The sequence below is a fragment of the Flavobacterium sp. CG_23.5 genome (assembly GCF_017875765.1).
Taxonomy (GTDB): Bacteria; Bacteroidota; Bacteroidia; order Flavobacteriales; family Flavobacteriaceae; genus Flavobacterium.
This window is the reverse complement of sequence record NZ_JAGGNA010000001.1, coordinates 3,151,442-3,209,112: the sequence shown is the minus strand read 5'-3', so window position 1 is coordinate 3,209,112 and position 57,671 is coordinate 3,151,442. Positions and strand designations below refer to the sequence as shown.

At 33.3% G+C, this 57,671-nt stretch carries 47 protein-coding genes (2 of these 47 running past the window's edge); 19 read left to right on the top strand and 28 right to left on the bottom strand.

What is annotated here, in order from left to right; all coding sequences use genetic code 11:
- A protein-coding gene (locus H4V97_RS13865; protein WP_196850691.1) for a DUF1573 domain-containing protein crosses the window boundary here: on the top strand, positions 1-360 show its 3' portion. Its footprint begins 30 nt before the window's first position; 360 of the gene's 390 nt are visible here — the last part of the coding sequence; its start codon lies beyond the left edge, outside the window; the stop codon is at positions 358-360.
- Positions 361-416: 56 nt separating this feature from the next.
- Here the strand turns inward: H4V97_RS13865 and H4V97_RS13860 are convergent, their stop codons facing one another.
- Positions 417-1,751, bottom strand: coding sequence for a PDZ domain-containing protein (locus tag H4V97_RS13860; RefSeq protein ID WP_209550009.1), 1,335 nt, complete (start codon positions 1,749-1,751; stop codon positions 417-419).
- Between the two features lie 125 nt (positions 1,752-1,876).
- Between H4V97_RS13860 and H4V97_RS13855 the strand changes: the two genes are divergently transcribed.
- The 5 genes from H4V97_RS13855 to lgt all read left to right on the top strand — a co-directional run bounded on the left by H4V97_RS13855 (position 1,877) and on the right by lgt (position 6,887).
- A complete protein-coding gene (locus tag H4V97_RS13855) occupies positions 1,877-3,097 on the top strand; it encodes a pyridoxal phosphate-dependent aminotransferase (protein ID WP_209550008.1) in 1,221 nt (406 codons plus the stop codon).
- Between the two features lie 237 nt (positions 3,098-3,334).
- Entirely contained in the window at positions 3,335-4,006 is a 672-nt protein-coding gene (gene folE / locus H4V97_RS13850) for a GTP cyclohydrolase I FolE (RefSeq protein WP_209550007.1), read from the top strand.
- 135 nt (positions 4,007-4,141) lie between these two features.
- Positions 4,142-5,620 carry a cysteine--tRNA ligase gene (gene cysS, locus H4V97_RS13845; protein ID WP_209550006.1) on the top strand — a complete coding sequence of 493 codons (1,479 nt, stop codon included), beginning with the start codon at positions 4,142-4,144 and terminating at the stop codon, positions 5,618-5,620.
- A gap of 32 nt (positions 5,621-5,652) precedes the next feature.
- Complete coding sequence (gene yidD / locus H4V97_RS13840; protein ID WP_209550005.1) at positions 5,653-5,892, top strand: membrane protein insertion efficiency factor YidD; 240 nt, start codon at positions 5,653-5,655, stop codon at positions 5,890-5,892.
- Positions 5,893-5,957: 65 nt separating this feature from the next.
- Positions 5,958-6,887, top strand: a complete 930-nt coding sequence (gene lgt / locus H4V97_RS13835) for a prolipoprotein diacylglyceryl transferase (protein ID WP_209550004.1) — start codon at positions 5,958-5,960, stop codon at positions 6,885-6,887.
- 115 nt (positions 6,888-7,002) lie between these two features.
- On the opposite strand, the gene H4V97_RS13830 is transcribed toward lgt, so the two are convergent.
- The 9 genes from H4V97_RS13830 to H4V97_RS13790 all read right to left on the bottom strand — a co-directional run bounded on the left by H4V97_RS13830 (position 7,003) and on the right by H4V97_RS13790 (position 22,628).
- Complete coding sequence (locus H4V97_RS13830; RefSeq protein ID WP_209550003.1) at positions 7,003-9,273, bottom strand: T9SS type B sorting domain-containing protein; 2,271 nt, start codon at positions 9,271-9,273, stop codon at positions 7,003-7,005.
- A gap of 201 nt (positions 9,274-9,474) precedes the next feature.
- Entirely contained in the window at positions 9,475-10,089 is a 615-nt protein-coding gene (locus H4V97_RS13825; protein ID WP_196850683.1) for an acyloxyacyl hydrolase, read from the bottom strand.
- Between the two features lie 138 nt (positions 10,090-10,227).
- Entirely contained in the window at positions 10,228-13,197 is a 2,970-nt protein-coding gene (gene secDF, locus H4V97_RS13820) for a protein translocase subunit SecDF (RefSeq protein WP_209550002.1), read from the bottom strand.
- A gap of 223 nt (positions 13,198-13,420) precedes the next feature.
- Positions 13,421-14,356, bottom strand: a complete 936-nt coding sequence (gene mdh / locus H4V97_RS13815; RefSeq protein ID WP_209550001.1) for a malate dehydrogenase — start codon at positions 14,354-14,356, stop codon at positions 13,421-13,423.
- 103 nt (positions 14,357-14,459) lie between these two features.
- Positions 14,460-16,403, bottom strand: a complete 1,944-nt coding sequence (gyrB, locus tag H4V97_RS13810; RefSeq protein ID WP_209550000.1) for a DNA topoisomerase (ATP-hydrolyzing) subunit B — start codon at positions 16,401-16,403, stop codon at positions 14,460-14,462.
- A gap of 297 nt (positions 16,404-16,700) precedes the next feature.
- Positions 16,701-18,302, bottom strand: a complete 1,602-nt coding sequence (asnB, locus tag H4V97_RS13805; RefSeq protein WP_209549999.1) for an asparagine synthase B — start codon at positions 18,300-18,302, stop codon at positions 16,701-16,703.
- A gap of 306 nt (positions 18,303-18,608) precedes the next feature.
- Entirely contained in the window at positions 18,609-20,285 is a 1,677-nt protein-coding gene (gene asnB / locus H4V97_RS13800; protein ID WP_209549998.1) for an asparagine synthase B, read from the bottom strand.
- 187 nt (positions 20,286-20,472) lie between these two features.
- Positions 20,473-22,098 carry an amidohydrolase gene (locus H4V97_RS13795; protein WP_209549997.1) on the bottom strand — a complete coding sequence of 542 codons (1,626 nt, stop codon included), beginning with the start codon at positions 22,096-22,098 and terminating at the stop codon, positions 20,473-20,475.
- Between the two features lie 80 nt (positions 22,099-22,178).
- Positions 22,179-22,628: a hypothetical protein gene (locus tag H4V97_RS13790; RefSeq protein WP_209550310.1), complete on the bottom strand. Its 450-nt coding sequence runs from the start codon at positions 22,626-22,628 to the stop codon at positions 22,179-22,181.
- Between the two features lie 226 nt (positions 22,629-22,854).
- Between H4V97_RS13790 and H4V97_RS13785 the strand changes: the two genes are divergently transcribed.
- The gene (locus H4V97_RS13785) at positions 22,855-23,400 is read left to right on the top strand and encodes a DUF2911 domain-containing protein (RefSeq protein WP_209549996.1); all 546 of its coding nucleotides are present in this window, start codon (positions 22,855-22,857) and stop codon (positions 23,398-23,400) included.
- 99 nt (positions 23,401-23,499) lie between these two features.
- Here the strand turns inward: H4V97_RS13785 and H4V97_RS13780 are convergent, their stop codons facing one another.
- From H4V97_RS13780 to H4V97_RS13770, 3 genes are all read right to left on the bottom strand, one after another.
- The gene (locus H4V97_RS13780; protein WP_245345238.1) at positions 23,500-25,356 is read right to left on the bottom strand and encodes a TonB-dependent receptor; all 1,857 of its coding nucleotides are present in this window, start codon (positions 25,354-25,356) and stop codon (positions 23,500-23,502) included.
- Between the two features lie 76 nt (positions 25,357-25,432).
- The gene (locus tag H4V97_RS13775) at positions 25,433-26,296 is read right to left on the bottom strand and encodes a PhzF family phenazine biosynthesis protein (RefSeq protein ID WP_209549995.1); all 864 of its coding nucleotides are present in this window, start codon (positions 26,294-26,296) and stop codon (positions 25,433-25,435) included.
- 78 nt (positions 26,297-26,374) lie between these two features.
- The gene (locus H4V97_RS13770; protein WP_209549994.1) at positions 26,375-29,389 is read right to left on the bottom strand and encodes a tetratricopeptide repeat protein; all 3,015 of its coding nucleotides are present in this window, start codon (positions 29,387-29,389) and stop codon (positions 26,375-26,377) included.
- Between the two features lie 237 nt (positions 29,390-29,626).
- Here H4V97_RS13770 and H4V97_RS13765 point away from each other — a divergent pair, with 237 nt between their 5' ends.
- Together H4V97_RS13765 and H4V97_RS13760 are read left to right on the top strand one after the other, a co-directional pair.
- The gene (locus H4V97_RS13765; RefSeq protein ID WP_196850671.1) at positions 29,627-30,313 is read left to right on the top strand and encodes a cell division ATP-binding protein FtsE; all 687 of its coding nucleotides are present in this window, start codon (positions 29,627-29,629) and stop codon (positions 30,311-30,313) included.
- Complete coding sequence (locus H4V97_RS13760) at positions 30,313-31,200, top strand: glycosyltransferase family 2 protein (RefSeq protein WP_209549993.1); 888 nt, start codon at positions 30,313-30,315, stop codon at positions 31,198-31,200. Before H4V97_RS13765 ends, H4V97_RS13760 begins: the two co-directional genes overlap by 1 nt.
- 11 nt (positions 31,201-31,211) lie before the next feature.
- Here the strand turns inward: H4V97_RS13760 and H4V97_RS13755 are convergent, their stop codons facing one another.
- Genes H4V97_RS13755 through H4V97_RS13745 form a run of 3 tightly spaced genes read right to left on the bottom strand, consistent with a single transcriptional unit; the run spans position 31,212 to position 33,825 of the window.
- The gene (locus tag H4V97_RS13755) at positions 31,212-32,312 is read right to left on the bottom strand and encodes a glycosyltransferase family 4 protein (RefSeq protein WP_209549992.1); all 1,101 of its coding nucleotides are present in this window, start codon (positions 32,310-32,312) and stop codon (positions 31,212-31,214) included.
- Positions 32,309-32,713, bottom strand: coding sequence for a sugar 3,4-ketoisomerase (locus tag H4V97_RS13750; protein ID WP_209549991.1), 405 nt, complete (start codon positions 32,711-32,713; stop codon positions 32,309-32,311). The genes H4V97_RS13755 and H4V97_RS13750 overlap by 4 nt, the downstream gene beginning before the upstream one ends.
- A gap of 8 nt (positions 32,714-32,721) precedes the next feature.
- A complete protein-coding gene (locus H4V97_RS13745; protein ID WP_209549990.1) occupies positions 32,722-33,825 on the bottom strand; it encodes a glycosyltransferase in 1,104 nt (367 codons plus the stop codon).
- A 46-nt stretch (positions 33,826-33,871) separates the two neighbouring features.
- On the opposite strand from H4V97_RS13745, the gene H4V97_RS13740 reads away from it, so the two are divergent.
- Positions 33,872-34,765 carry a glycosyltransferase family 2 protein gene (locus H4V97_RS13740; RefSeq protein ID WP_209549989.1) on the top strand — a complete coding sequence of 298 codons (894 nt, stop codon included), beginning with the start codon at positions 33,872-33,874 and terminating at the stop codon, positions 34,763-34,765.
- On the opposite strand, the gene H4V97_RS13735 is transcribed toward H4V97_RS13740, so the two are convergent.
- From H4V97_RS13735 to H4V97_RS13715, 5 genes are all read right to left on the bottom strand, one after another.
- The gene (locus tag H4V97_RS13735; protein WP_209549988.1) at positions 34,752-34,976 is read right to left on the bottom strand and encodes a DUF6036 family nucleotidyltransferase; all 225 of its coding nucleotides are present in this window, start codon (positions 34,974-34,976) and stop codon (positions 34,752-34,754) included. The two genes, H4V97_RS13740 and H4V97_RS13735, sit on opposite strands and share 14 nt — an antisense overlap.
- 330 nt (positions 34,977-35,306) lie before the next feature.
- Complete coding sequence (locus H4V97_RS13730; RefSeq protein ID WP_245345237.1) at positions 35,307-36,062, bottom strand: acyltransferase; 756 nt, start codon at positions 36,060-36,062, stop codon at positions 35,307-35,309.
- Positions 36,055-37,542, bottom strand: coding sequence for an oligosaccharide flippase family protein (locus H4V97_RS15985; protein ID WP_209549987.1), 1,488 nt, complete (start codon positions 37,540-37,542; stop codon positions 36,055-36,057). The genes H4V97_RS13730 and H4V97_RS15985 overlap by 8 nt, the downstream gene beginning before the upstream one ends.
- Positions 37,543-37,545: 3 nt before the next feature.
- Entirely contained in the window at positions 37,546-38,646 is a 1,101-nt protein-coding gene (locus H4V97_RS13720) for a DegT/DnrJ/EryC1/StrS family aminotransferase (protein WP_209549986.1), read from the bottom strand.
- Positions 38,647-38,656: 10 nt separating this feature from the next.
- Positions 38,657-39,637, bottom strand: a complete 981-nt coding sequence (locus H4V97_RS13715) for a GNAT family N-acetyltransferase (protein WP_196850662.1) — start codon at positions 39,635-39,637, stop codon at positions 38,657-38,659.
- A gap of 118 nt (positions 39,638-39,755) precedes the next feature.
- Here H4V97_RS13715 and H4V97_RS13710 point away from each other — a divergent pair, with 118 nt between their 5' ends.
- A complete protein-coding gene (locus H4V97_RS13710) occupies positions 39,756-41,555 on the top strand; it encodes a gliding motility-associated C-terminal domain-containing protein (protein ID WP_209549985.1) in 1,800 nt (599 codons plus the stop codon).
- A 15-nt stretch (positions 41,556-41,570) separates the two neighbouring features.
- On the opposite strand, the gene H4V97_RS13705 is transcribed toward H4V97_RS13710, so the two are convergent.
- Positions 41,571-42,173, bottom strand: a complete 603-nt coding sequence (locus H4V97_RS13705; protein ID WP_209549984.1) for a trimeric intracellular cation channel family protein — start codon at positions 42,171-42,173, stop codon at positions 41,571-41,573.
- Between the two features lie 203 nt (positions 42,174-42,376).
- On the opposite strand from H4V97_RS13705, the gene H4V97_RS13700 reads away from it, so the two are divergent.
- The 6 genes from H4V97_RS13700 (at position 42,377) to nudK (ending at position 49,714) form a co-directional block, all read left to right on the top strand.
- Entirely contained in the window at positions 42,377-43,162 is a 786-nt protein-coding gene (locus H4V97_RS13700) for a TrmH family RNA methyltransferase (protein WP_209549983.1), read from the top strand.
- A gap of 68 nt (positions 43,163-43,230) precedes the next feature.
- Complete coding sequence (locus H4V97_RS13695) at positions 43,231-44,811, top strand: serine hydrolase (protein WP_209549982.1); 1,581 nt, start codon at positions 43,231-43,233, stop codon at positions 44,809-44,811.
- Positions 44,812-44,888: 77 nt separating this feature from the next.
- Positions 44,889-47,111: a RelA/SpoT family protein gene (locus tag H4V97_RS13690; protein ID WP_209549981.1), complete on the top strand. Its 2,223-nt coding sequence runs from the start codon at positions 44,889-44,891 to the stop codon at positions 47,109-47,111.
- 172 nt (positions 47,112-47,283) lie between these two features.
- Positions 47,284-47,754: a Fur family transcriptional regulator gene (locus H4V97_RS13685; protein WP_196850656.1), complete on the top strand. Its 471-nt coding sequence runs from the start codon at positions 47,284-47,286 to the stop codon at positions 47,752-47,754.
- A gap of 45 nt (positions 47,755-47,799) precedes the next feature.
- Positions 47,800-49,071 carry an adenylosuccinate synthase gene (locus H4V97_RS13680; protein WP_209549980.1) on the top strand — a complete coding sequence of 424 codons (1,272 nt, stop codon included), beginning with the start codon at positions 47,800-47,802 and terminating at the stop codon, positions 49,069-49,071.
- 61 nt (positions 49,072-49,132) lie between these two features.
- Positions 49,133-49,714: a GDP-mannose pyrophosphatase NudK gene (gene nudK / locus H4V97_RS13675; protein ID WP_209549979.1), complete on the top strand. Its 582-nt coding sequence runs from the start codon at positions 49,133-49,135 to the stop codon at positions 49,712-49,714.
- Between the two features lie 117 nt (positions 49,715-49,831).
- Here the strand turns inward: nudK and H4V97_RS13670 are convergent, their stop codons facing one another.
- Both H4V97_RS13670 and H4V97_RS13665 read right to left on the bottom strand, forming a co-directional pair.
- Positions 49,832-50,470, bottom strand: coding sequence for a peroxiredoxin (locus tag H4V97_RS13670; protein ID WP_209549978.1), 639 nt, complete (start codon positions 50,468-50,470; stop codon positions 49,832-49,834).
- Positions 50,471-50,739: 269 nt separating this feature from the next.
- The gene (locus H4V97_RS13665; RefSeq protein ID WP_209549977.1) at positions 50,740-51,651 is read right to left on the bottom strand and encodes an AEC family transporter; all 912 of its coding nucleotides are present in this window, start codon (positions 51,649-51,651) and stop codon (positions 50,740-50,742) included.
- Between the two features lie 287 nt (positions 51,652-51,938).
- Here H4V97_RS13665 and meaB point away from each other — a divergent pair, with 287 nt between their 5' ends.
- Complete coding sequence (gene meaB / locus H4V97_RS13660; RefSeq protein ID WP_196850651.1) at positions 51,939-53,051, top strand: methylmalonyl Co-A mutase-associated GTPase MeaB; 1,113 nt, start codon at positions 51,939-51,941, stop codon at positions 53,049-53,051.
- A 93-nt stretch (positions 53,052-53,144) separates the two neighbouring features.
- Here the strand turns inward: meaB and H4V97_RS13655 are convergent, their stop codons facing one another.
- The 4 genes from H4V97_RS13655 to H4V97_RS13640 form a co-directional block, all read right to left on the bottom strand.
- Positions 53,145-54,275, bottom strand: a complete 1,131-nt coding sequence (locus H4V97_RS13655; protein ID WP_209549976.1) for an ATP-binding protein — start codon at positions 54,273-54,275, stop codon at positions 53,145-53,147.
- 313 nt (positions 54,276-54,588) lie between these two features.
- Positions 54,589-54,819 (bottom strand): hypothetical protein, encoded by a 231-nt coding sequence (locus H4V97_RS13650; RefSeq protein WP_196850649.1) that lies wholly within the window; start codon positions 54,817-54,819, stop codon positions 54,589-54,591.
- Between the two features lie 87 nt (positions 54,820-54,906).
- Positions 54,907-55,815, bottom strand: a complete 909-nt coding sequence (locus H4V97_RS13645) for a prohibitin family protein (protein ID WP_209549975.1) — start codon at positions 55,813-55,815, stop codon at positions 54,907-54,909.
- Positions 55,816-55,886: 71 nt separating this feature from the next.
- Positions 55,887-57,269, bottom strand: a complete 1,383-nt coding sequence (locus H4V97_RS13640) for an MATE family efflux transporter (RefSeq protein ID WP_209549974.1) — start codon at positions 57,267-57,269, stop codon at positions 55,887-55,889.
- A 227-nt stretch (positions 57,270-57,496) separates the two neighbouring features.
- On the opposite strand from H4V97_RS13640, the gene H4V97_RS13635 reads away from it, so the two are divergent.
- A protein-coding gene (locus H4V97_RS13635; RefSeq protein ID WP_196850646.1) for a hypothetical protein crosses the window boundary here: on the top strand, positions 57,497-57,671 show its 5' portion. It continues 407 nt past the right edge of the window; only the first 175 of its 582 coding nucleotides appear in the window; it begins with the start codon at positions 57,497-57,499; its stop codon lies beyond the right edge, outside the window.

The following is a 57,671-nucleotide window of genomic DNA, read 5'->3' as shown; positions in this document are numbered from 1 at the left end:
CTTTTAATAAGCAGTGTAGGTTTTGCACAATCTGGCCCTAAAATTGATTTTACGGCAAATGATAATACGATTGATTATGGAAAAGTTTCAAAAGCTAATGATAATGGTGTCCGGGTTTTTGAATTTACCAATACAGGAAATGCGCCTTTAATCATTACCTCAATACAGTCCACCTCAAATTGCACCATAGTATCGAGTACAAAAGATCCTATTCTGCCTGGTAAAAAAGGAAAAATAGAGATTAAATATTCTATGAATGCAGGACCAATTCGAAAAACAATTACTGTAGAATCCAATGCTGTTAATTACGACGAAGGAAGAGTTGCTCTGAAAATAAAAGGAGAAGTAATTGCCAATTAAATTCACAATATATATTTTAATTAGCGCTTTATGAAAATTTCATAAAGCGCTTTTTTTTATAAAACATCTTGCAACTGAAACCTGAATTTTAGAATTTTACTTTCTCTTTCAATTTCCATCACAATCCATACTTCATTTTCTGATTTCATAAGCGCATTTATTTCCTGCAATGAATACTTATAGGTTGGATTTCCATTTATGGAGATAATTAGGTCCCCTTTTTGTAAACCCAAGGCCGAAGCAGGTGAATTTTTCCGCACATTTGCAATTGAATAAATAGGCTTTAGATTAAATTTATATCTAAATTCATTACTGTTTTTTTCTGTTTTTGTTTTAAAAGGATTTTCCGCCACTACAACTGGAACGGTCTGCAGGTAAACCGTTTCTTGTACCCATATCATTCCTTGTTGCTGGATTTCAATTCCACTTCTGTTGTAATTAAAAGGAGAATTAAATTCTTTGTTTTTCTTTAAATAAAGCAGGGAATTAGTATAATCGAGAATAATTGTAAATCGTCTCAAAATTTCACCTCCTACTGAACCTACTCGGCCAGGCACCATTTTCACACTCTTTATTGAAATTGAATCAGGGAAAGCGACAATAGGTTTTTTAAATTCAAATTCAGCCATTTTAAATTTAAAAATCCGAGCTCTTTTTCCTTCCACATCTCCACTAAATCCTTTGCCTAGATAATCTTGGAAATTTTTAGGAGGTACTTTTATCCATTCCGCTTTTTTATCAAAAAGCCAAAGGGCATCACTGCTACCAATGTCAATTAATAATTTTGCAGGAACTTCTACTGAATCAATCATTACACCATTTATTATGTATGGTTTATTTCTCTCTATCGTGATAGGAACCTTAGTGAATTTTTTTTCTATTTTTTTTCTATTTTTTTCAATGTCGCGATGAATAATGATTCTTTTTTTTTCGTAATTGATTTCCACCAGATTATTTTTAAAAAAGTTATATCCAATAATTCCATTTACAGGAATTCCAACATGAGAAGAAAGATTAAACTCTTGGTCTAAAACAATATATAATAAATGATTGGAAGATTTTAGCCCTTGAATTTCTAAGATATTATTGGTCGATTTCAATCCTTCAATTGCCTCTTCGCTTCCTAAACCTCTTAAAATAATTTTTTCAACATTTAAAAAGCTAATTTCTTTTTTTTCTTCCAAACTAAACAAAATAGTCTCTTCAACACCGGAATCCAATAAAAAATTTAATTCTACACCATTGACTTTAATTGGAATAAAAATCAAATTATTAATGAATTTAAATGGAATACTCACTTTATCCCCTTTATTAGTAAATTTAAATTCATCTTGGCCCAAAATAGGTCCAATGCAAACCGCAAGAAAAAACAATAAAAATACTTTTTTCATTTAAAATCATTTTTATAAAATTACACAAAATATTGAATATTTGTATAGAATTCACAACAATTACAATTCTGTTTAACAGAAATTTTCAAAAAAAAAATGCAATTTTGCACTTCAATAATTGAACCATGCCAAAAATATCCAACAAAGGCAAGAATATGCCCGAATCACCAATTCGTAAATTGGCTCCTTTTGCTGATATAGCAAAGAAAAAAGGACATAAAGTATATCATCTGAACATAGGTCAACCCGATATAAAAACACCTGAAATAGCCATTAATGCGATAAAAAATATTGATTTAACTATTTTGGAATACAGTCATTCTGCAGGGAATGAAAGCTATAGAAGAAAATTATCCCAGTTTTACAAGCAACAAAATGTAGCCGTAGAATTTGAAGATATTATAATTACTACCGGAGGTTCAGAAGCGCTATTATTTGCCTTAGGTACTATTATGGATCAGGGAGATGAAATCATTATTCCTGAGCCTTTTTACGCCAATTACAGTGCTTTTTCCACGGCATCAGGTGGTAGTGTAGTTCCTGTAATTTCAACTATTGACACCGGATTTGCTCTTCCGTCCATTTCCGAATTTGAAAAGTTAATTACACCTAAAACAAAGGCTATACTGATTTGCAATCCGGGGAATCCAACAGGCTATTTGTATTCAAAAGATGAAATCATGCAATTGGCAGCACTAGTAAAGAAATATGATATTTTTTTAATTGCTGATGAAGTGTATAGAGAATTCATTTATGATGGGGACACTCATTATTCTGTAATGAATATTCCAGGGCTTGAAGAACATGTAATCATGGTTGATTCTGTTTCAAAACGATATAGTATGTGTGGTGCAAGAATAGGATGTCTTGTTTCAAAAAATAAAGAAGTAATGGCAACTGCCATGAAATTTGCCCAAGCTCGATTGAGTCCACCAACTGTGGAACAAATTGCATGCGAAGCGGCAATTGATACTCCAAAAAGTTACTTTGATGAAGTAATTTCAGAATATAGAGAGCGCAGGGATACTCTAATAGCTGAATTAAATAAAATAGAAGGTGTCATTGTGACTAAACCAAAAGCGGCATTTTATTGCATTGCACAACTTCCTGTTGACAATGCCGATATTTTTGCACAATGGCTTTTAGAAAGTTACGATTTCAAGGGCGAAACCGTTATGGTAGCTCCCGCTGCAGGCTTTTATTCGACTCCGGGAATGGGTTTAAATCAAGTCCGAATTGCTTATGTACTGAAAAAAGAAGATCTAATAAGTGCAGTACGTGTTTTAAAAGAAGCTATTCCTATTTATAATGCCATACGATTAAAAAAACTAATTGCCGCCCAATAATTACAAGTTAAAAAATCTTGGTTTTATTATTCCAGCAATCTAAAAATCATAAGTACTTTAGTAAAGGCAATAACAAAAAAGTTATTGTCTTTAGTTTTTAAAGCCGATTTATGGACTGAAATTCCCGTTCATCAGCCTATAGTCATCATTAAATAGTAGAAGCGATAGAAATTCTTTAATTTTTATTAATTATCTTTACCCCTTAAAAATATACACCCACTATAATAGTTGCTTTTAATGATAAATAACGAAGAATTTCAAGACGAAATAGGAGACAATCACATTGGTTTATCTGCAAAAAATCCGGTACGCGAAGATGCTTTTGCTATTTCTGATGAAGATAAAATAGAAAAAATAAAAAAAGACGTTGAAAATATTCTAATCACACTTGGAATGGATTTGACGGATGATAGCTTAAAAGGCACGCCCAACCGTGTTGCTAAAATGTTTGTAAAAGAGATTTTTGGAGGATTGAATCCTGCAAAAAAACCAAAAGCTTCTACATTCGACAATAATTATAAATACGGCGAAATGTTAGTTGAAAAAAACATTATCGTTTATTCTACCTGCGAACATCATTTATTACCAATTATAGGAAGAGCTCATGTTGCTTACATTTCTAATGGAAGAGTTATTGGTCTTTCTAAAATGAATCGAATTGTCGAGTACTATGCCAAAAGACCTCAAGTTCAAGAGCGTTTAACAATGCAAATTGTTCAAGAATTGCAAATTGCTTTAGGTACAGAAGATGTAGCGTGCGTTATTGATGCAAAACATCTTTGCGTCAATTCAAGAGGAATTAGTGATATTGAAAGTAGCACAGTGACCTCTGAGTTTGGCGGAAAATTTAAAGACAGTGTAACTCGAAGAGAATTTTTGGATTACATTAAATTAGAAACTAAGTTCTAAAATAAAATAAATTTCATTAGTATCGATAAGCTCTAGCCCTGATGGAAGCGGCATCCTTTTTATGGTCTCGTTCCAAAGAACGAGACAATAAAAAGATATAGCGTACAGCGGGAAATAGCTCCAAAAAACACTCAAATGCCATTATATAAAAGTCAGACTCTAAAAATATACAATTCTCTTTCGGGAGAAAAAGAAACTTTCACACCTATTCACGAAGGAAATGTGGGAATGTATGTATGCGGACCAACGGTTTACAGTAATGTGCACCTTGGAAATGTGAGAACATTTATGTCATTTGATGTGATATTCAGGTACTTTTTGCATTTGGATTACAAAGTACGTTACGTTCGTAATATTACAGATGTGGGTCATATTGTGGATGATGTTGATGAGGGTGAGGATAAAATTGCGAAAAAAGCACGTTTAGAGCAGCTGGAACCTATGGAGGTGGTGCAGCGATATACGGTCGATTTTCATGATATTTTGAATGCTTTCAATTTTTTACCACCAAGTATTGAGCCTACTGCTACAGGACATATTATTGAACAAATAGAAATTATCAAAACTATTGTTGACAAGGGAATTGGTTATGAAGCCAATGGCTCAGTGTATTTTGATGTGGTAAAATTCAATGAAACCAATCATTACGGTATATTAAGCGGTAGAAATATAGAAGATATGCTTGCTAATACCCGTGATCTTGACGGGCAAAGTGACAAAAGAAATCCACAGGATTTTGCGCTTTGGAAAAAAGCAGAGCCCCAACATATCATGCGTTGGCCTTCGCCTTGGAGCGACGGTTTTCCGGGCTGGCATCTAGAATGTACTGCGATGAGCACAAAATATTTAGGCAATCATTTTGACATACATGGTGGTGGAATGGATTTGAAATTTCCTCATCACGAATGTGAAATTGCACAAAATGAGGCTTGTACCGGTCAAACCCCAGTAAACTATTGGATGCATACCAATATGCTGACGTTGAATGGTAAAAAGATGGCTAAATCTACCGGAAATAATATTTTGCCAAGAGAAATTTTAACGGGAGATAATACCATTTTAAGCAAAGCTTTTTCTGCATCGGTAGCTCGATTTTTTATGCTACAAGCACATTACAGAAGCATCCTCGATTTTTCTGATGATGCTATTGTTGCCGCCGAAAAAGGATATAAAAGATTGATGGACGCCATAGAATCATTGAAAGAATTAGGTTCAAGTTCTAGCAGCACATTAGATATTGCAGCTTGGGAACAATCTGGCTATAACGCCATGAATGATGATTTTAACACTCCAATTTTGATTGCACAATTATTTGAAGGTGTTCGCTTTATTAATTTGTTAAAAGAAGGCAAAGAAACGTTGACTGCAACTGATTTAAAGACATTTACTAAAGCAATGGAAGCCTTTGTTTATGACGTTTTAGGTCTTGAAGACGAAAAAATTTCAGATACTAATAATGACAAATTGGAAGGAACAGTAAATATGCTAATTGAAATGAGAAAACAGGCTAGGGATAATAAAAACTTTGCGCTGTCTGATCAAATTCGGGATCAATTGATTGCTTTAGGAATTCAATTGAAAGATGGAAAAGAAGGAACCACGTTCTCGATATAATTGTGATAGTTTTTCCATTAGAAAATTAGATCATGAAATTAATTACACCCTTTGTCATTTTAGTACGATTTTACCAAAATGCAATTTCACCCTTTACTCCTGCTGCCTGTAGATTTGAACCTACTTGCTCTTCGTATATGATAGAGGCATTACAAAAACATGGTTTGTTTCATGGTGGATTTTTAGGGATAAAAAGGATTTTAAGTTGTCATCCTTGGGGTAGAAGCGGATACGATCCTGTACCGAAAAAAAAATGCAATCATGAACATTAACCTTTTATTGGTACGAATTTTACTTTAATTCTTTATTTTTACACCACATTAAAAAACAACGATAAATGACACATGCTTTAAATATAGTTTGGAATCCATCAGAAGGAATTGATTTAGGTTTTTTTGTAATTAGATATTACAGTTTAATGTTTGTAATCGCCTTTGGATTAGGATGGTACATCATGAAGAATATATTTGAACGCGAAAGTGAATCTTTAGAAAAACTAGACTCTTTATTTATTTGGACGGTTCTTGCTACTTTAGTTGGAGCGCGGCTAGGTCACGTTTTATTTTATGATTGGGAATATTTCCGCAATCATTTACTTGAAATATTTCTACCCTTTCGCTTTACACCAAATTTTGAATTTACGGGTTATCAAGGATTAGCAAGTCATGGCGCAGCAATATCAATTATTATTGCCATGTATTTTTACAGTAAAAACATATTAAGAAGACCACAATTATGGATTCTAGACCGAATCGTAATACCTGTTGCCAGTGGCGCCATTTTTGTACGATTAGGTAATTTCTTCAATTCTGAAATTGTCGGAAAAGAAACAACCTCTTCTTTTGGAATTCGTTTCCTTCGAGATAAATTTAGTCCCAATGATGCCGTTAATGCAACTCAAATAGCTAATCCAAAAGATGCTTACCACGCTATTGCCACCGATCCTAAATTTGCTACTTTATTAGAACAAGTTCCTGCGAAGCATCCTGCGCAATTATATGAAGCATTTTGCTATATTTTTGTTTTTGCTATTTTGTTTTTCTTGTATTGGAAAACTGATGCGAGAAAAAAATCAGGATTTTTATTTGGGTTATTTTTAGTACTATTATTTGCAGTTCGTATGGTCGTGGAAGCAGTAAAAGAAAGCCAAGGTGGATTTGAAAACGCTTTAGGGTTGCTATCTACCGGACAGTGGTTAAGTATTCCGTTTATATTAATTGGTTTCTATTTTATTTTCACCGCCGAAAAGCCTGTAAATATAATTTAGTAGAAATTCAATTTAACAAATATAAAGTTGTGTTTTTTTTATCATTGTCTAAAAAACATCAACCATTAGAATATCAAAAAACCTCAAAAGTTATGCTTTTGAGGTTTTTTGATATTTATCTTTTTAAGGAAAAATGGGATTTGAATATTTTGGAAATATCATTCTCGACATATTCAACGCTAAACCAGTAATCATTCGAGGGCATTGCATGTCCGTTATACATTCCATCCCATCCTAAACTTTTTGTACTAATTTCTTTTAGCAATTTACCATAACGATCAAAAATAAAGATTCTGCTATTTGATAAATAATCTAGAGAAAAAATATTCCAATTATCATTAATGCCATCATTATTTGGAGTAAAATATTTAGGATAATTAATGACTAAAACATTAGATTTTGTTATTGGAGCATTACAACCAAATTTATCTTTTACCGTAATCGCGTGCGTACCATATGAAACATATTCAAAAACTGGGCTCTCTTGAAACGGCCCATCATCCAGTTGATATAAATAATCTCCTGGCGCAGTAGCGGTGATGGTTACCACTTGGTTTTCAGCAAAAGCTTGCGTAACAGTCCACTCTACTTTTACGAGCGTGTTCGAAGGCGTAACGGTAACACTTATAGTTTTTGATATAGCGCATTGATTTGCATCTGGCGTAAAAATGTACGAACCGTTATTCATATTATCAATTACAGCAGGTGACCAAGTCCCCTTAACTCCATTAGGAGATGTCAATGGCAAAACAGGAGGAACACTTCCTGCACAAATTGCAAAAGAACTAAAAGCGTGGCTTACACGAGGATTAACAGTAACGATTAATGTTTGGGTTGTAGCACATTGATTCGCATTAGGGGTAAACACATAATTTCCGCTAGCCGTATTATTAATTGTCGCTGGTGACCAGGTTCCTGATACTCCATTAGGGGAAGCCACGTTATTATCTAAAATTGGCGCTGAACTTCCTTCACAAAAGGAGGCAATCGCTGGAAAGTTAGGAACTGTTTTTGGAGTAATTGTAACATTTAGTGTTTGTTTAGTAGCACATTGTCCAGCAGCAGGTGAAAAAATGTAAGACCCACTAGCTGTTGTATTGATTGTTGCAGGCGACCAAGTACCGTTGATCCCATTAGGCGAAGTAGTGCCAAAAACAGGAGCTGGATTCCCAGAGCAAATAGGCGCTATATTAGCAAAATTAGGAGCAATATTTGGCTCAATAGTTATAGTTTTGGTAGTCGCCGGTCCGACAACACATTGCCCAGAATTTGGAGTAAAAGTGTAAGTAACCGCGCCCAGAATCGAAGTATTGACCGTACTAGGGCTCCAAGTTCCTGATATAGCCGGTGTGTTATTTGAATTTAATGGCAATACTGGCGCTGTCGCATTTTGACAAACAGTTGCCGGAATGGTTGTGAAATTCGGTGTTGCTTTTGGTGTTATCGTAACAGCAAGCGTTTGTGTCGTGGCACATGGAAATAGAGTTGAATTTGGAGTAAACAGATTACTCCCGCTAGTCGTATTGTTTATTATTGCTGGCGCCCAAGTTCCTGTAATTCCGTTTGGTGATGTATTCCCTAATAAAGGAGCTGTATCTCCAGAGCAAAACGGCGGAATCTGTGCGAAATTAGGAGTCGTAGTTGAAGTGCCACAAGGTACTGTGCATGTAAATACGGAAAGATCACATGGATATGTCGTATGTGCTACTGTTAAAGTCACAGATTGTCCCGGTAGCAATCCAAATACTTGTAAATTGCTTAGCCCAGTTGATTCAGTAACTGGTGGACCTCCGTCGATTGTATAACTGTAACTATATTGATTGGGTAAACCTGTAGTATTTGTCCAATCAAAAAAAACGGAGCTGTTTTTATCAGCAGCTGCAATTTGAGTAGGGTCACATCTAAGAAGTAATATCTTTGACCCATTATCTGCTACAATAATTACATCAATCTTAGAGCGGGTACTTTCAACACCGCTCACAGTCTCACTTACATAATATGATGTCGTTCCTATAGCAGTTGTTGAAGGAGTCGGAGCTGTTGAAGATGCCGTTCCTCCTATTGCGTTTGTCCCATACCAATTTAAAGTTCCTCCCGCGGAAGGAGTCGCTGTTAAAGGATTAGCCACTTTATTTTGACAATAATAAATTGGTGAAGTAACTGTTGGCGGAGGAGTGGCAATATTAAAAAATTCAGAGGATTTGTTTAGATTTCTTAAAATACTGCTGGTAATATCAATTGCAGGGGTGAATTTTGAGTTATTTAAATTAGTTGCAACAGTAGTAGTCTCAATTTTAATTTCTACTTTATTACTAACTTCACGAGCAAAAAGATTAACATTAATAAGCAAATACATAAAGATTAACAACTTAGTAGATTTCTCCATCGCTTTAAATTTTTAAGATAACTTTAAATACAAAGTGGTAATATATTGGGATTGCTTAGTAAATATATAAAATTAGTAATAATTATAAATTTATTTTTTTAAATATTATTGACTTCGAGGATATAATAATATCAATACCAGGTAATTAATTTCAACTTCAAACTAAGAAAGTGGTATAAAAGTATAATTTTACCTTAATTTTTAATAAGGAAAAGAAAATCCAAATTCTATATTTTTTGTATTATAACCCGAATTAGAATCTTGTAATCCAGCGTTAGAAACATGTCGAAAATTAGGCCTTATGTCAACTGTTACACTATTGATTTTAAAAGTGAACCCTACCGCCAATACATCCGAAAAAGCAAATCCTTTTGACAGCCGCTCTGTTTCAGTATCAGTATACATAGGACCAACACTTCCTAAAAAATAAATACTTGCCGTTTTAAAAACAGGTTTTCGCATCAAAAAACCTATATTAAAAACATATTCTCTTATATTTTTCAACTTGGTAAATCGTTCTCTTTTTTCAATATAATTAGGGTCGTTAGGCTTCACAAAATAAAAGTTCAAAAGCTCGTGCTTTGCAAAGTTTAGTTCTGGCTGCAGCAAGACCTCATACCTAAAGTTCTTTGTATCTTTAAAGGCATAATACACTTGTAGTTTATAATAATTATTAGTGTACGTATAATCGCTGTTTTTTAATTCATTTCCAATACCATAAGCCAAACCTAATATTATTTTACTTCCTTTATACTGAGCGAAAAATGTTTGATAAGTAAAGACGAGAGTTAAAATAAAAAATATTTTTTTTAACATGAAATTTATTTTAAAGACTGATATGTTTCCTGATCATTAAATTACAAATAAAAACTTTAGATTCTCACTTTTGGTTTAAAAAAAAAGAGACTCAACTTACGTTGAATCTCTTTTATAAAAATCTCTGTAAAAGCTATCTTAGCTTTCTTGATGATGTTGTTCGATTAACTTTTTATCTTCTTTAGATATTGTATCAACCAATACTGGTGTTGCAATAAACAATGAAGAATAAGTTCCTACGATTATACCAACTAACATTGCGAATATAAATCCTCTGATAGATTCACCCCCAAAAATAAACATGATAAACAAGACACCAATCATAGTTAATGACGTATTGATAGTTCTTGACATGGTTGAATTAATCGATTTATTAACAATTTCAGCAAAAGTACCCTTTGTTTTTCCATCTAAGAATTCACGAACTCTATCAAATACAATAACGGTATCATTCATAGAGTAACCAATTACAGTAAGAATAGCTGCGATAAAATGCTGGTCTATCTCCATACCAAATGGCATAAATTTGTAACACAATGAATAAATTCCTAAAACAAAAATAACATCATGCGCTACAGCTGCGATTGCTCCTAAACCATATTGCCATTTTCTGAAACTGATAAGTAAGTATAAAAACACAATTAACATCGCTCCCAGAACAGCCCAATAAGCATTAGTTTTTATATCCTCAGCTACTGTAGGTCCAACTTTTGAAGCCTGTACAATACCTAGTTTTTTACCTTCAGACGTTTTTACAAAACTATCATAGGTTAGTCCAGCTGAAAAATGGTGCTTTAAACTATTATACAATAATCTGTTTACTTCTTCATCTGCTTTAACTCCATGCTCTTCCACTTTATATTTTGTAGTAATCTTCAATTGATTATCGTTACCAAATATTTTTGCTTCGGCACTACCAAATACTTTAGTCAATTCGGCTTTCACATCTTCTGCTACTACCGGCTTCTCAAAACGAACTTGGAAAGTTCTTCCTCCAACGAAATCTACACCTTGATCTAATTTATTTGTGAATAATGAAATAACACTAACTACAACTACTATTGCAGAGAAAGCATAAGTCCATTTTTTAATACCTAAGAAATCAAAATGAAAGTTTGTAAAGAAATTTTTAGAAAATCCTGTAACAAAAGTTAAATCATTTTTTCCAGCTATATTTCTGTCAATAAAAATTCTTGCAATAAATATAGAAGTAAATAAAGAGGTAACGATACCTATCAATAATGTTGTAGCAAAACCTTTTATTGGTCCTGAACCAAAAATAAATAATACAGTTCCAATTAAAATATGCGTAACGTTTGCATCTACAATAGAACGCATCGCCCCTTTCCAGCTATATGAAGTTTCAACAGCTTCACCTAGTGTTTTACCCGCACGTAATTCTTCTTTCGCTCTTTCATATATAATGATATTCGCATCTACTGCCGTACCCATTGTCAATACAATACCGGCAATACCTGGCAATGTAAGAACAGCACCTAAACTTGCAAGAATTCCAAACAAGAATAATAAGTTAACTGCTAAAGCGATATTTGCATACCAACCTGCTTTACCGTAGTAAACAATCATCCAAAGTGATACTAATAATAATCCAACAAGCGCAGAATTTGTACCGTTATCAATTGCTTCTTGACCTAAGGATGGTCCTACCACTTCTGATTGAACAATATCTGCTGCAGCTGGTAATTTACCTGCTCTTAAAACATTGGCTAAATCTTTAGTTTGTGTAACATCAAAAGTTCCTGAAATTTCAGATCTACCTCCAGCAATTGGTCCGCTAGAAACCCCTGGTGCAGAATATACAATATCATCCAAAACAATAGCAATATTGCTTTTTTGAGTAAATGCTCTACCTGTTAATTCTTCCCAAGCTTTTGCACCTTGGTTATTCATTTGCATAGACACAGCTGGTTTTCCTGATTGATCAAAAGTATCTTTTGCATCAGTAACAACTCCACCACCCATTGCAGGAATATTATCTCTATTTCCTTTTAATGCATATAATTCTACTGCATCAACATCTTTTCCTTTTGCATCTTTAATTGCTGAAGGAATACCCCAAACAAATTTAGCATAACGTTGATCTCCTGCTAATAAAACTCTAATATCTGCTCTTTTCAAATATCCATTGACAACTGCAGTATCTTTTGGTGAGAAAAGACCAAGAACTGGTCCACCACCTTGACCAATCATTTTATCAAGTAAAGGATTATTTCCTTTCTTTGTCGCTGTTGAATCTTTTCCATCAGTCAATAAAGCACTCAAAGAATCTTTAGCAACAGTTTTAATTTCAGTTTTAGCTATTTCAGTTTTTTTCAAAGACTCATTTGCTGCCATTAAAAAGTTACCTATCTCTTCAATTTTATAAGTTTCCCAAAATTCTAATTGAGCGGTACTTTGCAATAATTTTTTAATTCTATCTACATCTTTAGCACCAGGAAGTTCTACAAGAATTCTTCCAGATTCTCCTAATTTTTGAATATTAGGTTGAGTAACTCCAAATTTATCGATACGTTTTCTTAATACTCCAAAAGCACTCTCTACAGATTCATCAACTTTTCTTTTGATTACTTTTTGTACTTGCGCATCTGTCATTTGAAAATCTACACCACCTTCACCTTGCAAACTTCTATTTGCAAAAATATCTGGGGAAGCTAATTTTACCGATCCTTTTGAATTAGTTTCGAAAGCATCAAAAAATTTATCTAAATATGATTTATTCCCTTCTAAATTTGCAGTGGCATCCGCCAACGATTTATTGAAAACTGGATTTTTAGAATTATTAGATAATCCTTTCAATATGTCTTTAACCGAAATTTGAAGTGTTACATTAATACCACCTTCTAAGTCAAGACCTTTATTGATTTGTTTGTCACTCACTTCATTAAAAGTAAAGTCAGTAAATCCAAGATTAAATACTTTTTCTTTTCCAATGGAATCCAAATATTTAACTTCTTTTTCAGGATTTCCACCAGCAAAAGATTTTGCATCATTTTTTACTTTGCTTGAAACAAAAGTGAAAGAAAGTTGGTAAATACTCACCAATGCAAATAGAATTGCGAAAAATTTAATAAGTCCTTTATTCTGCATTATTACTAAAAATTAATTATTTTTATTTATTTATTTTTGTTTTATCCCAATAAAACATAGTCCTGACATCGATTTTTACTACTAAAAAACAACATTTCGAATTACATCATTTTTTTAAACCGAGCAAATATATAATTTAGGTTAAGATTAACAAATTATTTATGGATTAATCTCATGAAAAAGACTGCAATAATGCAGTCTTCCCTATTTTATAATTAAAATATTATTCTAATATCGATTTTAATGCATCATTCATTTGTCTAACTGCATCAGCGCTTTTAGCAAATAATGCTTTCTCCTGGTCATTTAGTTCAATATCAAGAATTTCTTCTACCCCATTTTTACCAATGATACAAGGAACACCTATGCAAATATCATTTTGGCCATATTCCCCTTCAACAAAAACAGAACAAGCAATCATTTTCTTTTGGTCATTCAATATACTATCCACTAAAAAAGCAACTGAAGCTCCAGGAGCATACCAAGCAGAAGTTCCTAAAAGTCCTGTAAGTGTTGCTCCTCCAACCATAGTATCAGCAGCAACTTTATTCAATGCTTCTTCTGAAAGAAATTGAGATACCGGAATTCCATTATATGAAGCCAATCTAGTTAAAGGAATCATAGTTGTATCACCGTGTCCACCAATCACCATTGCCGAAATGTCATTTGCCGGTTTGTCTAAAGCCAAAGATAAATACGTTCTAAAACGAGAACTATCTAACGCTCCACCCATTCCAATGATTCTGTTTTTTGGCAATCCAGTAGATTTCAATGCTAAATAAGTCATTGTATCCATAGGATTAGAAACTACCACAATAATGGTATCTGGCGAATGTTTCAACACATTTTCAGCAACTGTTTTTACAATTCCTGCATTGATGCCTATTAATTCCTCACGTGTCATTCCCGGTTTTCTAGGGATTCCTGATGTAATTACTACTACATCACTTCCTGCCGTTTTTGAATAATCATTTGTAACACCCGACACTTTAGTATTAAAACCTGTATTTGTAGCACATTGCATAATATCCAAAGCTTTACCTTCAGCAAAACCTTCTCTGATGTCCAATAATACTACTTCGCTTGCAATTCCTCTATAAGAAATTACGTCTGCGCAGGTTGCACCTACATTTCCTGCTCCTATAATGGTAACTTTCATATTTTATAGTTTATTCGATTATTTGTTAATTTGGTTATTTGGTTATTTTTTTATTCTGTTAATCATTAATTCATTCTAAAAAAAAATAGTGATTAATCTTAGTTTACGCATCAATCTTAGCATATACTGCATTTTTCTCAATAAAATCTCTTCTCGGTGGCACCTCATCACCCATTAACATAGAGAAAACTCTATCTGCTTCGGCTAAACTGTCGATTGTTACCTGACGTAACGTTCTAAAACCAGGATCCATTGTTGTTTCCCAAAGTTGTTCCGCATTCATCTCCCCAAGACCTTTATAACGTTGAATTCCTGCGCTTCCGCCCATTCTTTCATTTGCCTGATCACGTTGAACGTCATTCCATGCGTATTCTTTCTTGTTTCCTTTTTTAACTAAATACAAAGGAGGGGCAGCAATATATACGTGACCTTCTTCGATTAATTCTTTCATAAATCTAAAGAAGAATGTCAAAATCAAAGTAGAAATATGACTACCATCGACATCGGCATCACACATAATAATTACTTTATGGTAACGTAATTTTTCTATATTCAATGCTTTACTATCCTCCGCAGTTCCTATTGTAACTCCAAGTGCAGTAAAAATATTTCTAATCTCTTCGTTTTCAAAAACTTTGTGATGCATTGCTTTTTCCACATTCAAAATCTTACCACGCAATGGCAAAATAGCCTGAAATGCACGGTCACGACCTTGCTTAGCTGTTCCACCTGCCGAATCTCCCTCGACAAGATATACTTCACATTTTGCAGGATCTTGCTCGGAACAATCAGAAAGTTTTCCTGGTAATCCACCTCCACCCATTACGGTTTTACGTTGCACCATTTCACGCGCTTTTTTGGCTGCGTGACGGGCTTGTGCCGCAAGAATAACTTTTTGAACAATAATACGAGCGTCATTTGGATTTTCTTCCAAATAATTTTCAATCATTTCACTCACCGCTTGACTTACCGGTGAAACTACTTCTCTATTTCCAAGTTTAGTTTTCGTTTGTCCTTCAAATTGCGGTTCAGCAACTTTTACCGAAATAATAGCCGTAAGTCCTTCACGAAAGTCATCTCCTGAAATATCAAATTTCAATTTATCTAACATTCCGGATGCATCAGCATATTTCTTCAAAGATCTTGTTAGACCCGTTCTAAAACCTTGCAAGTGCGTTCCTCCTTCGTGCGTATTGATATTGTTTACGTAAGAAAAAATGTTTTCGGTATAACTTGTATTATAAATCAAGGCAACCTCAACCGGAATTTCTCCTTTTTCATTATCCATAGAAATAACGTGTGCAATAATTGGCTCACGATTTCCATCCAAATAACGAATGTATTCTTTCAATCCTTCATCAGAATGAAAAACTTCAGAAACAAAATTTCCGTCTTTATCGACCTCTCTTTTATCAGTAAAAGTGATTGTAATTCCTTTATTAAGGTATGACAATTCACGCATACGAGCCGCTAAAGTATCGTATGAAAACTCAATTGTCTGAGTGAAAATAGAATCATCTGGATAAAAAGTAACAATTGTTCCTCTTTTTGTAGTTTCTCCAATTTGTTTTACCGGATAAAGCGCTTTTCCTTTTTCGTATTCTTGTTGGTATATTTTACCATCACTGCTATGAACTGTTGCTATAAGGTGATTCGACAATGCATTTACCACCGACACCCCAACACCGTGAAGCCCTCCAGAAACTTTATAAGAATCCTTATCAAATTTTCCTCCGGCACCAATTTTAGTCATTACGACTTCTAGGGCCGAAACTCCTTCTTTTTTATGAATTCCTACTGGAATACCACGTCCATTATCTTCAACAGAAACAGATCCGTCTTCATTTATATCAACTATTATTGTATCACAATGCCCACCCATTGCCTCATCAATAGAGTTATCTACCACTTCATAAACTAAATGATGCAGTCCTCGAACACCTACATCTCCAATATACATCGATGGACGCATTCTTACGTGCTCCATTCCTTCTAATGCTTGAATACTATCTGCTGAATAATTGTCCTTCTTGATTTCTTCGCTCATATATTTTAATCTAAAAAAATGTAATTTTTGTCTAACACGCAAATATATAAAAACACAATTTATATAACCGTTAAAATCACATTTTAAGCACTTAAGTTATTAACATTTGTTAGGAAAATAGCAATTTCAAAAATCAATTTCAATTTCAAAAAAAATAAAAAAAATCAAACTTAGTATAAAAAACAAATTTCCAAAACAAACATAAAAAAAATGCTATTTTGGAAATTTGAAATTATTATAATCTAATTGAGATTGAAATTGCTATGCTATTGCTGTTTTTTATTCAACAACAACTTCTTATTTAGCAATTTCCGTATCCGGTTTTACGTGTGCAGCATTAGCTCTTCCGCTTGGATCTTGGTTTTCCTGCCATTTTGGAATCCATTTTCTAACCGTTTGTGCCGCACTTACTTGCGGGTAATGTTTATTAAAAATCTTCCTATATAAATAAGCTTCCTTAGTAGTTGGGGAGTTATAAGGAAATTCAGCTGCGGCACCTGCTAATTCCTCATCAGTTACTTTAGAACAACAATATTCAATCAATTGATTGATCCACTGATACCCTACTCCATCTGAAAACTGCTCTTTTTGTCTCCACAATACTTCCTCTGGCAAATACGGATCGTTTGGCGTATCGAAAGCTTTTCTCAAAATATATTTTTCTTTACCGTCGTACGTTTTAGGCATTTTCTCTACTGCTTTGATACGAACGGCCAAATCTAAGAATGCTTTGTCTAAAAACGGCACTCTAGTTTCTAAACCATGGGCCATTGTTGATTTGTCCGCTCTTAATAAATCGGCAGTAAATAATTTTTGGACTCTCTCAATTGTTTCTTTTTGAAATTCTACTGCTGATGGTGCATTTCTAAAATACAAATATCCTCCAAAAATCTCATCTGCTCCTTCTCCCGAAAGCACTACTTTTATTCCTAGGTCCGCAATCGCCTTCGACAAGAAATACATTGGCGCGCTCGCTCGTATCGATGTTACATCATACGTTTCAAGGTGCCAAATCAATTTATCCAAGATTTCAATCCCTTCTTCGATTGTAAAATGAATTTCATGGTGTTCCGTTCCTAAAAATTCGGCCACTTTTTTTGCTGCTTTTGCATCTGGCGCATCAGCATTTAATCCGATAGAGAATGACTGTAATTTTTTACCGCTTTCCGCCAATAACCGGGAAGCAATCGCTGATGTCAATGAAGAGTCTAATCCTCCCGAAAGCAACACTCCAATAGGCACATCACTCATTAACCGCTTACGCGTAGCTTCGGTCAACGTTTCTCGGATTAAATCTAAATCTAACTCTTGGTCAGCTTTTAAATAATCTTCATATTCCGGTTTGTAGTATTTTACAAAACCCGTTTTTTTAGTGTAATAATGTGCTGGAGGAAAAGTAGAAAATGTTGTGCATTGGTCAGCAATAGGTTTCATTTCAGAAGAAAAATAAATTCTTCCTCTTTGGTCCAAACCATAATACAAAGGTTTTACTCCCAATGGGTCTCTAGCCGCTATAAAATCATTTCCATCTACAACAACAAAAGCCCAGTCACCATCAAGCATGTTACAAAAATCATAACCAAATTCTTCATATAAATGTACAATTACTTCCGAATCCGATTTAGTTCTAAAAGTATGCTCTTTTAAAATACCATCTCTCAATTCCTGATGATTGTAGATTTCACCATTATGAACCATGTAAGCGGTTTTCGTACCTTTTATTGGTTGTTTTCCGGAATGCAGATCGATGATAGACAAACGTTCATGACTTAATATATGCCCGTTTTCCATAACATGTAAATCGCTTTCATCCGGTCCACGATGTGACATCCGTTTTGAAAGCTCTCGAACTATTTGCTCCTCTTTTCCCTTTCCAATAATGGCTAATATTCCACACATAACTATTCTATTTTTAACATTCCTGTTTATTGTGACAATACAAATATGCATCAATAGTTACAATAACAAAACACAAAATCACAATTAAGTTACAATAAACAATCAAAAACCCCAATTTAGACAAAAATTACAATATGCAAGACTTATTCCTTTTGTCTCATAAACCGCACTTGCTTATCAACACTCTTGGTCTTCTATTATTAAAATTCCGAGTACAGCAACTTATTTTAGGAATCGGTAAACAAAGAAAAAACGCCCCCAAAAAATGAGAGCGTTTCCTTAATTATAAACTTTTAAAAAATTATCTTATGCTTTTACATAGGCATCGTCATGAACACTAGCAACAGCTCTTCCTGAAGGATCATTCATGTTTTTGAATGCTTCATCCCATTCTAAAGCGATTTTTGTACTACAGGCTACACTTGCTTCTTGAGGCACACATAATGCGGCTGCATCACTAGGAAAATGTTCCGCAAAGATGGAACGATAGTAATACTCTTCTTTAGAAGTTGGCGTTTGCAAAGGAAACTTGAATTTGGCATTTAACAATTGCTCATCAGAAACTTCTTTAGCAACCACTTCTTTCAAAGTATCGATCCAGCTATATCCAACTCCATCACTAAACTGTTCTTTTTGTCTCCAAGCTACACTTGGAGGCAACATCTCTTCAAAAGCCTTACGAACCACCCACTTCTCCATTGGATGTTCGCTATTAATCATTTTGTCTTGTGGATTAACTCTCATCGCTACATCCATGAATTCTTTGTCCAAAAATGGCACACGTCCTTCAATTCCCCAAGCTGCTAAACTTTTGTTTGCACGCAAACAATCGTACATGTGCAATTTGCTTAATTTACGAACGGTTTCTTCATGAAATTCTCTCGCATTTGGTGCTTTATGGAAATATAAATATCCTCCAAATAACTCATCGGCACCTTCACCGGACAATACCATTTTAATCCCCATTGATTTAATAACTCTTGCCATTAACCACATTGGTGTTGATGCTCTAACAGTAGTCACATCATACGTTTCAAGATTGTAAATCACATCGCGAATAGCATCTAAACCTTCTTGAATAGTGAATTTAATTTCGTGATGAATGGTTCCAATATGATCCGCTACAACACGAGCTGCGGCTAAATCAGGAGAACCTTCTAATCCTACAGAGAAAGAGTGCAATTGTGGATACCAAGCATCGGCAACATCACCTGACTCGATACGTTTTTGCGCATATTTTTTGGCTACAGCCGACGTAATCGATGAATCCAAACCTCCCGAAAGCAAGACCCCATAAGGCACATCACTCATCAATTGTCTATGAACAGCAGCTTCAAGTGCCACTTTTATATCGTCTATACTGGTCACGTTATCTTTTACAGCATCATAATCTACCCATTCTCTTTTATACCATTGTACAAATTCTCCATCCTTGCTAGACATATAGTGTCCAGGAGGAAATAATTGAATTTTTGTACAATATCCTTCTAATGCCTTCAACTCTGAAGCCACATAAAAAGTACCATTCTTATCCCAACCAATGTACAATGGAATAATACCCATGTGATCACGAGCAATAAAATACTCGTCTTTTTCTACATCATAAATTGCAAATCCAAAAATACCATTTAACTCATCTATAAAATGAACTCCTTTTTCTTTATAAAGTGCCAAAATAACTTCGCAATCACTTTCAGTTTGAAAAGTATATTTTCCTTCAAATTGTTTGCGCAATTCTCTATGGTTGTAAATTTCACCATTGGCAGCCAAAACAAGATTTTTATCTTGACTAAACAAAGGTTGTTTCCCTGAAGCTGGATCTACAATAGCCAATCGTTCGTGGGATAAAATAACTTTGTCATTACTGAAAATTCCACTCCAATCCGGACCACGATGACGAATTAATTTAGACATTTCTAATACTTGCGGTCTTAAAACATCAACTTTCTGTTTTAAATCAAAGGCACATACTATTCCACACATAACTATATATTTTAATATTTTATTTAATTTTATAAGGCAAAGATGCAATAACAGTTACGTTTACAAAACATAAATGCGTATTTTAGTTATAAATTAAAACTAAATATACGCATTTGCATACTAAATGTAAACTAATACCCCCAAACCTACATTCAAAAATTATAAATTATCATTTCCGAAGGTTGCTTTATTTTACTTTGGTTCCTTTTAAGTAGGTTGCTAAAGGAATCATTTTAACAATTTTATTTTCATTGACCTTCATTAAATCCTGATCATAAATTACAAAATCAGCCCATTTCCCTGCTTCCAGACTTCCTTTCTCTTTTTCTTCGAAATTAGAATAGGCTGCCCAAATCGTCATCCCTTTTAAGGTTTCTTCTCTGGTCAATGCGTTTTCCATTTGAAAACCTCCTTTCGGGAAATTTTTACTGTCTTTTCTGGCAACTGCAGCATGAAAAGTCAGCATAGGATTTACTTCTTCTACAGGAAAATCAGTACCCAAAGCCACAATTCCTCCTTTTTGAAGCAACTTTTTATAAGCATAGGCATTTTTCAATCTTTCTTTCCCCAATCGTTCCACCGCCCAATACATATCTGAAGTTGCATGGGTTGGCTGCACAGAAGGAATAATTCCGAGCTTAAAATAATCAAAATCTTGTTCCCGTATAACCTGAGCATGTTCGATTTTCCATCTTCGGTCTTTTTTACCAGCTAAAACTTCTTTGTAAATTTTCAATAGCACCGTATTCGCCGAATCTCCAATAGCATGTGAATTCAACTGAAAAGGAGAATTTGCAATTTGTTTGGCAATAGATTTCATGTTCGAAATAGGCGAAAGTAATGCCCCAAATTGTTTCGGCATATCTGAATAAGCTTTGTGCATACAAGCGCCACGCGAACCCAAAGCGCCGTCTCCATACATTTTAAAAGATCGCACATCCAGATTATCTGTTTTATAAACCCCTTTTTTAAGATATAAATCGATGTTCTTCTGGTTAGCAGAAACCATTGCATAAACGTTTAGTTTCATCAACTTTGCTTTTTGCAAACTATCTATTAAATCAATAATTTCCGGATCTAGTCCCGCATCGTTTATCGTTGTCAAACCATTTCTAAACATTACTTTTTCGGCGTCCAATAAGGCGGCGATTTGTATTTTACGGCTTGGTTTAGGAATTATTTTAAAAACTAATTCCATTGGATTATCTACCAAAATTCCTGTTGGTTCTCCATTCACCATTTCAATCTGACCGCCAACTGCTTTAGTGTCTTTTGTAATCCCGGCCAATTTCAACGCTTTACTGTTCACAATAATGGCATGACCATCTATTCTGTTTAACACGACGGGGATATTTGGAAAATTTTTATCCAAAATTTCTTTAGAGGGATATTTCTTTATTTCCCAATCATTCTGATCCCAGCCATTTCCAACAATAAACTCAGGATTTTTCTCTTTTTGAAAAGTCTTTATACGGGCAATTATTTCGTCCATACTTTTAGTTCCTCTCAAATCAACTTCTTGCAGATTGAGACCAAAACCATAAAAATGACAATGCGCATCTATTAAACCCGGATAGATAAATTTTCCCTTGGCTTCTATAGTGTTTTTAGACTCGTAGGCATTAGCTATTTCCTCATCGGAACCAATTGCTAAAATTCTGCCTTTATCGATTGCCATAGCCCATGCTTTACCAAAAGTCTTATTTACAGTATAAATAGTAGCATTAGTAACAATAGTGTCAACGTGAATTTTATTTTTTTGATTACAAGAAATCAATAAAAACAAAGCAAAAAGTAGTGTAATTCGTTTCATTATGTACAGTTTATTTAGGCTAATATAAAGAAAGAAGCCCAAAATATATAAACTGTAAGAAACTATTTAGAAGAAAGATATTAGGAAATTTCCTCAATCAGATATTTTGTCGAATTAATCTCAAAAGTAAATCCCACTTTATTCCCCATTAACTTACTTCCCAAGGGTGACTGCGGAGACAATGCAATGATATTAATTCCTTCGATATTAATTTTAGGAAGTGCTACACTTAAATACAAATAAATTCCATTCGCTTTAATCAGACTTCCCACAATAATGTTTTTAGTAATGGTGGCGGAATCTATTTTGTCCAAAACAGCTTTTTGAGTAAGCACTTCTCTAAGTTTTGTATTGAGCTTCTCTTGTTCGATATGCATCATAGACAAAGCAGTTTCATGCTTATCTCCGGCTGAGCCTTTGGCATCATTTTTAGAATCTTCGGTAAGCGCCGCAATCATATCTCTGAAAACATCGATTCTGTCTTGAACTAACTGAAGGTAATAGTGGTATATTTTTTGTTTGAAAGTCATATTTTTTTTAACTGGGATGACACTTAAATCGTCAATTGCATATGGATTAAAAATCTGGTTTTTATAAAGAAATATTTCGATCCATTTATCTAACACCCCAAAGTTATGATTTTCTTTTATAGCATCATTAGCCAGATGAGTTTCATCCAAAAAATTTAACAAGTTTTTTTAAGTTAATAAAATTGGATTCAATAATTTTAACTTTTTAACCAATCCTAAAAACACAATGAAAAAATCGACATTTATTACCACAATTGCATTTGTTTTCATAATGCTAGTATCCTTCAATGTTCACGCACAAAAATTTCCAGAGCTCGATAAGAGCCCAATGGATGTTGCTTCTTTTCCTAATGATTATAAAATTTCGGCGAAAGCAGCAAAAATCACTTACAGCAGACCCCAATTAAAAGGACGCAGTCTTAGTGAACTGGCTCCAAATGGAAAAGTGTGGAGAACTGGGGCAAATGAAGCCGCAGAACTTACATTGTACGCTGATATGAATTTTGGCACTACCAAAGTTAAAGCTGGCACTTATACTTTATACACTATTCCTGGAGTAAAAGAATGGACCGTTATTATAAATAAAGACCTTAACGTTTGGGGTTCTTATTTTTACAAATCTGAAAATGACGTTGCCAGATTAACCGTTCCAATGACTGAAGCTACAGAATCACTTGAGACTTTTTCAATGGTTTTCACAGAGGCTAAAAATGGTATAGTGCTTAACATGGGATGGGGCAAAATTAGAATTGCAGTACCATTTACAAAATAGAAAATCCCTTAAAACAAAAAAAATGCTGTCTCAAAAAGGCAGCATTTTTTTATACTTTTTAATTTGTGAAAATCATTTCTATTTAAAATACTTTTAAAATTAAAAATCAAACTTATAATTTACACCCGCTAGCACTTGAAAACCTTGAACAGGGTAATTCAACCACTTTTCATACCCTTGATTAGCGATGTTATTAACTCTTAAAAAAGCCGTTAAGCGTTCGCTATATTTAAAGCCCACATGAGCATTGGCATCAAAATAAGATTTCAAAGTAATTGGGCTCGGAGCCACAATATAAACAATATCCGAATTTAGTTTTTGATCTTTACGTTCTCCAACATAAAAAACATCGATACCGGCGAACCATTTCTTAGTTACATTAAAATTTAGATTTGAATTTAATTTTAATGTTGGCAAATTCCATGCTTCACTTTGAAAATCATTAGTGTAACTACTGTATGTTCCATTTATTCCAAAACTCACATTTTCTGAAAAATCAGCTTTTAGTTCTCCGTAAAAACTCAAAGTTCTCATGTCGTCATAAACGACTTGTAGCGAATTTCCAAAAGCATAGTTCTCATTGGTACTTTTTTCAGTATAATCATTGCTTCTAAACAATGCTTTATTTCTCTCATTCACATAAGAACCTCTAATATTATAACTTACATTATTAGTCAGTTTCCCTTTTAATCCTGCAAAAATATCATATTGTTTATCCGTTGGTGCAATGTTTAATGTTGGAGAAATATATGGATTTTCATTTACAAAATCTTGGTATGTGTTCTGTTCTAAATTTCCTTCGGCACCAGCATAAAAAATCATCAAATCATTCACAACTTTGTAAGAAGCACTAATTTGCGGGTAAACAAAAAATTTGTTGTTGCTTTTTACATTATCTAAACTATAAAAGATACCTGCTCCAATATTCAATGTCCAGTCGTCTTTTAATACTACAAAACTTGGTGCAATACCAAAATTAGTAAAACCATATTTTAGAGGTTCTACATTTGTATTCGAATAATTTTTCTTAAAACTTCCCCCTACATAATCCACAATTATATTTGTTTTTATAGCCGTATCCATTATGTCAACTTTGAATGACGGTTTTACATAAAATCGATTCTCCGAAGATCCATACAAATCTGAGAAATGATTGAACTTGACACTCGCTTCATTAAAAATACTTTCAGTAAAAGTAATTTTTCCGCCAGCGGTAATTGTGTTATATGTTTGTTGTGGCTTTATTCCATTAATTAAAACAGCTCTATTTGATGGTGTCATTGTGCTGCCAAAATTAGTTGGCAATCCATACCAATTATAGATTTGATTTTGATAACCCAAATCAAAATTCCATGACAAATCTTTTTCATTCGCTCCGTAAGTCAAATCTATCGATGTATCATAAAACCGATCATCAAGTTCAACACCTTTTATTCCTCCTTGAGAAGAATGATGACGAAACATTCCTCCAACATAATTATTATTGTCTAAATCGTGGTTAACAAATAATTCACCGACAAATGTGCCGTAATTTCCAACTCCAAACGTCGCATAATTTTTAAATAAATGTTCTTGTTTTTCTTTTTCTACCCCTTCCGCTTTTCCTTTTGACGGCGTAAAAGTTGACGCTACAGGAAAAGAGAAAATAGTATATTTTATAGTTTCTTTTTTAGCATTTCCTTCCTCGTCTAGTGAAGGTGTTTCTTTCACTTTGAACGCATCCGAAATTGTTGGCGTATAGGGTTTTACAACATTTACTGTTTCCGTACCTATTTGTTCCTTTTTTTGTGCAAACGAAAATTGGAAGACAAAGAAGAATAAAATCCCCAACCCAACCCTCCCCGAAGGGACGGGAATGAAAAATTGAGAAATGCTATCTACAAATGGATTTGTGTTGTTATTTTTAATTATCATCTTTTTATCATGTGTTTTAGTAAAGAGAAATACGCTCTTCATTTAATCAATTTTTAATCTTTATTATCTAACTTTCTGTCTATTTCGAACATCTTATTTCTAACCTCGTAGCTCAAACCTAAACTTCCCATTCTCCTTTTGCAATGAATTGCGTTTTTCCAGCAATTTTTATATCAAAATGATTTTCCGATAATTTACCCTTAAAATAAATTTGTGAAGGTCTATTAATAAAATCGCCTTGATGGTTTATAATTTCGATTTCTGGTGAATGATATTTCAAAAGAAAGGCCTGTAAACAAGTACTGGCACTTCCTGTAGCCGCATCTTCTTTAAGTTGATTGTCCTCTATACATAACATTCTACTGATCAGTTTTGCCTCATCTAAGCAATAAAAATACAACGCTCTATGACTCGTTTTGCAATGTGCATGCAACCATTCATTCATTTTAGCCTTATCCAGAATTATATTTTCTAATGCTGCTTTACTTTGGAGAGGAACAATTACAAAAGCACTTCCTGTGGTAACTTCTTGAATAGGAAATTGATCATCAAAGTCACTACGTTCTAAATTGCTGAAGGATAAAAAATCATCTGCTGAAAAAGTACCCAAAAACTCTGGTTGAGCTGCCTGCAACACAACCAAATCCCCCGATTGATTAACGTGAATTTCCCCTATTGGAACCGTTAAAATTATATTTTGAGGCTTGTTTTCAAATATTTTATTCATCAAAACCCAAGATGTACCAATGATAGGATGTCCCGCAAACTTCATTTCATATTCAGCAGTGAAAATTCTGATTGTTGCCTTATTATTTTCTGGTTTAAGGATGGTAATGAAAGTACTTTCAGCAAAGTTGATTTCGCGAGCAATTGTTTGCATCTCCTTATCACTTAACTTTTCAGCATCTAAAAAAACAGCCAATTGATTGCCTGCATATTTCTTTTCTGCAAAAACATCCACTATATAAAAGGGTATTGTCATTCGTTTTTTTGTTATTTCTATTACTTCTAACCTACTAGCTTCTTCATTTCCAACAAGCCGATTTACTCGGCTTACTTCTTACTTTGTTATAGACGAATTTGTTTTGGATTCTTCGTCTTTAATACTATTTAGTTCTGTTTGCGCTTCTGAAATAACGTCTGGAAAATCAGTGAAGTTCTGTATTACGTTCTCCAAAATGTAAGTTGCTTGGTAGCTGTCTTTCAAACCGTAAAAGTTTTTTGCCATTAGTATTAATCCTTTGGCTCCAAAATATTTGTAACTCGAATAATTTTTCGCCAATTTTTGAACGGCAATATTTGACGCTTCATATTTCGCATCTTTATTTTTAAAATACCCATCATAATATAATGCTTCGGCAGCTAATTCTCCTTTGGCAATCAACATTAATTTTGCATAAGCCACTCGTGCTTTTGCCTCATCACCGGTTTGTATGGCTGCACGTGCTATTATAATTTGGGCATCACTTTTTACATTATCATCCGTTTTAGAATTCATCAAAACTTTCTCTGCATAGACTACTGAGTTAGAATAATCCTTCCCGTCATAATAACATTTCATCAAGTTTGATTGCGCATAAGTCCTGTTTTGAGATAATTCTCCTTCTTTCTCTAAGCGAGATAATATTGGAATTGCTTTATCACAATCTTTATTTTTTAGGAAAATCTGTGCCAATCTATTCAACGATTGTTCTGTAAATTCACTTCCTGACTGTTCAATTACAAATTCATAATTAGGAATTGATTTGCCTTCTGAACCTTCTGAATAATACGATTGAGCAAGGTAATAATTAGCCTTTAAAGCATGTATTCCTCTGGGAAACTTAGCCACATAACCGCTAAATCCTGCGATTGCCTGTTTCGTATTATTTTGTTGAAATTGTTTCTCGGCAGCTTCATAGGTGTCGTTGTCAAGTTCAGCGTCTGTAACAGCAACAAAATCCAAAGTACGAACCCAATTCGCATATTCATCCACTCTACCGTTGTCCACATAAATCAATCGAGCGGTTGCCACGGCTTCTAATGCCTCTGGACTTTTAGGGAAATCCGCCGCTACTTTTTTAAATTTAGTTAAAGCCAGTTCATCTTTATCTGAATTATAATAAATTAATCCTTGGCGTAAAATAGATCTGGAAGTAAAAGAACCTCTCTTAAATTCAGTATTTAATCGATCGTATGTTTTTATGGCAAGATCACTTTTATTGTCGGAAACATACGTATTCCCTAGTTCAAACATCGCATCATCACGATAATCTGATTTTGGATATAACTGTAAAAAAGCATTTAGCTCTTCTATTTTCTTATCGTTTTTAGAAATAAATCCGTAAGAAATTGCTTTTTGAAAATACGCATAATCAGCATCTACGCTTTTTGACTCGATCACTTTATTGTAAGCCTCCATCGCCGCTCCATATTTTGAAGTAACAAAACGACAATCCGCTAAACGCAAATAGGAATCATTCAAACGTACTTTATCGTCTTTTGAAGTTGTTATTTGATTTTGGAAATAATTCCCTGCCTGATCGTATTCTTTCAATTTGAAATACGCATAAGCAATATTATAATTAATGTTTTTATGCTCCGGTGTTTCTTTGGCTTGAGCCAAACCTGTAAATTGTTTAAAGCTTATCAACGCCTCTTTGAAATCATTCAAAACATATTCTGTTTCCCCTTTCCAGAAAGTGGCTCGGGCAGTAAAACTTGCATCTTTTTGTTCGTTGATGGATTTAGTAAACATTTTCAACGCTTCGTCATAATCTCCATCAGTGTATAATTCTAACCCTCTGTAAAAAGTAACTTTTTGATAAGCTAATCTATTTTCTGCTGATTTGTTTCTTTCTAATAATACTAAGGCTTCTTTATAATTTTTTGAAGAGATATAAGAATCAATCAGTAGTTTTTCAATCTCTGAATGACTGGAGTTATCAGGGTATTTTTTTAAGAAATTCAGCAATACTGCTGGTACACTTTGATAAGAATTTCCAATTTCATAACTCAATTTAGCGTAATTCAAACTCGCATCTTCTTGTATCGCAACATCAAATTGCATTTCGGATGCGTTTTTAAAAGCATTTAAAGCCTGCTGTTTTTTATTTGTATTCAAATAACTTTCTCCCAAATGATAATAGGCATTTTGAGCCACAGAATCTTTTCCTCCAATGATTTTATTGAATTGTGAAATCGCATTTTCGTAATCTTTCTGCATGTAATAGGCATATCCCAATTGGTAAAAATCTGTATTATTCCATCTTCCTTTTTTTCCTTTATACGCCACCAAATAAGGAATGGATTTATCATATTGTTTTAAATTAAAATAGCTTTCGCCAATAATTTTATTCAATTCTGATTTTTCCGAAGGATTTGATTTAGCCATTGCTTTTTCGCCTAAATCAATTGCTTTTTGAAAATTCCCCAACTTAAAGTTCATATCGGCTTGATAATACGAAAGCTTTTCTTTGTATTTTTCTTCTCCCGAAACTTCATCAAAATATTTTGTTGCCTGCTTATAATCATCTCCTTCATAAGCCATGAAACCAAGATAATACTTAGCCTGAGAGCCATATTCAGCAGAGTTCACCACTTTATTCAAATAGATTGTCGCATCCTTTTTCTTTTTGGCATTAAAAAAACTATAGCCTTTTTGGAAGTTAAATTTATCGCGATCGCTGTTACTTAAATGACTCTCATCCACTTTATCGAACCATCGCAAAGCTTGCGAATAATTCCCTTGCTCAAAATAATAATGAGCCACTTCAATATACGCTTGATTTTGTTTAATACTCGTAGGATAATCGGCGACAAATTGCTCCATCAATTGATCCGCATTGGATTGATTGGTACGAATAGCGCAATTTGCGATATAATACGCACAATCCGATTGTACTTCCTCAGTCGTAGCGGTTGCTTTTACGTTCTTAAAAATAATTTCGGCTGATGCATATTGTTTATCATTAAATAAAGAAAGTGCTTTATTGTAATCTTTTAAATCGTGAGTATAAATCGTTGATTTTTGTGCCGATATAGAAGCAGTTATAATAAAAAGAAGAAATAAGTAGAGCCTAGAAATTTTACGCATTGTATTTTTATTTAATAATTCAAATGTATCATATTCTGAAGTCTATAACGAATCGTTATCCGTTTTTATTATGAACATTTTTTTAAACAATTTACATTTGGCAAGTCTGAACGACTGTCCATTCGATAATCATTAAGCTTAAGTACTTATTATTTCAGTAATTCTTCTTAATTGAATAAAATTTATTTTGAATACAACCGTTATCTTATTACTTTTACCAAATAAACAAAATCTCCTATGTCTCAACCTGTATTGTCTTTAAAAAATGTAAACATTTATCAAGAAGGAAAAACTATTTTATCTCATGTAAACTTGGAGGTAAATCATGGAGAGTTTCTATACATCATCGGAAAAACTGGTTCTGGAAAAAGCACCTTGATGAAAACCTTATATGGTGATTTACCACTTAAAGAAGGAGAAGGTCATATTGTAGATTTTGATTTAGCCACTTTGAAAGAAGATGACATTCCGTTTTTGAGAAGAAAGATTGGAATCGTTTTTCAAGATTTCAAATTATTACCGGACCGCACTGTAAAAGACAATATGTTATTTGTTCTTAAAGCAACTGGCTGGGTTGATAATGACGAAATGCAACGAAAAATTGACGAAGTACTGGATAAAGTTGGCATGAAAGAATTTGGTAATAAAATGCCACATCAACTTTCTGGCGGAGAACAACAAAGAGTTGCCATTGCAAGAGCTTTACTGAACGACCCTGAACTTATTCTTGCTGATGAGCCTACAGGAAATCTTGATCCACAAACCAGTGCAGAAGTATTGGAAGTATTAAAAAACATCAATGCAAACGGAAAAACGATCATTATGGCAACTCATGATTATGCATTACTAATGAAATTTCCATCGAAAACATTGAAATGTGAAGAGGAGCGAATTTTTGAAGTGGTTCAGCAGAAACAGCTATAATGCTTTCCGTATTAATCCCAATATACAATTATAACGCCTATCCCCTTGTTTTAGAATTGCACAAGCAATGTTTAAAATCTAAGATTGATTTTGAGATTTTGTGTCAGGATGATGCTTCGCAATCGAGTTTGAATGTGTTTAATGAAAATATAAACTCATTATCAAATTGCAGTTTTGTTTCATTAAAACAAAATGTCGCTCATCGTGAAAATAGAAATTCATTGGCGGAAAAATCAAAATACGAATATTTGCTTTTTATTGATGGTGACTCTATCATTATTCGGGACAATTATATTAAAGATTACCTCTCTAATTTACTTGATTTTGACATTATTTATGGAGGTCGTGTACACCCCAAAAAATGTCCTTCTGACAATCAAAAATTAAGGTGGAAATACGGAAAATTTATTGAAGATAAATCAGCTGAAAATAGAAAAAAAAAGCCTTATCAATCCTTACTTTTTAATAATACACTAATTAAAAAAGATTGTTTTAACAAAGTGAAATTTGATAAATACATGAAAAAATATGGTCATGATGATACCCAACTTTCGTATCAATTGAGTGTATTAAAATCCAAAGTAAATCACATTGAAAACCCTGTTGAACACGGCCATATTGACACGAATTTGGTTTATTTAAACAAAACCAAAGAATCACTAGAAAATTTATATCAACTGCATCAAGAAGGTAAAATCGACACTGAATTTGTAAGGATTATTCAATTGCACCACTTTTTAAGAAGAACAAGATTAGTTTTTATAATTTCAAAAATTTATAGTTTTTTTGAAAAGCCAATCTCCAAAAACCTGACTGGGAGCAATCCGAATCTATTAATTTTTAATCTATTCAGAGTTGGTTATTTATGCAAAATAAGCTCTAAATAAAAGCATAATTTTTAACCATTTTTCGTTTCAATAAATAACTGATTCCATGTTTCCATAATCGCATCAATTGAATATTTCTGGCTACTTATTTTTGCGTTTTTTCCCATTTCAATTCGTAATGATTCGTTTTCGATTAAAGTTTCTACCGCTTTTACATAATCCAATTCGTTACCGTTTTCAATTAAAAATCCATTTTTATTTTCAATTAAAATTCCCCTTGGTCCACATGGACAATCATAAGCAATACAAGGCAATCCAGTAGCCATAGCTTCAATTAGCACCATTCCAAAACCTTCAAATCGAGAAGTCATTAAATAAAATGAAGCCTCTAAATATTTTTCTTCAATATTTCTTACTGGTTCATAAAAAGCAACACTATTAGCAATACCCAAGTTTTTAGCGAATAACCGTAGATCTGAATTTTCACTAGATTTTCCGTAAATATCCAAGGTCCAATCTGGATGTTTCACTACTACTTTTTTCCAAATTTCCAGCATTCTGTCAAATCCTTTTTCGTACGTGTGCCGTCCAACAGAAATGACTTTTTTGTTTGCCAAAGAGCTCGATTTTGAGGAAGCAAACCATAATGGATTTGGAATCACAATCGTGCGCTTTACATCCCATTCTTTTATACTTTCACTAGTTTCAACTACAAATTTATCGTATTTATTTGCACCAATTTCTTTGTAAGTATTGCCTATATTAGAAAAAAATTTAGAAAAAATACCCTTACTTATTTCTTTTTCTTGAATGAATTTAGAACTGTGCATTTCTAAAATTAGAGGGATTTTATTTTTTAGAATAAAAGGGATTGAATAAGCCTTTAAACCATTATCACATACAATAATGACATCAGGTTGTATTGTTTTAATTTTGTTTTTTAAGGAATTTTTATAAGATTGGAAAAACTGAAAAAAATTCCCTTTTAGAATAATATCATGGAAAACAATATTTTCATTGAAGGAATAAAAAAGAGGAAAAAACCCTTCATTTTGAGTGAGAATATGAACCTCATATCCTAAGTTTTCAATAAGATAATTGGCTTTGACCGAAAGTATTCTGGCTACACCGCCTTCGTTATTAATGTTTGGAACGATATAAAGTAGTTTCATTTTTTGGATGTCAAAAATTCGTCGAAGTCTCTAATATAATCCGTTTCTTCGAACACATCAGAGGCAAAAACTAAACAAACAGAGCCAGATGAAAAATTGTCCAATTCTCTCCAAATTCCCTTTGGAATATACAATCCCATATTTGGTTTATTCAAAAGAAATGATTTTTTTTCAATTCCGTCGTTTAACGCAACTTCAAAACTTCCGCTCAAAGCAATTAGCACTTCACTTTGATTGATGTGAGAGTGGCTTCCACGAAAGGCATTACTCGGCACATCAAAAAGATAGTATACCCGCTTGAATTCAAACGGTAATATATCATTTTGAATAAATGCGAGATTTCCTCTGGTATCTTCTACAACAGGGATTTTTATTAGCACTATGTCTTTTACTGTCGTCATATTTTTTTTTATAATCGAATCTCCATCAAATCTAACCATTGCTGACCAATTGTTGCTATTGAAAAAGATTCTACACTTTGCAAGGCATTCTGCTTACAATACTTATATAAATTTTCGTCGTCAACGAATAAATTCATTGCTTCGGTAAGTTGTTTGACGTTTTGATTTTCCACTAACAAACCATTTTTTTTATGCACGATCATTTCACTTGGTCCGGACAAACAATCAAAAGCAACAACAGGAGTTTCGCAAGCCAGAGATTCCAAAATAACATTGGGCAAACCTTCATTTAAACTACTTAAAACAAAAAATCTTGCGTTTTTCAAGTACTTAAACGGATTCTCCTGAAAACCTAAAAAATGCACTTTATCCGATACTTTTCTATTTGTGGCTAGCTGTTGCAAATTAGTTTTTTGATCTCCATCCCCTAGTAAAACCAAATGAATATTATTCCTTGGCAAAATCGATTCAGAATACGCTTCAATCAACTTATCAAACTGCTTAATCTTAGTTTCCATTTGGCCTACGCCAATAATATAATCAAACGGAAGCGATACTTTTTCATTACTCTTTTCCTGTATGTCATCAATGTCGATTGGATTATAAATTGTAACGACGTTTTTCAGATGATGTTTGCTCTCTATACGTTCTTTAGATTTAGTGGTAATACCAACCATTTTATAACAATTTCCGTACATATATCTGGTAAGAACCGACCAATTGGGCATATAGTGATCTATCAAATAGCTATGAACCATGAAAATAGTTTTCGTTTTATACAGCCATTTTGCAATCAATAACTCCTGAATTGGTTTTACTCTAAACCTGAAATCGATAATAAAATCAAATTCCTGTTGATGAAGGTATTTTTTAAGAAAAACAAAGCGGTTCCATTTATTAAAAAGTCCATTGGAAGAATTTTTCATCTTTCCTAAATTGACTAATTTTCCCGAATAAGAATAAGAGACTTCATCAAGAACGATAATATTGTGGATTTCAATTCCTTTTTTTTCGAAAAATTGAGATAAAATGGCCATCACTCTTTCGGCTCCACCTCGACTTAATCGATAACCAATTAATGCAATTTTAATTTTTTTGTTAGGCAATATCATTCTCGATTTCTTATTTTCGTATCAAATATAACTCTTTTAAAAAAATATGCAAGATAAACCCATTGTTACCATTATTTGTCTGTGTTACAATCAGCAAGATTACGTCTTGGAGAGTTTATTTTCTGTTATAAATCAAAGTTATTCAACCATTGAACTTATTATTGTGGATGATTATAGTACTGATAATTCTAAAGCGACAATCGAAAAATGGCTTGTAAATTACCCTGAAATTCAATTCATTGCAAACGAAGCCAATTTAGGGAATACAAAGTCGTTCAATAAAGCTTTAAAAATAGCCAAAGGACAATATATCATTGACTTGGCAGCAGATGATGTTTTACTACCAAATTGTGTTTCTTTACAACTAAATGCTTTTAAAAATACAGCGTACAAAAATCTTGGAATTGTTTATGGAAACACCGAATTAATTAGTGAAAATGGCGAATTTCACTCCTACTATTTTGCAGTAGATAAATCAAAAAAAGTAATGGAAAACAGAATTACCGGCAATATTTATGTGTCAGTCCTTTCGGGAGGCGATAGTATATGTTCGGTTTCGAGTATGGTAAAAAAATCAGTTTTTGATTCTCTACAAGGATATGATGAAACACTTGCTTATGAAGATTTAGATTTTTGGATACGTGCTTCTCGCCATTTTGAATTTGATTTTATCGACGAAATTCTGATCCAAAAAAGGATCGTTGCCAACTCTTTAGGAACTGATTTTTTTAAGAAAAATGATTCGAAGTCAAAAAAAATAAATTATTCAACTTATTTGATTCTTAAAAAAGCAATCGCACTGAATAAAACAAGAGAAGAGAATAAGGCAATTTTAAAAAGAATTCATTTTGAGACGATTCTAGCATACAAAACTTCGAATATGATTTTAATGATAAAATATATCGTCTTAGAAATCAAATTGCGATCTACAATTTGTTAATTTCTCTCAACTGTTGAATATCCAGTAGATCTTTCGGTCTATTTTCTTTAATTTTACTAGTGATTAAATCTTCCAGTGAAAGCACATTCCACCGCAAAAAAGAATTATTATTAACTTGTGAAACTTCACTATCAACCATTAGCATTCGAACCTTATGTTTATTGGATAAAGCAACAAAACTGTTAATGTTTTCTTCCCAAGGTTGAAACATATTTTGTAGATTTTATAGTAATCAAAAAATTAGCAGATTTATCAACTTTATTTTTGGTTGAAAACTGGTTTACTCTGTACATTAAATTCAGAAAGCTATAAATACGTTCGATTTTAGAAAGTTTTAAAAAAATTTCTAATTGCTTCTTGTTACTTTCTTCTTTGGTTTGAAATTGGATTTCCATATCAATTCGTTGTTTTACAAAATTATATAAATAAACAGTTGAATCGCTAAAAAAGAAGTTCTAAATTTAAATGATTTAAAGCTTGTAACTAAGAAAATTTCTACACAGTTAATTTTATAAAAAGAGTTTTACTGCTTTAAATTCAATTACACCATTAAAAAATCTTCCAAATCTTTTCTTTCCCCTTCCCAATCTCTTGAAATATTGGTCCGAATTAATTGTGATGGAATCCCACCGATTAAAATGTGCGTACCCAAATCAGTATAATTTTTATTACCCAGACTATTAGAGGCTATTGTACAATAATCAGGAGTCTTTGTATTTTGCATAATTGTAACTCTACTTCCCACATAATTATAGTTGCCAATAGCAATTGGGCCCGTCATTTTTAGCTTTTCTCCAATAGTAGTATCTATCATCTGATGAAAATTAGTATCCATAATTTGACATTCCGATCCAAAACGGGCATAATCACCCAAGACAATATTTTCAATACAAATTAATTTAGCATAAGAACCTAATGATGACATATGTCCAAACTCACAATAGGCATTTTCGCCTATATAAATAAAATAATCCTTCCCAAATTGTACGTGCCCTTTAAAAACCAACGTTCCTAAAATATTGATTTCTGCAATCCCTTTATGAAGTGTGTTCATTTCATATGGTTGACCAAAACCAATCATTCCTCTTTTAATCGGCCCATTAATTTGAATTTTACCAATTATTGAAGCAAATTTTACCTCTCCATAAAAAAAAACAGGAAGTTTTTTAGCGGTATGTAAAGGAAACTTTTTGAAATTAAAGTATAAGGTCTTAGTCCAATTCACCGTATAATAAAACGCAGTTTTTTCGCGAAACAGCTTCGTTTTTCTATAATAATATTTAAGAATTTTAATCATTTTTTTTCTTTATTATAGAATTGAATAATTCTTTTAATTCCATTTTTTTATTCATTTGAAATAAAACAAAAGCAAACGAAACCACTACCATTACTATCATCAAGCTATATTTTATAGTGGGATTCGGAATATATCTAAAAAGGAACATGGTCATACACATTAAAATACAGCTCAAATAAATTTGATGAAAATCTCTATTAAAATAAAAATTATATCTTTTTTTCGTAATCATTTTAAGAACAAAAAAGTGAAATAAATAATAGACTAAAAAACTAAACCCAAGACCTTCCAACCCATAATAATTATATCCTAGAATATTTAAAATTAATGATAGTATATTAAAGCCGATAGCGGTTTTCATAAAGATTTTCGAGTCTCCCTTGGCGATCAGAATATATCCCATTGACCAAGAAACCGCTCTAAACAACATGGCTAATATCCCAAAACTAACCATTGGAATAATTGAAATGAACGCAGGAGTGTAAATAATTTTTATAATAAGTGGAATCATCGCTAAAAATAAAATAATTATTGGGGTTATAATTAGTATCGACATAAACGATTGCTGCACTACACTTACTCTAATTTTTTCGTTATCATCATTAATAGAGGCTAATTTCGGAAAGTAATCGGTACTCATAACGGTGAAAATTATTCCAACATAAGAATTCAATAAAGTAAAACCAGCATTAAAATAGCCAACCTCAACTAACCCTCCGTTTTTACCAATATACAATTGAATCAAATAAGTAGATAGCAAAGTCAGTAACCCACTCAATGTCAGCATTATTCCTAATCGAATAATACTTTTTCCCTCAGTTGTCACTTGTTTATTGCTTAAAGTAATTTTTTCGAATTTTATTTTTTTTGAATAAAAAACAGAAAACAATAAGGACGATAATGAAGCTATTATTATTGTTGGTACAATTGCGTCGATTCTGTAAAAAACATACAAAGGAATTGAAAATAGTAATCCAAATAAATTGCCGTAAAAATTTGCTTTGGCCAAAAGTTTCATTTGTCTTAAACCTTGCAAAACTACAAGTTCGCCTATCATCAATTGCCTAAATAATAGCGTAATGGACAAAAAAACAAACGAATAGGTGTGATTTGAATTTCCAAAAGTAATTGTGCTCAGCCACCCAGAAAAAATAATGGTAAGTAGCGTCCCCAAAATCCCAGTTAATAATGCCAATTTTTTTACAACAGCTACAATAGTTGAAACAGTATTTAAATCCTCATTTTTATAATTTCCTGAAACATGTTTTATAGCACTTGTTTCAATTCCTAAACCAGTAATGCCTGAAATCATAGCTACCGAAGCATTCAATAAAGAAATTATCCCCATTCCCGCCGGTCCAATAAACACCGCAATCAATTTTGTCCGAATTATAGAAATAATAATATTGAAAAATTGCACTCCGCCAAAAAGGGAGGTAGTTTTAACAATTTCTAGATATGATGATTTACTTTCAGACACTATTTAATATTCATTTAAAATTGAAACTATAAAATCAACTTCAGCTATTGTCAATACGGGACTTATAGGAAAAGACAAAACTTCATCGTGAATTTTTTGGGTAATGGGAAAAGACAAGTTATTATATTCTTTCAGCGCATTTTGATTGTGCGGCGGAATTGGATAATGGATTACCGTTTGGATTCCGTTTTTGTTTAAATAATCCTGTAAATCAGTTCTATTTTTAGTTCGAATGACAAAAAGATGAAAAACATGATTATTTGAAAAATCCCAGTTCGGCAAAATAATTTTCTCATTTTTTATTTCAGATAAATACCGTTTTGCAATGGTTCTGCGTTGCTCGTTTTCTCTGTCAAGATTCGGTAATTTGATATTCAAGAAAGCGGCTTGCAGTTCATCTAATCTTGAATTCACACCGATATAATCATTATAATATTTCGTTTCAGAGCCATAATTTCGCAGCGAATAAATCACTTTTGCCAACTCTGAATCATTTGTGGTGACTGCTCCGCCATCGCCTAATGCTCCTAAATTTTTTCCTGGATAAAAACTATACGCTGCACTTGATTTTTGATTGCTGATTTTTGATTTTTGATTGCTAACAGCCCCGTGAGCCTGAGCCGCATCTTCAACAACGAGCAAATCATTTGCCATAGAAATTTCATTAATCTTATCCATTTCTGCCAATTGTCCGTACAGATGAACTGCCAGAATCGCTTTGGTTTTTGAAGTGATTTTCGAAATAATTAAATCGGGATTGATGTTGTATGTTTCTAATTTTGGCTCGACCAAAACAGGGACTAAATCAGCTTGCAAAATAGCTAGAATACTGGCGATATAGGTATTTGCAGGAACGATGACTTCATCTCCTTTTTGCATTTTTCCAAGTTGAATATAACCTTTGAAAATCAATACTAAAGCATCGAAACCGTTTCCTACTCCAATACAGTATTTTGTACCACAATAATTGGCAAAATTAGTTTCAAATTCTTTGACTTCATTCCCCAAAATATACCAACCCGAATCTAATACCGATTTCAATTTTTCTTGAAAGGCAGTTTCGTAAGGTTCGTTTATTTTCTTTAAATCCAGAAATGGTATCATTTGATTTGTTTTATTTAGCAAAAAACGAATTTAGTTTATCATAATTAGCGGTTTCCACCTGATAAAAATCGTGAACAATGGTACTGGCCCCGAAGCTTTCTTTCCAATAGGTCAATCCATCATTTAACTTTTTTCCTTGCAATTCATTGGAAATTCCAAAATCGAAAAACCGTTTATTAGCAAAGACATCCGTGATAAAATAGTGATATAAAAAATCTAAACTACCTAGATTCTCGTCGCTCTCGTTTTTAGCAATATACTGACAATGAGCTACATTTTCACTTTCAAAAATAGTAGTTCCCGCGACAATTTCATCTTTGTAATAGACATTAAACTGTCTGATATTATTAGGAAAATGATTCCGCAATAATATGATTTCTTCTAATGTATGAACCGGATTTACGTTGTGTCTTTTATTTAAGTTAGGAATCAATATTTCATTCCAAAACAACTCAAAATCATCTTCTTCTTTTATTACCAGACCGTTTGAAATTCCTTTTTGAATGCCTCTTTTTCTTATTTTAGAAAAATTATTTTTTTGCGATAAGTCAATTACCGACAAGCTATCTCGTCTTACTAATTGGGCTTCCGCCAAAAACAAAGCGTACAAAATTTCATCGGCTGGTTTAGTGTGATAAATGGACGGAATCGTTTTTAAATGCAATTTTTCGATTTTATTTTCATTTAGAAACAACAAAACAGCTCTAAATGCAGTAATTATTGTAGTCAATTTTGATTTTTCATTATAAACTAACCCGCCGTAAGTCAATCCTTGATGCGAAAAAATTTCATTCCCCTCTTTATTAGCAGGAAGTACAGCAATCCATTTTTCTTTGTAAAAAACAATCAATGAATTATCCTCAAATCGATTTTTGTGATAATCCATAAAGTCCCTATGAAACAAGAAAGTTGCATTTTTGGCTTGACCAATGAATGCATTCCAGTTATCATAATCGCAATCTTGGTATTGTTTGATGGAGTAATTTTTCAAGACTGATTTTTAAACTTTAGAAAACAATAAATTTATTATTCCGCAAGTATATTATTTTTTATAAAATTAGATAATTAAATATAAATCACTAATTTTAAATTTAATAATCTAATTTTAAATGAAACAAAAGCTACTCTATCTCATAATTAGCCTAGTTTCCATAGGGTCCAACTCCATTTTTGGACAAGAAATTTCCTTGCATAACCAATTTAATGGAAGATACGATTTTTTATTTGTTGGTAACACTTTAAATAAAACTGAAAATGGCACTGGTCAAGCATGTGAAATCAATACCACATCTTCGGCAACATTGAAATTAGATCCCGCTGATGTTGTGGAAAAAGTCTATTTATATTGGGCCGGATCTGGGAACGGTGACTTTGATGTGACTCTTAATGATAAAACCATAAGTGCCGAGCGCACTTTGCATGTTTTGCAGAGCACTTCTGGTTTGCCTTTTTTTAGTGCTTTTGCAGATATTACTGACCAAGTTCAAGTCTTCGGTAATGGGGAATACCGCCTTAGTGATTTGGATTTAACAAACGAAATTGATAATTACTGCTGGAATGGCACTAATTTTGGCGGGTGGGCTATGATTATTGTTTACTCAAATCCTTCTTTACCATTAAATCAGCTTAATATTTATGACGGCTTACAGTATGTTCCAAATGAAATAAACATTACACTAAACAACTTAAACGTAATTGATAATTTGGATGCGAAAATAGGTTTTATCGCTTGGGAAGGCGATCAATCCATTAATGTTAATGAAACGCTACGGATCAATGGAAATCCCATTGGCAATCCGCCATTAAATCAAGTTGACAATGCCTTCAACGGCACAAACAGCTTTACCAATTCCACTACTTTGTACAATATGGATCTTGATGTTTACAACATTCAAAATAACATTGCTATTGGCGATACGTCTGCTAAAATTCAACTTACTTCTGGTCAAGATTTTGTAATGATTAACGCTATTGTAACCAAATTAAATAGTCAGTTGCCCGATGCTACGATTCAACTTAATGAAATTAAATTAAGTTGTGATTCTAGACAAATTATGGTGGATTACACGGTTTATAATTCTAAAAGCACTAGTTCATTACCAGCAAGAATGCCTATTGCCATCTATATTGACGGGATTTTAAGAATGTCTTTTTCAACACTTTCCGTTATTCCAATAAATGGAAGTGAAAACAATACAGTTATCATCACAATTCCAGACAGCATCGTAAACCCTTTTGATTTACAATTTATTGTAGATGAGACGGGAAATGGCAGTGGAATCATTACTGAACTGAATGAGAATAACAATACTGCTTTAATTTCAAAAATAGCATTGTGGACAAAGCCAAAAGTAAATCCAGTATTAAATATTGAAACTTGTAACGTAGGTTTAGGACGAGGAATTTTTGATTTTACTGCTACCGAAGCATTGGTAAAAGTAAACTCTGATGATATAGTTAGTTTTCACACCTCGCGCGCAGATGCTGAAAATGGAGCTAACCTGATTTTCAATTCAAACAATTTTGTTGCTGAAACCACTCGCCAAGAAATTTTTGTTCGAGTCAAAAACGAAAATTGTTTTACTATTACGTCTTTCATTATTAACGTCAAAAATTGTCCGCCTTTAGTTCATAATTATTTTTCACCAAACAATGACGGCTTTAATGATACCTTTTTTGTTGAATACTTACGCAATATTTTCCTTAACTATCGGATTTCAGTCTATAATCGTTGGGGAACTTTAGTTTGGACAGGAAATAATGGCACAAGTGATTGGGATGGATTTGCAAATGAAGGTATACTGCTGGACAGCAAAAAAGTGCCAGACGGCACCTATTATTATGTAATTGATTTAAATGATTCGGAATATCCAAAGCCGTTGGTAGGATACTTGTTTTTAAAAAAATAGATTTTTCTCTTCAAACTATTTTTGTTCTAAAGGGGATAAATACCATTTAAATTTCACTGCCATTAGGCGCACTGTAATAATAAATAAGGAAGTTGCCAGATATAAAATATCATTATCGAGATTCAGTTTTTTTAGCATAAAAAATACGATTCCTCCAAGGATGCAAATCGTGGCGTAAATTTCTTTTCTAAAAATAACAGGAATCTCAGTACACAAGATATCACGGATTACACCTCCAAAACAGGCTGTCATTGTTCCTATTGCGATACAAATAACAGGATGAAGCCCAATATTAATCCCTTTTTCAAGTCCAATTAATGTGAAAACACCTAATCCGATAGTGTCAAATAAAAACAAAGAAGTACGCAAGCGATCGAATTTTTTTCGAAAAATAATAGCTAGAAAAAATCCAACAATAATTACATAAACATAATTTAAATCGCGCATCCACCCTACTGATGTTCTCCCTATCAAAACATCACGCAACGTTCCTCCGCCCACAGCCGTTACAAAAGCGATGATGAAAACCCCAAAAGGATCGAGCTTTTTGTTCATGGCAGTTAATGCGCCTGACATAACAAAAGCCATCGTACCGATGATATCTAATAGATGAAACATTATAACTTTTTATTTTAAAATAAGTGAAGAAAATTTCTGACTGAAAAATAATTCTGACAAATTTAAAGAAAATACGGTTGAAAACTAATTGTTCCCGATACAATTAACCAATCTGTTTTTTGATTCACAAATATTCCTTTCTAAATATATAAAACTGAATTATCTCTATGTATCTTTGTTAAACCATAAATAAAACGAATCTTTTGAAACAAATAACTTCCGCACAAAATCCATTCATAAAATCTTTGGTGCAATTGCAGGAAAAAGCAAAATCACGCAAACAATCCGGAACTTTTTTAATTGAGGGAAAACGCGAAATTTCATTAGCCATTAAAGGTGGTTACGAAATGGAAACGATATTGTTTTTGCCCGAAATTTGTTCTGAAACCGAAGCCAGAAAGTTATCCTCAAATACCGAGTTAATAGAAATTAATAAGGATGTTTATCAAAAACTGGCATACCGGGATACTACCGAAGGTGTTTTGGCTGTAGCCAAAACAAAATCACAACAGTTATCCGATTTAAAATTATCTAAAAATCCTTTAATTCTTGTTGCCGAAGCGCCGGAAAAACCGGGAAACATTGGTGCTTTATTACGTACAGCTGATGCTGCTCATCTGGACGCAGTGATTATTGCCAATCCAAAAAGTGATTTATACAATCCAAATGTGGTGCGCTCTAGCGTAGGTTGTTTGTTTACCAACCAAATTGCAACTGGAACAACATCCGAAATTATTGCTTTTTTGAAAGAACGAAAAATCAATTTTTATTGTGCTACTTTACAAAATTCAACTTCGTACCATACTCAAGATTATACTTTGCCAACGGCGTTAGTTGTTGGTACAGAAGCGACCGGCTTAACCGAAGAATGGCGAACGCAAGCCACGCAAAATATCATTATTCCAATGCAAGGCGAAATCGATTCTATGAATGTTTCGGTTGCAGCAGCGATTTTAATTTTTGAAGCCAAAAGACAAAGAGGTTTTTAGATTTTTGATTGCAGATTTAAAAACAAAAAATAGTAAAGATTTACCATTTTATAAAATACTTAGATAATATGAAAAACAAATTATTCGTTGCAATAACATTAATTTCAACCACGTTTTCTTTCGCCCAAATTAGTTCAACCCAAGTGGATGAATTAGTTAATCGGACTTTAACCGCATTCAATGTTCCTGGAATTGCTGTTGCCATTGTAAAAGATGGGAAAATCGTTCTTGCAAAAGGGTACGGTGTAAAATCAATTTTGACAAAAGAAAAAGTCAATGCCAATACCCTTTTTGGAATTGCATCAAACAGTAAAGCTTTTACAAGCGCAGCATTAGCCATGCTAGTGGATGAAGGCAAAATAAAATGGGATGATAAAGTAATTAAATATCTTCCCAATTTTAAAATGTACAATGAGTATGTAACCCAAGAATTTACGATTCGGGATTTACTGACGCATAGAAGTGGGCTTGGTCTTGGCGCCGGCGATTTAATGATTTGGCCTGACGGAAGTAATTTTACCGCACAAGATATTGTCCAAAATTTGCAGTATTTAAAACCGGTTTCTGCTTTTAGAACCAAATACGATTATGATAATTTACTATACATTGTTGCCGGAGAGGTGATTCATGTTGCAAGTGGCAAAAGTTGGTGCGATTTTATTGAAGAACGCATTATGAAACCATTGGAAATGAACAATAGTGCCGCTTCTTTTTTAAGATTAAAAGATACAACAAACATAATAGCGCCCCATGTTCCAATTGATGGAAAATTAAAAGTAATCAAACGCTATCAAAATCAACTTTTTGATGCGGCGGCGGGAATTTATTCCAGTGTTAATGATTTAAGCAAATGGACCATTATGCAAATGAATAACGGAAAATATGGTGCTGTAAACAAGCAATTATTCTCTGAAAAAGAACATAATCAAATGTGGCAATTGCAAACTATAATTCCTGTAAGCACAAAAGCACCTTATAACACTCACTTTAGCGGGTACGGATTAGGTTGGTTTTTGAGTGACGTAAAAGGCTATAAACAAGCTTCGCATACCGGGGGACTTGAAGGAATTGTAACCCAAGTCACTTTGATACCAGAGTTACAATTGGGTATTATTGTATTGACGAACCAGCAATCCGGAGCAGCATTTAACGCAATTACCAACACGATTAAAGATAGTTATTTGGGAATTAAGTCCGACGATTATGTTACAATTTACAGTAACAAATTAAAAGCTAACGTAGAAAGTGCCGATAAAGTTACGGATGAAGTATGGGCTGCTGTTGCAAAAAATAAAAAAGATAAAATCAAAATAGATTTCAAAACGCTAAAAGGAACTTTCAATGATAATTGGTTTGGTGCAATCACTATTTCTGAAAAGAAAGGAAAATTATATTTTGCTTCAGCTCGTTCACCTCAGCTTACTGGAGAAGTTTTTTTCTACAAGGAAGGAAATTTTGTTGTGAAATGGAATAATGCATACTTTCATGCTGATGCCCATTTATTTTTTGAATATGATGCAGCTGGAAATGCAATAGGTATAAAAATGAAACCAATTTCTGAGCTGACCGATTTTAGTTATGATTTTCAGGATTTGGATTTCAAAAGGGTAGAAAATAATATGTCTAAAAATACTGTTTCCGGTAATTAAATCCTAAGTCAAAAAAACAAGTAATCCTTGTATATCTCCTAACTAATTTCTATTTTTAGAGATTGAACCATGCCGTTATGATAGAAATTGATATAGAAAAAGAAAATAAAGCAATTGCTCAAGAATATAAAGAGTTACTCCGTATAAGCTACCAAACTTTAAGCGATGAAGATAAAAAACTGATTCGCAAGGCTTTTGACGTTTCCGTTGATGCCCATAAAGATCAGCGACGAAAATCGGGCGAAGCCTACATCTTCCATCCTATTGCTGTAGCAAAAATTGTTGCATCAGAAATTGGTTTGGGAGCGACTTCAATTGCAGCCGCATTGTTACACGATGTTGTTGAAGACACACTGATGACAGTGCAAGATATTGAGCGTTTATTTAATCCTAAAATCGCACAACTGGTAGAAGGTTTGACTAAAATATCCTTAGTCCAGAAAGATCTGAATGCCTCATTGCAAGCCGAGAATTTCCGTAAAATGATTCTAACGCTTAATGATGATGTACGTGTAATTCTTATAAAATTAGCCGATCGTTTGCACAACATGCAGACCATGGATTCGATGCAAGAAGACAAACAAACTAAAATCGCATCTGAAACCTTATACATATATGCTCCACTCGCCCACCGTTTGGGTTTATATAATATTAAAACAAAACTGGAAGATTTAGGATTAAAATATACTGAACCAGCCGTTTATAATGAGATTTTAAGCAAAATAAAAGAAACTAAAGAAGAACAAGATGCATACATTGCTGACATTTCGGAAGTTCTTAAAACTTCATTAGACGCAGAACAGGTAGATTACATTATAAAAGGTCGTCCAAAATCTATTTATTCGATCCGTCGAAAAATGAAAGCGCAAAACGTAAGCTTTGATGAAGTCTATGATAAATTTGCACTTCGCATCGTTTACAAATCAAATCCACATGATGAGAAATTTATAGCTTGGAAAATATATTCTATCGTAACAGATCATTACCGACCAAGTCCAAGTCGATTACGTGATTGGATTTCATCACCAAAATCGACAGGTTACGAAGCTTTGCACATTACCGTAATGGGGCCAAAAGGTCGCTGGGTCGAAGTGCAAGTGAGAAGTGAACGTATGGACGAAATTGCAGAAAAAGGATATGCAGCGCATTACAAATATAAAAATGGTGCTACCGAAGAAAGCGGTTTGGATGTATGGCTGAATTTACTAAAAGAAGCTTTAGAAAATTCTGAGACTAATGCGGTGGATTTTGTCGAAGATTTCAAAATGAATTTATATTCCAAAGAAATCTTTGTATTTACTCCAAAAGGAGAAATTAAATCCTTGCCAAAAGGCGCCACTTCACTCGACTTTGCTTTCAGTATTCACTCAGAAATTGGAATTCGTACTCGGGGAACGCGTGTTAATGGAAAATTAGTACCGTTAAACCATGAGCTAAAAAGTGGCGATCAAATTGAAGTTATTACTTCCCAGCATCAAAAACCAACGCCCAACTGGCTCGATTATGTAACGACTTCAAGAGCCAAAACTAAAATAAAAAACGTTCTAAACGAAAACACTAAAAAAATTGGTGAAGAGGGAAAAGAGCTGTTAACTCGAAAATTAAAACATTTAAAAATAACTCTAAACGAATCAGTTGTCAATGAATTAGTTATTTTTTTTAAACTAAAAACTAGTTTAGATTTATTTTATAGAGTTGGGATTGGCGCTATAGAAAACCAGCAGCTTAAAGATTACGCGGCACAAAAAAGCAACACTTTTATAAATTTTTTCAAAAGTAAAATAAAACGTTCTTCAAGCAGCACAGCCGATGAAGATATTCATAAACCAGTAATAAGCAGCAGTTATGACATGCTTGTTTTTGGCAAAGAACACGACAAATTAGATTATAAATTATCTCCTTGTTGCAATCCAATTCCTGGTGATGATGTTTTTGGTTTTGTAACCATAAATGAAGGAATTAAAGTTCATAAAAAAGATTGTCCAAATGCCATAGGGATGCAATCAAATTATGCGTACCGAATTTTGACTGCCAAATGGATTGACTCTTCTCAAGAAGAATTCAAAGCAATAATAAACATTACCGGAATGGACATATTGGGACTAACAAATCAGTTAACAAAAGTCATTTCAAATAATATGCATGTAAATATTCAAAGTATTTCTTTGAGTACTGATGCTGGAATTTTCCATGGACAAGTAGCCGTAATTGTTCAAAACAATACGATTTTGAAAAAAATGATCAGTAATATCAAAAAGATTGACGGAATCGATAAAGTAACACGTGTTTATAAAACCTAAGAAAGATTACGTTTAAAGTTTTTAAAATTTGATTATTACATTTATTATAAGCAAAATTTACAACTTGAAATGAAACAGAAAGCCAAATTAGTCCATTTTTAAACGATTTGATTTTTCAACTTTAAACGCTAAACTTTAAACTTTAAAAAATAAAAATTTATCTTTGCCAGATATGACACTCATTTCCACTGATAATAACAAAAACCAAGAAATTGTAAAAAATGTTTTTACAATGTATCTTGAAAATAAAGGACACCGCAAAACTCCTGAACGTTACGCAATCCTTCAGGAAATTTACGAAAGTGAAGAACATTTTGATGTAGAGAATCTGTATATCAAAATGAAAAACAAAAACTATCGTGTGAGCAGGGCAACGCTTTATAACACAATCGAATTGTTATTAGATTGTGCTTTGGTGCGTAAACACCAATTTGGTCAAAACCAAGCACATTACGAAAAATCATATTTCGATAAGCAACACGATCACATCATTATGACCGATACTGGTGAAGTAATTGAGTTTTGTGATCCAAGAATTCAAAGTATTAAGAAAACGATCGAAGAAATATTCGATATAGAGATTACCAACCATTCCTTATATTTGTATGGAATAAAAAAACAAAAAGAGAGTTCGGACAGCTAAGAAGTTGTGCTTTATATTAAAAATTAACTACAAATAACATATAGAATGACCGTAGATTTATTACTAGGATTACAATGGGGAGATGAAGGAAAAGGAAAAATTGTTGATGTTCTTACTTCAAATTATGATATTATTGCTCGTTTTCAAGGTGGACCAAATGCTGGACACACTTTGGAATTTGACGGAATAAAACACGTACTTAGAACCATTCCTTCTGGAATTTTTCATTCGAATAACATAAACATTATTGGTAATGGCGTTGTAATTGATCCTGTAGTTTTTAAAAGTGAAATTGACGGATTAGCAAAATTCAACTTAGATTTAAAATCAAAATTAATCATTTCAAGAAAAGCACATTTAATTTTACCTACACACCGCTTGTTAGATGCAGCTTCTGAAGCTTCGAAAGGAAAAGCAAAAATTGGTTCTACACTTAAAGGAATTGGTCCAACTTATATGGACAAAACTGGAAGAAACGGAATTCGTGTGGGAGACATTGAATTAGAAGATTTTGCAGACCGTTATAGAGCTTTGGCTGATAAGCATGAAGCGATGATTGCATTTTATAATGTTGACATTCAATACAACTTAGCTGAATTAGAAAAAGAATTTTTTGAAGCGATTGAAGAATTAAAAAAATTAGATTTTATTGATAGCGAAGAATATTTAAACCAAGCGCAAAGAGCAGGTAAATCAATATTATGTGAAGGAGCTCAAGGTTCATTACTAGATGTTGATTTCGGAACTTATCCATTTGTAACTTCATCAAACACTACTGCGGCTGGTGCTTGTACCGGTTTAGGAATTGCTCCAAATAAAATTAAAGAAGTGTACGGAATTTTCAAAGCTTACGTAACCCGCGTAGGTAGCGGCCCATTTCCAACAGAACTTTTTGACGAAGATGGCGTAACTATGGCACGTGTAGGAAATGAATTTGGATCTGTTACAGGAAGACAAAGACGTTGTGGTTGGTTAGATTTAGTAGCGCTAAAATATGCTGTTCAAGTTAATGGTGTAACCCAATTAATGATGATGAAAGGTGATGTACTTTCGGGTTTTGAAACTTTGAAAGTATGCACGGAATACATTTATAAAGGAGTGAAAATTTCTCACTTCCCATACAACATCGAGCCAGAAAACGTTACTCCTGTTTACCAAGAATTCAAAGGTTGGAAAGCTGATTTAACTGGTATGACAACTTACGATGAATTGCCAATTGAATTAAAAGAATATATAGAGTTCATTGAAAAAGAAGTGGAAGTTCCTATCAAAATAGTTTCTGTGGGACCAGACAGAAAGCAAACTATTCTTAAATAAAATTACTTAACGCTCTGAAAATTCAGAGCGTTTTTTTTAGTATATAAATCAATTCCTACGAATGAAAAATCCAACTATTAAAATACAAAAAACCGAATTGCTTTCTGATAACTGGTATATTTTAAACAAAGTAACTTTTGATTATCAAAAAAAAGACGAATCTTGGATAACCCAAAAACGTGAAGTCTATGATCGTGGAAATGGAGCGGCTATTCTACTTTATAATACAAAACAAAAAACAGTAATTTTAACACGACAGTTTCGCTTACCAACGTATCTCAACGGAAATGAAACCGGAATGATGATTGAAGTTTGCGCAGGACTTTTGGACGAAGATCATCCAGAACAATGTATCATTAGAGAAACCGAAGAAGAAACTGGCTATCGACTTACTAAGGTTCAGAAAGTAATGGAAACCTACATGTCTCCTGGTGCCGTAACGGAAATTTTATACTTATTTGTTGGGGAATATAACGACTCCATGAAAGTCAGCGCAGGCGGCGGAGTTGCACATGAAGAGGAAAATATAGATGTGATGGAAATGTCCTATGATCAGGCCTATGCTATGATTGAATCAGGAGAAATAAAAGATGCAAAAACAATTATGTTATTGCAATATGCCAAAATAAAGAATTTAGTGTAAGACGACTGAACTGCAGAAACTAATAGGGAAAGAACTTCTCTTATTTAAAATTTAAAAAAAAGTACAATGAAACTGTTTCATTGTACTTTTTTTATTTCCACATTCCCATGATAAAAACTACTTGTTGGGCTGAGGAGTCATTCTTAAATATGGTTTTATTCTTTCATATCCTTTTGGAAATTTAGCAGCAATGTCTTCGTCTTTAATGGCTGTTGAAATCACTACTCTTTCTCCATCTTTCCAATTAGCCGGAGTTGCCACGCTATAATGTGCTGTCAACTGCAAACTATCAATTACACGAAGTAATTCATCAAAATTTCTTCCGGTAGAAGCGGGATACGTCAAAGTCAGTTTTATTTTTTTGTCTGGGCCAATAATGAAAACGGAGCGAACCGTAAAACTTTCATTAGCATTGGGATGAATCATATCATACAACTCTGCGATATGTTTGTCTTCATCGGCAATTATTGGAAAATTGACTGTTGTATTTTGAGTTTCGTTAATGTCTTTAATCCATTGCATATGGGAATCTAATCCATCTACGCTCAAGGCAATAACTTTTACATTTCTTTTTACAAATTCAGGGTAATAATTTGCTACAGTTCCTAATTCGGTGGTGCAAACTGGCGTGAAATCTGCAGGATGTGAAAATAAAACACCCCAAGAATCACCTAACCATTCGTGAAATTTTATTTTCCCTTGCGTCGTTTCTGCTTCAAAATCCGGAGCAATATCGCCTAATCGTAATGATGCCATAATGATTTGTTTTTATTGATTACTAACAGTCTAAGTTATTGAATTAACGTCAATAAACCGTATAACAAACCCTAAAATTGTACTAAAAATTCAACAAATAAATAGCAGCTGAATTTTTCCGGCAATAAAAATAATTTTCGAACACAAAAAAAGTCGTTAAACGGAAATTCGTAGCCCCGATAGAAATGGAAATCCTTTATAGGAGTAAATCCTGAAAGGTTTACGCCTATAAAGATTGCAATGCATAGCGGGAAAAAGCTCCTGAAAAATTAAATAAACTGCACAATAAAGTACCAAAAAACTAACGTGATAAATGACAGCGGTATTCCGAAACCAATCATCATGCTGCTCAACCTTGGTTTTAATCCATGAGTCGAAGCTAAGATACTTGCGGTAATCATGGGCGCCATTGCGGCTTCCATTAACACAACTTGCATCGCTGTTGAATGCTGGTCTAAAATGACAACGTACAATAAATATATGAGTGCCGGAGTCAGCACTAATTTATACAAAAGTCCTAATCCCAAGAATTTCCAATGTTGGCTTCTTTTATCAAACCGTAATTGCAATCCTACCGAGAGCATTGCTAATGGTGTCATGGCGCTCCCTACCTTTTGCAGAAAATACTGGATGTATTCATGGAAATCAAAATTTAAAACATTCATTACGCAAGCTCCCAGAAAAGCGATAAACGGTGGAAAGAACAAGATTTTTTTGGCAATATGAAAGCCGTTAGGACTTCCAGTTGAATATAACGTCGCCACTAAAATCCCCAAAGTAGAAAGCACTACAAAAGAACCAGGCTGATCTACTAAAATTGCAGTTTTCATGCCTTCTTCTCCATATAGTGCTTGAATTATAGGAAATCCAAGAAATGAAGTATTGCCTAATCCAGCTGTTATAATCAGACAACCGGTGAGTTTTTTAGACCAGCCAAATCTGCAGCCCAGAAGATTAAAAAATAAATAAGAAACAATAAATCCAATCCAGGCCATGGATATGGGGTATAACAATTCGTTACTCCATTCAATTTTTGGTATGTAATATAAGGCTAATGCGGGAAGACAAATGTAAATTACGATGTTGTTTATACCTTTATAACTGTTGGTTGGAAAACGTTTTACCTTTTGTAAAATAATTCCAAGCAATAGAAAAACGAAGATTATAATGAAGTTGTACATAGAGTAGAATTGACTACAAAAATACTATTAAAATTTCTTTGGCAATCAGAGGAATTATAATTTTAGTTTTTGTTTTGAGATCTTTTGTTGGTTTACATGGATTGATATTAAGAATCGCTTTAATTCATTTGCTAACGTCGCAAGTTTGAATTGCAAATTTTCATCACTATTATTACAAAATCACGGTCGAATAATTTACAACGTAGCTACAAATTATGCAATGCAGAACGCAAAAACACTTTAAAAATAAGTAATTTTCATTACTTTTACTTTTCAAAACTTACGCTTTGCCAAACAAAAAATCCCAACCTAGTGCGCTCCATGAGAAAGCTGGAATTTCTCCACCGGAAATGATTAGTTCTATCTCCGTGAAAAATATTCAGCAGTTTAGAAAAATACAACCCTCATCTACAGAATTAGTGGACGGTATTTTAGCGGGAAGCGTCACAGCATTAAGTCGGGCAATTACTTTAGTGGAGAGCACCAATGCCAACCATTTAGAGAAAGCCAATGAAGTAATTAATGCCTGTTTACCTCATGCCAATAAATCGGTCCGTATAGGAATCACGGGTGTTCCCGGCGTTGGGAAAAGTACGTTTATTGAAGCTTTTGGAAAATATTTAACTGGTTTAGGGAAAAAAGTGGCGGTTCTTGCCGTCGATCCAAGCAGTACGATTTCACACGGAAGTATTCTGGGTGATAAAACCCGTATGGAAGAATTGGTAAAAGATCCAAATGCCTATATCCGACCTTCGGCTTCGGGAGAAACTTTGGGTGGTGTGGCGCGAAAAACCCGTGAAACCATTACGCTTTGTGAAGCTTGTGGGTTTGACACCATAATAATTGAAACTGTGGGAGTGGGTCAAAGCGAAACTGCGGTTCACAGTATGGTAGATTTCTTTCTTTTATTGAAAATTTCTGGTGCAGGCGATGAATTACAAGGAATCAAACGCGGAATTATGGAAATGGCAGATGCTATTGTAATCAACAAAGCAGATGGTGATAATATTAGAAAAGCGACTTTAGCCAAAGTAGAATTCAACAGAGCTTTACATCTTTTCCCTGCTAAAAAATCTGGATGGACGCCCACTACGTCAACCTGTAGCGCCTATACTCATGACGGCATTCCCGAAGTTTGGGAAACTATTGAAAAGTTTCTTGAACTTACAAAAGGCAACAACTCCTTCTTTGAAAAACGAAAAGAACAAAACCAATACTGGATGCTGGAAACCATAAACGAGCAATTGAAACTAAATTTTTACAATCATCCTGAAATTCACAAGCTGCTTGAAACCAATAAAAAAGCGGTGCAAAATGATGAAATATCACCTTTTGCAGCCGCTCAGTCGTTATTGGGAAAGTATTTTTCCTCCTCTAATTCTTCCAAAGGAGGAGAATAAAAATATATTTACGCAAATTTTCATGATTTATTTCTAGGAACGAAGTGCTAATTCTGTTTTTTAGTAATGACATAATACGGCACAATTCACTCATTAAACAATAAAATCTAAATAATTTTCTTGATTTATAATTTCAAATGTGGCATTGGGATATGATTTCGCAAATTCCGTTGGTATTTTTATTTTTCCTTTACCCCATTTGTATTCAAAGGCAAAAAGTTGATCATTAACTTCTTCAATCCTATCTATTTCTTGCTTGGTATGTGTTCTCCAAAAATAGTCTAAGACATATTTCCCTTTATAATGAAGCATTTTTATTCTTTCGGAATTTAGGTAATTCTCCCATAATTTACCAATGTCTTCTCTCGTGTTTATTGGATTGAAGGAATTTATTATCGCATTGCGAATACCATTATCCACAAAATACCATTTTTTCATTTTTGTAATTTCGTTATCTCGATTTCTGCTAAAGCCCGAAACAGAATAAATTATAAAGACCTTACTAAACAAATCCAGGTATTTTTCAACAGTATTTTTACTTATTTGCAAATCCCTGCCAATACTTTCCAACGAAACTTCACTTCCTGTCCTAAAAGCAATAATTTGCAGCAATGAAATGATTTTATCCCGTTTTTTAATCCCCTCAAATGCCAAAATATCTTTCAGTAAGTGATTGTTTACAATTTCTTTGAGATAGCTTATTTTTTCATCCCAATTATTCAAGCTTGATAATTCGGGATAACTTCCAAAGATTAGTCTTTCTTCAAGATTGTTTATAGTTTCCAGATAATTTTCCTGTTTTGAAAATTCCATTTGCGAAATAGGATAGAGACTTATAGTTTTCATTCTACCAACCAATGGTTCTCCAATCTGATTGTTAATTTCAAATGCTGATGAGCCTGTAATTAAAACTTTCAAATCAGGTATTGTATCCACCATCAATTTGAGTTTTCTTCCAATGTTTGGAATTTCCTGAGCTTCATCTATTACCAGAAACTTTATATCACCCAAAATTCTTTTATAATTTGCGGTACTTTGAATTTCTAATATATTATGCGTCTCTATATCGTCACCATTTAAAAAGAGTACTTCTTCCTTAGTGCTTTTTATAACTTTATTAATTAATTGCGTTTTTCCTACTCGCCTCGCTCCCAATAAAACAAGGACTTTGTTCGGTTTTAGGAACTGAGGTATCAGTGATTCGTATATTCTATTTACTTCCATAACAGCTACCATTTGAACACAAATATAACTATTTTCAATTCAATTCCGTCAATAAACTGACGGAAATTAACTAAATACCGTCAGTATATTGACGGTATTTAGTTAATTTCCGTCATTACAAACGACAATAGCTCTTGTAGCTGATAAAAAAAGCGGCTACAAAAATGATGTAATATCACCTTTTGCAGCCACTCAGTCGTTATTGGGAAAGTATTTTTCCTCCTCTAATTCTTCCAAAGGAGGAGAATAAAAATATATTTAAACAATTTATTTCTAAAAATTGGGACTGATTGTTTCATTTCAAAAAAGAACTCTACTCCTTCTCGTAACGTTCCATTTCTCTATCGTAAAACTCATTGGCAAGAACGATTAATCCTTCCATTTCGGTATTTAATTCGGCTTCGTCAAGATCTTCAGCTTCTTCCATAAACTCGACTTCATCATCTTTTAAATTGATTATAAATCGTGGATAGTCTAAGTGAATGATGAAAATATCGTCGTGTAAATCCGTGTTATCGCCCAGTAAAAATTTTGGTAATTCCATTTTATTATTAATTTGTTGATTTGATAATTTGGTAAATTGAATTCGCATAAACGAATAACCAAAGTACCGAATAAACTTTTTAAAAAACTATTTATCAGAAAGAATTACCGGCGCATTCCCTCTGCCATTCATAAAAATAATTTTAGTGTTAGTAGAGGTTGCAATTTCTTTTTGCGCTTTTATTTGTTCGTATTGCAATTGCTTGTCAGTTAAACCCGTTGAAATAATTCGTTGATAATCGGCAATACCTTGTGCTTCTACTCTTTTACGTTCGGCTTCCTGTTTTTCTTTTTGAAGAACAAAAGTCATTTTTTGAGCATCTTGCTCTGCATTAATTTTACTTTCGATAGATGCTTTTACTGATGTAGGAAGATTAATATTTCTAATAAGCAACTGCTCCAAAACCAATCCTCTCGATTTGAAATCGGCTTCTATTGTTTTAAAAATTCGCTGTTGAAATTCATTTCTTTTGGTGGAATATAAGGCAACGGCATCATAATAAACAGCATTATCACGAATACGGGTTCTAGTAATAGGTCGAACAATTTTATCAGAATAGTTTACTCCAATTTCTTTGAAAATTTTTGGAGCAGCATCTGGTGATACTCTGAACAAAACCGTTAAGTCAATTACTACTTCAAGTCCATCATTTGACAAAACACGAATGGCGTCGTCACCTTGTTGTGCCCCTTCTCCATGAACTGCTGACATGGTATAATTTTGGGTTTGAATGTCGAATTCCGTAACATCCATAAGCGGATTAATCACATTCAATCCACTTTCTAAAACATCTGGTTGAACGCTACCATACAAAGATTTTACTCCTACTTTACCCGCATCAATTTGCTTAAACATAGAAGAAAAAACTCCCAAAATAATTAGAAGAACCCCAATGATTTTGAGAATACCTGAAAATTTAGAAAAGGGATTTGTATCGTTTTTTAATGTAAAACTTAGAATTAACAAGATTATTCCAAGAATAATAAATAGTATCATTTTTTAATTGGTTTGATTAATATACTTATTATACGAGAAAAGAAATAAGAAGTTACATTGTGAGAAAAATTTTAATTTTTGTGATTTTCTAAAACCAATTTTCTTGTTAATCTTGCGAAACGAATGTATAAAAATAAAGCTGCCGAAGACAATCCTGCCAATAATCCTATCCAAATTCCTACCGCTTGTAATGAAGTGTATTTTCCCAAATAGTACGAAATAGGAAAACCAATTACCCAATACGCGACAAAAGTAATATACATAGGAATTTTTACGTCTTGCAAACCTCTTAAAGCTCCAAGCACTACAACTTGAATTCCATCTGAAATTTGAAAAACCGCAGCCACTAAAAGTAATTTTGCAGTTATTAATATGATTTCGCTGTTATCAATCGCTTGGGCCGAATCAGTCATATTCAAGAATAAATGAGGCAGGAAGTTATGAAAAATTACAAAAATAAAGGCGAAAAAAGTTTCGAGCATAATAGCCAATAAAAAGATAGATCTTGCTACAACAATTAAACTTTTGTAATCATTCATTCCTTTCGTATGGCTCACTCTAATCATGGCGGTCACGCTCAAGCCCATCGCAACCATAAAGGTTGATGAAGCTAGGATAAGCGCAATCTGGTTTGCTGCTTGACTGTTTTTCCCTAATGAGCCGGAAAGCCAAATTGCGGCAGTAAATAAGGTTACTTCAAAAAGCATTTGCATGGCGGAAGGAAAACCAAGATTGATAATTTTTTTTAGAATTGATTTTCGGATTTCTTTGAAACTAAAATTTTTGAAATAGCTTTTAAACGCTTTATTATGTCTCATCAATAAATCCATGAAAACTACCATCATAATTCTGGAAATCACGGTTCCTAATGCTGCTCCAAGAATACCTAATTTTGGAAAAATCCAAATCCCATAAATCAATACATAGTTAAAAAATATATGAACCACATTAGCCATTAATATAGCATACATGGAATATTTAGTTTGCGCTAAACCGTCAGCAAATTGTTTGTATCCTTGATAAATAATAACGGGAATCAAAGAAAATGCGACCCAATCAATATAAGGAGCGGCCATATCAGCTACTTCTTTGGGTTGGTGCATCAAGTACATTATTTGTTTAGATAATACGGTCACCATAAATAAAACAACTCCTAAAACGGTACACAATAATAAACCATGATGAAAAGTCGAACGAATTTTTTTATCATTTTGTTCCGCATTTGCCTCAGAAACCAATGGCGTAATAGCTGTAGAAAATCCTATTCCTAAAGATAATGCTATAAAAATGAAACTATTACCTAAGGAAACTGCAGCCAATTCCGTCGACCCTAGTTTCCCAACCATGAAATTATCCACGATACCTATTAAAGTATGTCCAAGCATTCCCAAAATTACAGGATATGCTAATTTGATATTATAAGAAAACTCTTTAGTATATGTAGATAAATTCACTTTTACTTTTTTATTGACAAAGATAAATAGAAGCTTTCAATTTTATCAATACTATTATAAATATAACGTCTGTTTATTAGTAGACTTTTGCATTAAACAAGGAATTCTATAACAAAAGCGAATAATTCTATAACATTTCAAACTTACTGTAAACTTACATTTGCAGAGTTATTATGCAACAGTAAAAGCAAAATGACGAAACAATTATTAAACAAAATATTACAATTATGAAAATTTCAGCAAAAATTAAAATGGTATTAGTGGTAGCGATTTCAGCTATGTTCGCTAACAATGCACAAGCACAAGAAGTTAAAGAAGTTAAAAATTACGATCAAGGTTTTCGTTTAGGAGTAGGTTTAAATGCTGGCTATTCTACAAATGATCCTTATAAATTAGCATTAG

Excerpts from the sequence above, each read along its gene's own strand:
- H4V97_RS13860 (WP_209550009.1), bottom strand. The coding sequence starts at position 1,751 with ATGAAAAAAGTATTTTTATTGTTTTTTCTTGCGGTTTGCATTGGACCT.
- H4V97_RS13855 (WP_209550008.1), top strand. The coding sequence starts at position 1,877 with ATGCCAAAAATATCCAACAAAGGCAAGAATATGCCCGAATCACCAATT.
- folE (WP_209550007.1), top strand. The coding sequence starts at position 3,335 with ATGATAAATAACGAAGAATTTCAAGACGAAATAGGAGACAATCACATT.
- cysS (WP_209550006.1), top strand. The coding sequence starts at position 4,142 with ATGCCATTATATAAAAGTCAGACTCTAAAAATATACAATTCTCTTTCG.
- yidD (WP_209550005.1), top strand. The coding sequence starts at position 5,653 with ATGAAATTAATTACACCCTTTGTCATTTTAGTACGATTTTACCAAAAT.
- lgt (WP_209550004.1), top strand. The coding sequence starts at position 5,958 with ATGACACATGCTTTAAATATAGTTTGGAATCCATCAGAAGGAATTGAT.
- H4V97_RS13830 (WP_209550003.1), bottom strand. The coding sequence starts at position 9,273 with ATGGAGAAATCTACTAAGTTGTTAATCTTTATGTATTTGCTTATTAAT.
- H4V97_RS13825 (WP_196850683.1), bottom strand. The coding sequence starts at position 10,089 with ATGTTAAAAAAAATATTTTTTATTTTAACTCTCGTCTTTACTTATCAA.
- secDF (WP_209550002.1), bottom strand. The coding sequence starts at position 13,197 with ATGCAGAATAAAGGACTTATTAAATTTTTCGCAATTCTATTTGCATTG.
- mdh (WP_209550001.1), bottom strand. The coding sequence starts at position 14,356 with ATGAAAGTTACCATTATAGGAGCAGGAAATGTAGGTGCAACCTGCGCA.
- gyrB (WP_209550000.1), bottom strand. The coding sequence starts at position 16,403 with ATGAGCGAAGAAATCAAGAAGGACAATTATTCAGCAGATAGTATTCAA.
- asnB (WP_209549999.1), bottom strand. The coding sequence starts at position 18,302 with ATGTGTGGAATATTAGCCATTATTGGAAAGGGAAAAGAGGAGCAAATA.
- asnB (WP_209549998.1), bottom strand. The coding sequence starts at position 20,285 with ATGTGTGGAATAGTATGTGCCTTTGATTTAAAACAGAAAGTTGATGTT.
- H4V97_RS13795 (WP_209549997.1), bottom strand. The coding sequence starts at position 22,098 with ATGAAACGAATTACACTACTTTTTGCTTTGTTTTTATTGATTTCTTGT.
- H4V97_RS13790 (WP_209550310.1), bottom strand. The coding sequence starts at position 22,628 with ATGACTTTCAAACAAAAAATATACCACTATTACCTTCAGTTAGTTCAA.
- H4V97_RS13785 (WP_209549996.1), top strand. The coding sequence starts at position 22,855 with ATGAAAAAATCGACATTTATTACCACAATTGCATTTGTTTTCATAATG.
- H4V97_RS13780 (WP_245345238.1), bottom strand. The coding sequence starts at position 25,356 with ATGAAGAGCGTATTTCTCTTTACTAAAACACATGATAAAAAGATGATA.
- H4V97_RS13775 (WP_209549995.1), bottom strand. The coding sequence starts at position 26,296 with ATGACAATACCCTTTTATATAGTGGATGTTTTTGCAGAAAAGAAATAT.
- H4V97_RS13770 (WP_209549994.1), bottom strand. The coding sequence starts at position 29,389 with ATGCGTAAAATTTCTAGGCTCTACTTATTTCTTCTTTTTATTATAACT.
- H4V97_RS13765 (WP_196850671.1), top strand. The coding sequence starts at position 29,627 with ATGTCTCAACCTGTATTGTCTTTAAAAAATGTAAACATTTATCAAGAA.
- H4V97_RS13760 (WP_209549993.1), top strand. The coding sequence starts at position 30,313 with ATGCTTTCCGTATTAATCCCAATATACAATTATAACGCCTATCCCCTT.
- H4V97_RS13755 (WP_209549992.1), bottom strand. The coding sequence starts at position 32,312 with ATGAAACTACTTTATATCGTTCCAAACATTAATAACGAAGGCGGTGTA.
- H4V97_RS13750 (WP_209549991.1), bottom strand. The coding sequence starts at position 32,713 with ATGACGACAGTAAAAGACATAGTGCTAATAAAAATCCCTGTTGTAGAA.
- H4V97_RS13745 (WP_209549990.1), bottom strand. The coding sequence starts at position 33,825 with ATGATATTGCCTAACAAAAAAATTAAAATTGCATTAATTGGTTATCGA.
- H4V97_RS13740 (WP_209549989.1), top strand. The coding sequence starts at position 33,872 with ATGCAAGATAAACCCATTGTTACCATTATTTGTCTGTGTTACAATCAG.
- H4V97_RS13735 (WP_209549988.1), bottom strand. The coding sequence starts at position 34,976 with ATGTTTCAACCTTGGGAAGAAAACATTAACAGTTTTGTTGCTTTATCC.
- H4V97_RS13730 (WP_245345237.1), bottom strand. The coding sequence starts at position 36,062 with ATGATTAAAATTCTTAAATATTATTATAGAAAAACGAAGCTGTTTCGC.
- H4V97_RS13720 (WP_209549986.1), bottom strand. The coding sequence starts at position 38,646 with ATGATACCATTTCTGGATTTAAAGAAAATAAACGAACCTTACGAAACT.
- H4V97_RS13710 (WP_209549985.1), top strand. The coding sequence starts at position 39,756 with ATGAAACAAAAGCTACTCTATCTCATAATTAGCCTAGTTTCCATAGGG.
- H4V97_RS13705 (WP_209549984.1), bottom strand. The coding sequence starts at position 42,173 with ATGTTTCATCTATTAGATATCATCGGTACGATGGCTTTTGTTATGTCA.
- H4V97_RS13695 (WP_209549982.1), top strand. The coding sequence starts at position 43,231 with ATGAAAAACAAATTATTCGTTGCAATAACATTAATTTCAACCACGTTT.
- H4V97_RS13690 (WP_209549981.1), top strand. The coding sequence starts at position 44,889 with ATGATAGAAATTGATATAGAAAAAGAAAATAAAGCAATTGCTCAAGAA.
- H4V97_RS13685 (WP_196850656.1), top strand. The coding sequence starts at position 47,284 with ATGACACTCATTTCCACTGATAATAACAAAAACCAAGAAATTGTAAAA.
- H4V97_RS13680 (WP_209549980.1), top strand. The coding sequence starts at position 47,800 with ATGACCGTAGATTTATTACTAGGATTACAATGGGGAGATGAAGGAAAA.
- nudK (WP_209549979.1), top strand. The coding sequence starts at position 49,133 with ATGAAAAATCCAACTATTAAAATACAAAAAACCGAATTGCTTTCTGAT.
- H4V97_RS13670 (WP_209549978.1), bottom strand. The coding sequence starts at position 50,470 with ATGGCATCATTACGATTAGGCGATATTGCTCCGGATTTTGAAGCAGAA.
- H4V97_RS13665 (WP_209549977.1), bottom strand. The coding sequence starts at position 51,651 with ATGTACAACTTCATTATAATCTTCGTTTTTCTATTGCTTGGAATTATT.
- H4V97_RS13655 (WP_209549976.1), bottom strand. The coding sequence starts at position 54,275 with ATGGAAGTAAATAGAATATACGAATCACTGATACCTCAGTTCCTAAAA.
- H4V97_RS13650 (WP_196850649.1), bottom strand. The coding sequence starts at position 54,819 with ATGGAATTACCAAAATTTTTACTGGGCGATAACACGGATTTACACGAC.
- H4V97_RS13645 (WP_209549975.1), bottom strand. The coding sequence starts at position 55,815 with ATGATACTATTTATTATTCTTGGAATAATCTTGTTAATTCTAAGTTTT.